This is a genomic window from Mesorhizobium sp. M0833, assembly GCF_040319905.1.
Taxonomy (GTDB): domain Bacteria; phylum Pseudomonadota; class Alphaproteobacteria; order Rhizobiales; family Rhizobiaceae; genus Mesorhizobium.
In genome coordinates, this window is record NZ_JAMYOQ010000003.1 from 1 (window position 1) to 57,671 (window position 57,671).

Genomic DNA, 57,671 nt, shown 5'->3' on the forward strand with positions numbered 1-57,671 from the left:
GCGACCCGCTACGACAAACTGGCTGAGAACTATCTCGCCGCCCTCAAACTCGTCGCAATCCGAATCTGGCTACGCGGTAATGAGTCTACGTCCTAAGCTCCGATCTGACGCTGAAAAATGCGTTCACCATTGCTTCGCAAGGATCTGAGGAGGATACGATCGCTTGCTGATCGTTAGGGCGCAAGCGGCTGAGAAATGGCTGAGGTGTGCTCGTGCTCTTGCTCCAAAACGGAGGCTGTGGGCATGGCTCAGCTTCAGCAATCGATCCTTCGCAACCGTCTGCTGGCTTCGTTGTCGCCTGACGACTTTGTCCTGGTGCAGCCGCACCTGGAGGCGGTGTCGTTTGGACTGCGCGAACATCTGTTCAGAGCCGATCAAAGGATCACCCATGTCACCTTCCCCGAATATGGGGTTGCCTCAATCGTCGCCGACACCGGGGAAGGACGGTTCGAGGTCGGCATGGTGGGATCGGAGGGCCTGGTGGGTGCCCCCATCGTGCTCGGCGTGGACCGTTCGCCGCACACCTGCCTGGTCCAGGTCGCAGGCGAAGCATTCCGCATTGGGGCGGGCGAGCTACAGGCCGCTATGGACCATAGCCCCGCGCTGCGCGCGCTCCTTCTGCGTTTCGTGCATACCTTCATCGTGCAGGTCAGTCAGACGGCCTATGCCAACGCCGGCTACTCCGTCGAGGAGCGGCTCGCGCGCTGGCTTCTCATGACGCACGACCGGCTAGAGCAGGACGACATGCCCATCACCCACGAATTCATGAGCATTATGCTGGGCGCGCGTCGTCCGGGCGTGACACTTGCAGTGCAGATGCTGGAGGGCGCCGGTGCGATCAGGGCCACGCGTGGTCGCGTCAGGATGAGGGATCGAGCGAAGCTGGAACAGATCGCCGGCCAGTCCTACGGCTCGCCGAGAGGGAATACTCCAACGTATTCCAGTTCCCGATCAAGCGAGAGAGAGATGAGTGGCGGACTTGCGTTACTTCATGAACATTCGTTACCGCGGTCGGCTGATACCCGATCACGAAGGTGACGAACTGGCAAACGTGGAGGATCTGCGCGAGCATGCGCTCGCCACCGCGCACGATCTCGTCTTCCGAACCCGCATGGACAGCCTCTACGACTCGTCCCTCTCATCGCGCAAATTAGACACAACGCGGCGGTTCTGCGACCTGCAGGCGGTGTCGGGGCAGTCACGGACGAGCCTGTCCTTGCCGTAGCCCTTGGCCCACATGCGGTTGCGGTCTATGCCGCCGGCGGCGAGGTAGTCCATCACCGCATCGGCGCGCTGCTGTGACAGCGCCATTTCACTTGCGCCGGGATCGTCGGCGAAACCCTGCAGCTTGAGCAGCCAGCGCGGATGCTTTGCTAACCAGGCGATCTGGGTGTCGAGGGTGGCCTTGGCGACAGAATCGAGCGCGGCCGAACCTTGCGTGAAATAGGTGCGGCGGCCGACATTGAGGATAAAATCCTCCTCGCTGCCCGGCTGCACGTTCTGGAAGCCGGCAACCTCGGTGTTGGTGAGGTCAGGCGTGGAAGGGGCGAGCGTGTTGCTGGTCGAGCAGGATGCGACCAGCATCAGCAGGCCGGCAGCGAGCAGCCGGCGCGTGTTTTCAATCATACGGTTCATGAGGCGCCAATCATTCGACAGTGGTGGAAGCGGGCGCCTGGTCGGCGATGTGCGGCAGGACCTGCACCGCGGTGCCGATCGGGCAGCGCTGGTAGAGGTCGATGATGTCTTCCGGGAACATGCGGATGCAGCCGCTGGAAGCGTCGGTGCCGATGCTCCATGGCTCCAGCGTGCCATGCAGGCGGTAGCCGGTGTCAGCGCCGTCGCGGTGCAGATAGAGCGCGCGCGGCCCGAGCGGATTGTTGGACGCGCCGCCTGCGATCATGGGCGGTAGTTCCGGCCTGCGCTTACGCATTTCGGGGGGCGGGACCCAATCCGGCCACAGCGCGCGGCGGTCGATCGTCGCGCGGCCGTACCATTTGAAGCCGTCCTTACCGACGCCGACGCCGTAGCGGATGGCGGTCTTGTTTTCCATAATGACGTAGAGGAAATGGTGGCGGGTATCGACCACGACGGTGCCGACCGGCTCGCTGCTGAAATACTTGACGATCTGGCGATGCCATCTCTTGTCGATCTTAGCGAAGTTGGTCTTGCGATAGACAAAATTGTTGTCGCTGGCGGTACCCGCGAAAAAGGATTTTGCCGCCGCGGCTTGAGCAATATTGCTGGTTGCACCCACCGCGACCAGCGCCAGGCCGCCGAGCACGACACCCCTGCGTGACAAAACCATCGGCAATATCCCCCATGCCAAAAGCCTAGCTCAACCATAGTTGAGAATTATTTCGCCTCAAAGTGGAAAATGCCGCGTTGCTGCAGTCCGCCGGAAGCGGACTGGCGGGGAGGTGAATAGCTGCCATTCCAGCACTCCGCTGTACGCGCCCGCCGGTGCCGCAACGAAGCTGCGCCGAGTTAGCCTTGAGCACGTATGTGCATGGCGGAGACGAGCCAAATCCCGCCGTCGACTTTGGTGATTCCGAACCTCTGGCCGGCAGCGTTGCCTAGTCCGAAATGGTTACTTGCGCTGCAGCTAATGTAGTTACATTCTTGGGCAGTCGGAAGCCGCATGGACTGGTCAGGCGCGAGTAACCTCTTCGCCGGCGTCTCAGGGCAGTCGACCACACGTTTGCGGTGCTCTAAGGGGGGAATCAATGAGATTGGCGATTATTTGTGCGGCAATGGTGATTGCCGTATCCACCGCAGCCGTTGCGCACGAGAAAAAGAGGGTGGTCAACACCGCGTCGGCCTGCGCCGACGTGTCGCGCAGCACGATCAAGAAAACCAGGGAAACAAAGCTGGATCGCAGTTCAACCGGAACTGTCTCCAGCGGGATTTCGAAAGGCAAATCGGAGCCGCGCCTAGGCTATGAAATGGTTAATCCTGCAATCATATCGATCTATTAGCTGCGGAAAAGCAGGCAAGTCTATCGGCGTCCCGGCTACGCAGGCTTGATCCTGCGGGACAGAAGTTGCCACTGCCTGCGCTCAATGTTTGATGCGGTCGCGCAGTGCGTACCAAAGCATGCCGAGCACGTGGAGCGGGCCGCTCAGCGCCGTGCCGCCGGGGAACGGCAGCGTCGACAGGATCACCCCTGGCCCGAATAGCCATGCGCAAAATAGACCTCGCCGTAGCGGCCGACATGCGGCAGGCGCGGTGTCGTCACCTGGCATTTGCATCGAAGTCGCAGCCGAATGAAGTCATATCGGGCGTGGCGCTGTAGCCGAAGGCTGAGGTCGGAATCAGAAAGGCACCTGCGCTCAACGGCCATTCGCCCGGCGGACCCGCCAGATGACATTACCGACGTCGTCGGCGACGAGCAGTGCGCCAGTCTGATCGATAGCTACGCCGACCGGACGGCCCATCGCCTCGCCATTACGCCCGATGAAGCCAGTGAGCACATCTTTCGGAGGGCCGCTCGGTTTGCCACCACGGAACGGCACGAAGATCACCTTGTAGCCGCTATGCACGCTTCTATTCCACGAGCCGTGCTGGCCGACGAAGGCGCCGTTGCCGTAGGCCGGACCGAGCCGGGCGCCTTTGGAGAAGGTCAGTCCCAGCGAGGCGGTATGAGAGCCCAGGGCGTAATCGGGCTTGATCGCCGTCGCCACGAGATCGGGGCGCTGCGGCTTGACGCGTTCGTCGACGTTCTGTCCGTAGTAGCTGTAGGGCCAGCCGTAGAAAGCGCCGTCACGAACCGAGGTCATGTAATCCGGCACAAGGTCGTCGCCGATTTCGTCACGCTCGTTCACGGCGACCCAAAGCTCGCCAGTTTCAGGATTCCAGGAGAGCCCGTTCGGGTTGCGCAGGCCCGAGGCGAAGACTCGAGTGCGGCGGGTAGACCGATCCACTTCAAGAACGGCGGCGCGGTTCTTCTCCGCGGCTATGCCGTTTTCTCCAACGTTGCTGTTGGAACCAACGGTGACATAGAGCTTGCGTCCATCCGGACTTGCGATCACGTCCTTGGTCCAATGATGGTTGAGGTCCCCGGCCGGCAAGTCGATGATCTTTTCCGGCGATGTGCTGACTCGGGTCTGGCCGTTGGAGTAGGGGAAAGCAACGAGCGCGTCGGTATTCGCGACAAAGAGCTTGCCTTTGGACAGCGTCATGCCGAACGGCGAATTGAGGCCTTCCGCGAACGTCGTTCGCACATCTGCAATGCCGTCGCCATCGGTGTCGCGCAGGAGCGTGATGCGATTGGCGCTTTTGGTCGCGGCGCCGGCCCGCTTCATAGCCAGGTCCATGAAGACCTTTCTAAGACTGAAACCTTCGTCATGCTTGGCAGGGGCATTGGTTTCAGCAACCAGCACGTCGCCGTTCGGAAGCACATGCAGCCAGCGCGGATGGTCGAGGCCGGTAGCGAAGGCGTTCACTGCCAGCCCCTTCGCCGGGGTCGGCATACCTCCTTTCTGCCAGCCTTTCGCCTCGGCGATGTTAACCGTCGGGATCAGCGTCGGTCTTGGTTTCGGTAAAGTGGGGTTGGGGCCATAGCCGGTTATTGCCCCGGTTTTTTGCGCCGGCCCGGTTTTTTGCGCCGGAATACCGACGCAGCTCGCCATGACGGCTCCCAATACCGCCACGAGTACGCTTCCTCGGAAGCCGGCATGCATCGGACGTCCTCCGCATGGATCTGTGTCGCGCTCTTTGTGCAAACGGAAGTCAGTGGCTTATTCTTCCAATTGCTTCGAAACAGCGGCGCGTGATCCGAGGGCCAGGAATTCGCGACAGATCTGCTCTCGGTAGAAATATGGCGCGAGGAGATTGTGGCAACCGCCCGAATATCTGTCGCGCGATATGAATCTCACATTCGTATCGCGCGAAATCGATACGGCTTGCGCTTTTCGGTATCGAGTTGCTCATGGGCCAACATGCGTTGGAATGGAACGAGACCGTGAACGGCGGGACCCACAATGACCCACCGATTGCACTGGCTGGTGAAACAGCTGTTGTCGCTGCTTAGCAAGGCGCTGCAAATCTGCTAAAGTCTGCGATGGGAGGAGACGGATATCCAATCGCTGCCGATAGCACATCCAAGTGTAGCGAAGGCGACACCCGGCGCATCACTTCCGCTCGCCTATTCCCTCGCGACGCTCTGCTGGCTCCTGTCGGCCGGCGTCTATATCGCCGCCAAGTGGGTTGCCCCCGAGATGCCGCCCTGGGCGCTCTGCTTCTGGCGGCTGACGCTTGCCTGCGCGATCCTGCTGCCTATCGTCCATCGTCATCACGGGGCGATGCTCGTGCTGATCCATTCCCGGGTGATCGAGGTGCTGGTCATCGGCGCCATCGGGCTGACCTTGTGTCAGGGCATGATCTACACGGGCCTCAACTACACCAACGCGACAACCGCCGGCATCATCATGGCGCTGTCGCCGATCATGACGATGGTGCTTGCCCGCTTCGTGCTCGGCGAGCCCCTCGGTGTCTGGAAAGCGCTTGGAGCGCTGGTCGCTCTGGCCGGGATGGTGCTGATCGTGGCGCGCGGCGACCTTGCCGCGCTGATGCAGCTGCAGTTCAATCCCGGCGAGTTGTGGATCGTCGGCAGCGCGTTTTGCTGGGGCCTCTACACCGTGCTGCTGCGTCGAGCCAAATTCGCTATCGAGCTTCTGCCGATGGTGGTCCTGCTGCTGGGAGCCGGCGCGCTGGCCGCACTGCCCCTTTATCTCTGGGAACTGTTTTCCGGGGATCGTTCGGCGCTGCATGCGAACGGCCTGCTGGCCCTCGCCTATGTTGCTGGCCCGGGCGGCGCTCTGATGTACTATCTCTACAACCGTAGCGTCGAGACGCTTGGCGCCGGGCGCGCCAGCATGCTGCTCTATCTGCAGACCGCCTTCGTCGCCGTTCTCGCTTATCTGTTCCTCGGCGAAAGCTTGCACGACTACGATCTCGCCGGCGCCGCCCTCATCATCGCCGGCCTGCTGCTCGCCACCGCGATCAAGCCGAGGCAGCGCACGGTGCGTGTCGCGTAGTGAACCTCAGCACCGCCGCTGCGGCCAGCAACTCGTAAGTCTTTGACAGTCCTTTCGGCCGGTGCAGCCCATGACATTGAAGGCGGCGCGTGTTGGATCGCCATAACATCTTCTCAGCGGGAACACCGCCATGGCCGCGTCGAGCGGTGATCAATGCCGTTCAGCCATCATGCCAAAGGGAGACGGCTCTCGTGCCCGCCCATCCTCGAGCTCGAGCATCGAATCGAAATAAGTTTTCCAGCGCGTATCGTGGGTCACAACACAGATCGCGACATTGCGGCTGTCCGCCAGATGCCTGAAAACCTTCATCACCATCTCCGCCCGTGTACCATCCAGTGCGGCGGTAGGTTCGTCGGCTAGAATAACGGTGGGATCGTTTGCCAAGGCCCTGGCGATTGAAACGCGCTGCTGTTCGCCGCCGGAAAGTTGGGAAGGATAATTGGAGCCGCGATGTTCGATGCCCAACGCGGCGAGAAGCCGGCTGGCTCGCGCCTGCGCCTGCTGGCGACCGACATCGTTGACCTGCATGGCGATGGCAATGTTTTCGGCGGCCGTGAGAAAGGGGATCAGGTTCGCCTTCTGGAACACAAACCCAAGATGGGTCCGCCTGAAGGCCCGTAGCTCGTTGAGCTTCGCACCGGGACGCGAAATCACCTTACCGTCGAACAGGACCTCTCCCGTTGTCGGTGTCTCCAGCAGACCGGCGATCATCAGCAGCGTCGTCTTGCCGGAGCCGCTGGGCCCGACGATGCCGGTAACACTGCCGGGGCTCAAGGTCAGCGAACCTGCCGCCAACGCGGTGACCGGCGAGCCGCCGCTCTCGTAGACCTTGCTGGCGTTCCGAACCTCCAGCGTGGCGAGGCGGCGCTTCGACATCAGGCCAACACTTCCTGGGCACGGACCGCGAGCGCGCGACGAATCGCAAACCAGCTGGCCGCAAGGCTGAGTGCCATCAGCACGAACGACAACACGCCAAGATCGGATTCGGTCATCAGCACAGTTCTCGGAAATCTCGGATAGATCGTAAACGAGATGGCTATGGCCAGAACGAGGCTGCAAAAGCCGATCAACCCCGCCTGCTGCGCAATCATGCCGATGATCACCCGGTCACGGGCGCCGATCAGCTTCAGAAGTGCTATCTGCGCGACCTTCTCGATTGTCATCGTATAGATGGTCAGTGCTATGACGGCGCAGCAGATCAGCAGCGTCATCGTCGTGAAAGCCAGGATCTGGACGCGGAGCTTGCCGAGGCGGCCGTCCAGTAGAAGCGTTTCCTGGTCCTGCTGCGTGAGGACCTCGACGTCGCCCCAGCGTTTGATCGAGTCACGCACGACCTCCTTGTCAGCGCCCGGGAGAGTTTCGACGATGACCGCAGCGACACTTCCGGTCTCGTCGCCGAGACCCATGCGCGTCTTGCCCTTGGCCGCACGGTTGAGGAGGATCGCCTCGCTGGGCAGCAGTCGGTTGATGACCTGCGCGTCCGGGATGGTGACGAACAACAATCCGTCGCCACCCATGTCGACCTGCCCGGCCGACACGCCGACAATCGTATAGCTATCTCGTCCAAGCCGGATCTCGTCACCCACAACCAGGCCTAAAGTCTTGTCGGCTATGGCCTCGTAGCGATTTGATTGGAAGTACCGGCCGGCGATCAACGGTATCCAGCTGCCACTGTCGCTTGGATAGTCCACACCAGTGACGGACATTCGCAGCGGAAGCCCGTCAATTTCGAACTGCTGGTTGTATTGGATGAACCGCCGCGTTGCCGCCACACCGGCCACACCGGCCACGCGGCGATCGAGATTGGCCGGTACGGCGGAGGATTCGGCGAACGGTCCGGACTTTCCCCCTTCGACGACCCAGAGGTCGGCACCAATGCCGTCGATCACGATCAAGGCTTCGTAGACGATGCCGCGATACATGCCCAGCATGCCGATCGTCGCCGCCATCAGCAGGCCGACGCCGAAAACGGTCAGGATGAACCTCAGCAGGTTATGCCTGATATCTTTGACCGCGAGATTCACCTGCTCAATGCCTGGAGGTTAACCGCTTGGTACTGGAAGCGGCCTGTCGGACTGAGCACGACATCGCCGACCTTTAGGCCGCGCGTGATCTCGATATCGGTGCCGCTGGAGTAGCCCAGCGAAACAGGAGCCCAATAGGCCCGCCCGTCATGTGCAATCCAAAGACCCACCCGTCCCTGGTTTCTCGCCAGGAACCGCTGTGGCACCGCGATGCCCGGTGACGGCGATTCCGCTTGGATGGTGACGCTTGCACGCTGACCCACAGCCCAGTTCGCCGGCACCTCGCGCAATTTAAGATCGACCGTGAACTCGCGCGTCTCTTGATCGACCTGCCGGCCGATCCGCGCAATGGAAGCAGCGTAGGGCCGTTGCGGATCCGATGAGAAGGTGACTTTGGCTACTTGCCCCGGCCGAAGCGACCCCATCGCGGATTCGTCGAAGCGCGCCATGACCAGCAATGACGTCGGGTCGACGATCTGCATCAGTTCGACGCCCGGAGAAAGCAGGTCTCCCACCGTGCGGCTGCGGGAAACCACCACCCCATTGACAGGCGAGCGTATCGAGGTTTCGCCGAAACGGCTCCGTATCTGCTCGACCTCGGCGGAGGCGGCCGCGGCCTGGGCCTTTGCGCGCTCGATGCTAGCGGTCGCTCGCGCCAATGCGGCCTCGGCTTGCTTCTGGGTGCCTTCGAAGAGGTCGAACTCGGCCTGAGAAATCGATTTGCTGGCGAGCAGGCTCTTCCTGCGATCCAGATCTGCCTTTGCAGTACGGGCGGCGATAACCAGCCGGTCACGCTCCAATTCGGCCTCGCGCACGCTCTCCGCCGCGGCCCGGTCGTTGGCGACCGCTGCGGCAAGCTGATACTCGATTTCAGTCGCGTTTAGCGTGGCGAGGATATCGCCGGTCTTTACCTCGTCATTCCGGTCGACGCGAACGTCGGCCAGGAATGCCTGGATCCTTGCCGTCACGACGACCTGGTTGGTTGCACCAAGGAGGCCGGGTCCGGCGATTTCACGCGCGATCAGCCTTCGCTGGGCGACATAGGACTCCACCTGAGCAGGCCAGATATACCAACCAGAAAAGAGCCCGACTGCCGCCAGAACGGCAAACAAGATTAAGATGAAGCGAATCACGTGCCTTTTACCTGCACCGGCTTCCACCGGCCCCGCTGACCCTGAATCGACGCATCACTATATCGCCGCCTGCTCGGCTGCATCGACCGCCGGTTGCCCAGCCAACAGCCGTTCGATGACTTCCCTCAGGATATCTTCTGCTTCTGCACGGTCATAGCCCAATTGGTCGAATATCAAGGTCAGACCAAGACCGTTCGCGGTCGGAAAGGTACGCAGATCCATCTCGCTGGTACGTGGTTTTTCTCGTCGCATGTCAGGCAGGGGCGTCACTTTGAACATGCCGAGATCAAGTTCGCCACCGGCATGGGCCCTTTGAAGGGGGGCCGACTGTGTGGCGCGTGTCCATCTGTCGACTGTTTGGGTGCCGGCGACGAAGAGGGAGGTATAGGAGCCCTTGGCCACGACTTCGTCATGCACGTCTCCGAAGTAGTTCGAATCCATGAAGGGCGCGAACTGGATAGCCTCTTCGATCCCTTCTCCGAGCGAGCCGGCTAGCGCTTCGATTGTCTCGAACCGCGACAGCCGCGCACGCACGGGGACGTCCGAGGCGACGAAATTGACATAGTTCTCCAGCCGCCGGTCGTGGCGCAAGGCTGCTGGAACCTGCATCACCATATCGTCCACGCCGCCGCGCGCCCCGATGGTCTGCGCAAAGGCCGCGATGATCATGGCCGTTTCCGTCGTGCCGGCTGCCCTGGCACGCTTGCGCAGCGCATCCTGCTGGTCGCTGGTTATCGAGAGCGTCACGTCCTCGCTAAGGCTGCAATCGATCAGGTTGACATTCGTCCGCCGGCCTTTCGCCTTGCGCCCGAGATTGGGAATTTGCGGCAAGGGCTCGGCGAATACCTTGCGCAGGAATGCGTCGCGCCGTTCGAACGAACCGGGTTTTCCGACATGGTCGAAATCCCGGATGAATCGGTCGATACTCATTTCCACCGGATCAAGAGGCAGGCCGAGATAAGCCTTGACTGTTTCCTCGACGATGAGGCCGAGGGAATAGCCGTCAATAACGAGATGATGTGCCTTGGCGACGATAAGGTCGCTCTCGGAGCCGAACCGGATGACGGTGACACGGAACATCGGCGCCTGGATATCTATGCCTTCCTGCGCGAGTTCGGTTGCGCGCTCCAACGCTTCGGATTCGTCGGCGACTTGCTCGACCCTGAAGAAATCGGTCGGCGTCCTTTCCAGATACGCGCCGTATCTAGCCCCCTTGCGGAAGAACCGGGTACGCATCACCTCGTGTCGCGCCATGACCGTTTCGATCGCCCGTCTGAGACGATCGGCGTCCATTTGCGGCCGGATCTTGAACTCCTTGCTTACAATGAATGCGGCACGCGCATGCGAAGTCGCGTCTGGATGTTCCTGGAAACGCAGTAATCCCAATTGCGTGCTAGTTACTGCTATCTCTCTTTCGACGTTGGGGACGCCGTCGAGCGGTGAGCGCTCGACATCCTGGCCTCCACTCGGCTGACCGGACCACTCGCGCAGACTCCAGCCCATTGCGATGGGCACCAGGCGGCCTGACGTTTCGAGCTCGGAGGAAAGCTCGTCGAGAAACTGATCGAGTAGCAACCGCGCTGCTGCTTCTTCGACGACGTCGAGATCCACGGTCAGCCGGCAGACAACGCCGGCTTCGCTGGTCGCTGCGGACAATTGTATCTCGTGCGCGGATGCGGGGATCGCATCGAGAGGATGGTCCAAGGCGGCGAGCGCCGTAACTTGGCTACGGTCGAGAAAAGCGAAGCCGAATTGGCGCAGCGAAACATGGCGAATGCGCAGATCTTCTTCGAGCGCCAGTTCCAGAGACGACGTATCCATTGACCGATGCGCGTGGCCGTTTGCGTCGGCACGCTCGACCTTCCTCAGCAGATCGTAACCGAGTTCATTCATGGCTCGCAGGACAATCGGATAGGACCCATCCAAGGGGCCTATCAATCCGCTTGGTGCTCCCTGCCCGCGCTCGCTATACCAGCGGTCGACGACGATTGATTGGAGCGAGAGGCGGCTTGCCAAGGCCTTGGCATAGGCGGCCAGAAAGCGCGCGGCCGGCAACTCCGATCCCGACGCGAATGCTGCTGCTGGAAGCGTGATCTCCAGCAACCCGACACGGCCCCTGTTGGTTCCCATACCGACGGGAGACGCGGCACGACTGCGGCCGGGGATCGGTGCGATCGCAGGCGCGTGGTGAAGTATCTCCTTCCAATAGGCGAGGTCGCGACGATACTCGCTCGATCCGGGCATCGGATGAGCTGCGCGCGCGTAGTCGGTAAAACTAGGCCCTGCTTCGACCGCTTCTGCTTCGTCTTGCACAAGCTGCGCAAGCAAAAGATGAACCGACAACGTGTCGGCAGCCGCGCGATGAGCCCGGATTTGTAGATCGTGACCGCCATCCTGCCGCTGCCACGCGCCGATCCGCCATAGCGGACCAGGCAGCGCCACATCGCCCAAACGACCGCCCGGCGAAAGCACTTCAACAATCGGTTGAGCCTCGAAGCCGATCTCCACGGCGCCGGACGCCGATATCGCACCGGTCATCCGGAGCGCGTCGTGTCGCTCGACCAGTCGCGCCAATCTTGTCGCAAGCGCGGCCAGCGACACGCCAGGCTCAATACTCGTCTCGACCAGGATCTGATTGTCCGCCTTTGCGACCGCCGACGACATCGGCAGTCCATCCAGCATCATCGCATTGACCTGACGGCCAAGAGGCCGGAAGGCTTCCTGCGCTGCAACGCCATCGGAACTCGCTTGTGCGGCCAGGACCTGCAAGGCGGACGCCTTCAGTTTCGCCTCAAAAGCGGAAGCAACGAGGCGCGACAGTCCCGCGATCGTCGGCGCTTGCAGGAACTTGGCGACAGGGATGTCGACTTCGACCTGAGCCTCGACGCGGTTTTTCAGTTCGAACGATGAGAGGGAGTCGAGACCGAGCTCACTGAGTTTGCGGTCATCCGCCAAGGCGCTTGCCTCGACCTTGAGGACTTTCGCCACTTCGCGCCGGATCATGTCGGCGAGCAGGTCGTCCCACGCCTCGCGCGGCGCGGCCGCAAGCTCGGCCTGAATGCGAGACCGCCCTCCGGTTCTGTCTCCAAGCAGCGGCGAAATCCTCGGATTCGTCGCTGCGCCGGGGTTCGTGCGTGCGATCGCAGCCCAGTCGATATTGGCAAAGCCGAGATTCTCCGATCTGGCGCGCACAAGATAGGACAGGGCCGCCGCCGCTTCAGAATCCTGAACCGGCTTGATGCCTACGCTATCGAGATAGTTGGTCATTGCTTCCGACCTGGCAACGAATCCACTGCCGGCGATCATGCCCCAGGCGGTGGACGAGCCGGCCAGGTTGCGACCCCTGCGGTACGTGGCGATTGCGTCCAAAACAGAGTTGGCCGCTGTGTAGTTGGCCTGCCCAGACGAACCGATAACCTGCGCGATCGAAGAGAAATTCACGAAGAAATCCAGCGGGATATCGTGTTCGACAACGGCGACATGCAAGTTCCACCCGCCGGCTATCTTCGGCCTCAGCACGCGGTCGATCTTGCCTGCATCGAGCTGCGAGACGAAAGCGTCCTCGATCACCGCGGCGCCGTGCACGATGCCGCGCAGAGGAGCGTCACCCCCAGCATATTCGCCGATCAGCCTGCCGACGGCGGTAGCATCGGTCACGTCCAGAGCGGCGCGAACGATGCGCGTGCCACGTTGCTCCATGATCTCGATGGCCACAGCCGCTTCGGCATCTGGAACACCGCTTCGATTGGCAAGGATGATGGTTCCCGCGCCTTTCTGACTGAGCCACTCGGCGATCGCAACGCCAAATCCCTTGAGCCCACCAGTGACGAGGTAGGAAGCCTGAGCGGAGACGGCGAACTGTGCGCCGAGGTCAAGTTCGATGTCCACGGAAGGTTCGTCGAAAGTGACGATCACCTTGCCGATGTGCAGCGCTCGCGAAAGCATGCGCATGGCTTCTGCCGCGCGCGATGCCGGGAAGCGGGTCGCCTCCAACGGCTTATAGACGCGGGCGGCAACCTTAGCCTCCACCTCCGCCAGCAATTGCCTGAAGAGGCTCTCCTTCTCGACGGGGAGCGTCGAGAGATCGATGACCGAATAGGCGTTGTTGCGATAAAGCGAGCGAAGCCCGATGGGCTTGTCGTCGGCGAGATCGCGCTTGCCGATTTCGACCATCCGGCCGAAGGGAGCCAGGCACTCCAGGCTCTTGTCGATGCCGTTGCCAGACAGCGCGTTCAGCACCACGTCGACGCCGCGGCCACGCGTCAAGGAACGCACCTCGTCGGCGAAATCGAGAGCGCGCGAGTTCATGACCTCATCCACGCCCCATGTCTTCAGGAAGGCGCGTTTTGTGTCGCTGCCTGCGGTGCCGAAGACTCGAGCCCCCACATCATGCGCGACCTGGATGGCGGCGAGCCCGACACCACCCGAAGCCAGATGGATCAGCGCGGTTTCGTCCTGTGCCAATCGGCCGATATGTTTGAGAGCGTAGTGAGCGGTAAGGAAGGCTGTCGGGAGGGTCGCGGCCTCGATCAGATCAATACCATCGGGTACGCGCATGGCGAGATCCGCCCGGAGCTTGGCGAAGCGTCTGAGATAGCCCTTGCCCATGCCCATGATGCGATCGCCGGGTTTGAGGTTGGTTACCCGTTCGCCGACCCTGCGGACGGTGCCGGCGAACTCCAGCCCGAGATTGCGCCAATATGCGTCGTCATTCTCCAACTCGTCCGGCAAGATGCTGGTGGCCGCCATGATGTCGCGGAAGTTCAGTCCGACCGCGGCGACCTCGACCATGACCTCGTCTGGCGCCAATTCGGGATCGGCGATTTCGCGTAGTACTATGTTGTCGATGGTGCCAGGCCCCGTCATGGTGACGGCGAAGTTGGAAGAATCCCGCGCGGTCTCCAGCGTCCGCCGCAACGGCGCCACTTCGTGCAAAGCCAGTTGCTCCAGCCGCGGGACATAGCGTTCGGCGCCGCGCAGGACGAATTCCGTCTCTGTGGTTTCCTCCAGCACGGCGCCCGAAATGCTCACCCCCGACTGCAGCGATGTGGGATCCGCATCGATAAGGCGGATGCCCAAACCTTTGAACTCGTTTGCCATTGTGCGAGCAATGCCGATTAAGGCGCTCTCACTCAGGCCTGAAAGGCTCATCGGCTGGTCACCTTGCACAAGCCGGCTGCCGGACGTGACGACAACCAGTTCGGGCCGCGGTTCGGACGAACTGTGCAGCCGGTCGATGACTTTTCCAAGCGTGATCAATTGGTGCACGATAGGCGTGATCCTGGCGAGAAGCTCGTCCCCGCCTGCTTTGTCGTTGAGTTTTTCGGGGGTGGCGGCGCTGAACAGGATGCCACCTGTCCCACCCGATTTGGTCATGAATGCCCGGATCGTGGCGAGCGCTTCATCCGCATCGAGGTTCAGGAACGGCGCGGGGTTTGCGACCTCGACCGTCGCTCCGCGGCTAACCAACTCAGCCAATGTCGCTTCGAGGCGCTGCGTTCTATCACCCACCACCAACCAGTGGGCGCAACGCAATGAGGGCGCTGCCGGTTTGGCTTCCTGCTTCTCGAAATGCTCCTCGAAAACACTGGAGCCCGAGCCGGCACCTTGCTTGGCCCTGCTGCCCCTGACCTTGCCCAGCGCCTTTGTCTGAAGGTTGTCGAGAACGATGAGCGGCTGCCCTTCCGGCGAGAACACGCTGAACCGCATCGAGTACGGGTCGAGACCCGGCTGGATGTCGACGATCACCTCGGGCGTCAAAGGAGCGCCCAGCAGGATCTTGCGGGCGCCGGTTGGCAGGCGCAACTGATACTGGGCCTTGTCTTCATTAGCCGGCGGCAGCGATTCACCTGGAACCCACACGCCGTCTCGATGCGAAGCCAGGCCGATGCCGGCCTGGAGCACCGCGTCCAGCAATCCGGGGAAGGCGAAATACTGCTTCGCCAAGTTGGGATCCTTGCTTGACAGCCTGGCAACCAGGCGGTCGCCGACAATGTCGAGTGCGTTCACCGACTGGAAATAGGGACCGTATTCAAGCCCGTGCCGTTCGGCGAGACGGTAGAATTCCGTCTTTTCGACAAGGTTCGGGCGATCCAGCAGCAGGTCGGCGGGAGCTGCTGCAAGTTCATATTTGTGGCTGAAGCCATAAGCTTCGGCACGCGTCCTCCAGCCATCCTCCGAGCCTCGATGGAACGTGGCGATGCGCAGCCTGCTACCGACCGGATCGAACGTCGTCGTAAACAGTACGACGTCGTCCTCCGCGATGGAAAGCGCTTCGTACAGTTTGAAATCACGCAGTTCCACGGACTCAGAGCCGAAATGGTCGCGCAGTGCGGCCCCCATGATTTCGATGTAACCGACGGCCGGGAAGAGGCAATCGCCGCTGACCCGATGGTCAGCCAGGAATTTGAAGCCTCTGAGCGTGATTTCGTTCGTCCAGGACGGCGCCGCAGTGAAGTCGCGCCATCCAAGCAGTGCGTGCCGGGGTGCCTCGAACAGGAAGTTCTTGGTTTCCTCGGATGTATTCAGCAGGCGCTGGTTGTTCCAGGGTAACTTGGGAACGGCCACGTGGCCACTCAACGATTTCGGCCGGTCGAATTCGACGCCGGCAACATGAAGGCTGCCCTCGGCCCGCGCCAGCGTCCAGAAATCGTCAGTTTTGCGATCGAGCGAGTTCACCGCGGCGGCGTCTACCCCGCGCTCCTGCGAGATGCCTCGGATGAGCGGCGTCAGCGTGCGGTGCGGACCTATTTCCAGGAAAGTATTGATGCCGAAATCGAGGGTGAAATCCAAGGCCCTGGTAAAGCTGACGGGTTGGCGCAAATTGGCCCACCAGTAGTCGGCGTCGAACTTCGTCTCGAATATGCCGGTGACGGTCGAGATGATCGGCAGACGGCCTTCTTTCCAGGCGACCGGACCCAGTTCGCCCAGGAACCATTCCTTGCAGTCTTCCAGATGCGCGCTGTGCCATCCGAAATCCATGGTCATCCGGCGGGCCGTCGCATCGGGATAGGCTTCCGCGACCTTGGCCAGCACGCCAAGCACCGCGTCCTCCATGCCGGAAATCGTTTGCGCGATCGGGCCGTTGTAGGCGGCAATGACAACGCTTTCGTCACCGGGCAGCAAAGGTTCGAGTTGATGGACCGTCAGCCCTATCGTGGCCATTGCACCGCGCCGCTCGCTCTTCAGCGGGATGAGGCCGCGTTTGGCAATGATGCGAGCCGCCGTCTCGATATCGATGATACCTGAAACGTACGTGGCCGCGACCTCGCCGAAGCTGTGGCCGATCAAAAGCTCAGGCCGCACGCCGGCCTTTGTCCAGCGCTCGTAGAGGGATATCTGCGTGGTGAAGATGGATGCCTGGGTAACGTCGGCATCGTTGATGCGGGTCTTTGTCTCGTCCCGCAGCATCTCCTCGACGGTCGACCAGCCGACCATCGGACGCAGCACCTCGTCGAACATCTCGGCGGTTCGGCGAAACGCACGGTCTTCCTTCAACAGGCGGCGCGCCATGGCCCACCACTGGCCGCCCTGGCCCGAGAAGGCGATGGCGAGCCGACGGTTGGATCCCCTCCCGGTGATGATGGTCGGCCCTTCCACGCTTTGCTCGATGGCTCCCTTAGCTAATGCGCGCAGTTGGGCCTGGAGCGCGGCACGCTCCGGCTCGACGATGAGCGCGGCCCGTTGCGCGAAGTTATCGCGCGTGCTGCTCAAATGGGCGGTGATGTCTTCGACCGGGGTCTTCGCAAGGGAGCCCCCCTCCTCCAGCGCATCGGCCAGACGGCCTGCCCACAGTTCCAGTCCGGCCGTGCTGCCGGCCGAGATCGGGACGGCTATCGGATGGCCGGCTATCACGGGCCTTGGCGCACGGTTGGCTTTCGCGGACAACCCCCGCCATCCTTCCACTGCGATGGAGGCATTGGTGCCGCCAAAGCCGAAGGAGTTGACGACGGCCAGGACCGGCCGGCCGTGATGGTCGATCGGCGTCGGCGTCGTTGCTACAGCGATGTTGAGCGCGTCGAACGGAATGCTCGGATTCGGGCGCTCGAAATTCCGGTTCGGCAGCACGATGCCCTTTCCCGCCGTCAGCACCGTCTTGATGAAACCCGCAATACCGGACGCTGATTCGAGGTGGCCGAGATTGGGCTTGAACGATCCGACATAGGCCGGCTTTGACCGTGAATTCACACCGAACACGCGGCCGATGGCAGCCGCCTCGATTGGATCGCCGACCGGCGTGCCTGTCCCATGGGCCTCGACATAGTCGACATCGGCCGGATCGATGGCGGCGCCTTCCACCAGCGCCTCCAGCATCGCTTGCTGTGCTTCCCCGCTCGGCGAGGTCAGGGTGGGCGTATACCCGTCCTGATTGACCATCGAATGACGGATCACGCCATAGATCCGGTCGCCGTCGGCAATTGCCCGGTCAAGAGGCTTCAGCAAAACGAAACCGCAGCCTTCGCCGCGCACGAACCCGTCCGCCCTTTCGTCGAAGGTGTAGATACCGCCGGTCGGCGAAAGCATGTTGGCGCTGGAGAATGCGATAAACGGGCCTGGATCGAGCATGCAGTTGACGCCGCCGGCGAGCGCCGTCTCACAGGTGCCGGTGCTCAGGTGGCGCACCGCTTGGTCGATGGCAACGAGCGCCGACGAGCATGCCGTGTCGACGGCGATACTCGGCCCTTTCAGATCGAAACGGTGGGATATTCGGTTGGCCGCGATCGAGAACGCCGAACCGGTGCCGGCAAAAATATCCCCACCACCGACACGTCCGCGGCGCAGGTTCTGCGCGAAATCGTTGGTCGAGATTCCGATGAACACGCCGGTGCGCCCGCGGCGCAGGTCGGCCAATGTGCGCTCGGAATCCTGGACGGCCTCGAAGGCCACTTGCAACGCCAGGCGCTGCTGCGGGTCCATCGTTGTCACCTCGCGGGGCGACATGTCGAAGAAACTCGGGTCGAAGCCGAAAATGTCGCTGGCAAGAAACCCACCCCAGCGCGTCCGCATCTTTCCCCGGGCATCGGGCTCCGGATCATAGAAAGCATCGACATTCCATCGATCCGCCGGGATATCGACGATGCCGCAGTTCTTCTCCAGGAGAAAGTTCCAGTACGAGTCCGCGTCCTGGATTCCTCCAGGAAACCGGCAACCAATTCCGACAACTGCGATTGGCTGTGTTGACTCAATGACCTGCTGAGGGCCATCGCCCCCACGATGAATGTTCATGCCCAGACCCCCGCCTAGTATACACCGTGGGTTGCCCAACCTACGGCGCACTTAAAGTCACGGCGTATTTAAGTGCATGTCCTAACGGAAGCTCCAAGAGCAAAACTCGCCAGGTTAGCATTTTTATCGCAAAATGTGTCTTTTAAGCCGATTTGATTACTTTTTAGGCCAATTTGATTAGTTTTTAGGCCGATGTGGCTGCTTTTGAAGAGAACCCGTCCGCTCGATCCTCGTCGCCAAAAACAGGCGTTCCCCGAGGCCCGTTCCGGAGCGTCAACGCAATCCCAAGTCGAAATCGAAGCGGCGTGCGACGACCTGAGGACTGCGTGCACTCCAGGCGACGGCGGCCACGTGGTGCGCGCTTGGGCGGAACTCAATGAGCCTGAGGGGTTCAACCAATTCCAGTGGCGGCGAGAGGATATAGGCCTCACCGCTCCCGTCCATCCCAATCTCGAGTCCCACCCCGGAGAGGCCGACGCCGGCAGCCTTGAGCACGGCTTCGCGACAAGTCCAAAGCCGGCAGAACATGAGGCGGCGGGCCTCTGGCGCCAGTGACTCAAGTTGTGCGATCTCGCCGGGCGCGAACAGAGAACGGGCCATGGACATCTCGCCGCTCCGCGGAGCGACGCGCTCGACATCGACGCCGACTTGCCCGGCGGCAGCCACGGCCACAAGGGCAAGATCCCCCGAATGCGAAAGGTTGAAGGCGAGGCGCCCGTCCGCAAGGAACGGCTTTCCCTGTGGGGTCTCCCGCAGATCGAGCTCTCCCGGCGCTCGGCCGGTGTACATGGACAGCACCCGGCGTAAGCCGGCATGAGCTGCCAGATGGCGCCGCTGATCCTGCTCGAAAACAAACCGTCCGCCCCTGGTCAATTCGGCTGGATTGAGCACGGCCATGTCCGACTGCGAAAGGGGAGCATCGAGGGCAACCCGCCACACATGGACGTCGATCCCGAGAGCCGGCACCACCCGCCCACCGCCGTGCGGCAAGACAACTCCGCTTTGCTTCATCTTACAGTTTCCCGGCCGGGCGAGAGGTAGGGCTCGGCCTGCTGCAGCAATACGGCATTGACGACTGCTCCCCAAGCTTTGCCCGTTAACACCATAAACCTACGCGATTCTTGTAACACCTCTCGGCACGCTCATCATCGGCCACGCTCTAACGCGCCAGAGTGAACCAGTCCAAAGGCCGGAGGGACTTGGCTGCGATGCGGGTGCGCACCGATTTGGAACAACGAGCCTCAGAGTACCAACCGAAGCGGAGTCAGGTCATTGAAGCCGGCTGTTGTGGCGCAGCACGAGGCCGACCGCGCCGAGCAATGCGTCGTTCTCCGTGTGCTTGCCAACGATTATCCGCGTGCGCAGCGCAGGTGCCACATCGCGGGACTTGATCAGCGTATGGCGTTCATATGACGCGATCAGTGGCGCCAGGAGAATGTCGCCCGCCAAGGCCATGCGGCCGCCGATGATGATGAGCGGCGGATTGAGCACCGAACCGATCAGGCCAAGGCCACGGCCGGCTAACTCGGCGGTGTCCTCGATCATCCGCAGCGCCCTCACGTCGCCCTGCTCGGCCATCATGATCACATCGTTCATCGTGACCGGCCGCCGCACGATGCGCGAAATCTGCTCGAGCGGCCGGGCAAAGCTGGCATAGAGCTCCAGGCATCCGCGATTGCCGCACCGGCAAAGGTCGCCGCCGGGATCGATGCTGATGTGCCCGAATTCGCCGGCGCCGCCGGCGATGCCGCTCACCAGCCGGCCGTGCTGGACAATGGCCCCGCCGACGCCCAGATCGACCTTGAACAGCACGAAATCGTCGTGGCCGACGGCCGCACCCCACATCAGCTCGGCAATTGCCGAGCAGTTGCTCTCATTGTCGGCGAAGATCGGCTGTTCGAGGACCGGCCCGAACACATCGCGGATGTTGACCCCGGCCCAGGTCGGAACAATACTCGCGCGCAGCACCACTCCTTCGCGGCTGACTGGGCCCGAGACGGAGACCCCAACCCCCAGGAGCCCCGCCATCGGCAGACCGTTCTCTTCGTAGCATCGGGCAATTACTGACTTGGCAAGCTGGGCCGCCTGTTGCGGCTGGTAGTCCAGACCCATGGGGATAGTTTGTTCAGCAACGAAAGAATGCGAGACGTCGGCGACGACGCACCGCATCTCGTCGAGGCCCAGGTGGATACCGACGCAGGTGCCCGCAGCGGGATTGAGCGTCAATGCCGTGGCCGGCCTGCCAATGCCCCTGGCCGCGTCATGATGGGCCGAGGATTCGATCACCATCCCTGACTTTCTCAAGCCGTTGAGCGCGGTTGAAACCGTCGACCGCGCCAAACCGGTAATGCGGGTAATTTGCGACGCGGAAAGCACGCCGCGCTCGCGCAAGCATCGGACGATCAGGCTCTCCGGCGACGCGGACGGCCTGTCGATCAGCCAATTTCTAAGCGAAGGTTTGTTCATGATGAGCACAAAGCATGTTGACTGATAGCTCAAATATGTCATCTTGGAAAGAACGGAGATTACTGCATCTCGCCGGCCACGACCTCAAATCGCAGGCCACAAGCGGTCGATACGAACCGTGCATCACATATGGGAGTGAAACGATGAAATACCTGAGGACGGCCTTTGCGGCCGCTACCGCCTTCACCTTGATTACCGGAACAGCGCTCGCGGAGCCGAAGACCAACCTCTTGCATCAATGGGCCACCGGATCGGACGCCCAGGCTATCGCCAAGCTCGGCGAGATGTTTACCGCCAAGGGTGGCACCTGGCAGCAGACCTCCATCGCAGGCCATACGGCCAATACATTGGCCAAACTGCGTGCCGATGTGATTGCCGGCAACGCACCTCCCGCTGTGCAGCTAAAGGGCCCGGAGATCGCCGAATGGAACGAGACGGGCATGACAGCCAATCTCGACGACCTGGCGAAGGCGGAAAACTGGGAGAAGGTCGTCGCTCCCGAATTGCTGCCGGTGATGAAACCGACCGGGAATTGGGTGGCAGCGCCGATGAACATCCACCGCATCAACTGGCTGTGGGCATCGCCGAAGGTCATGAAGGATGCGGGCGTCAACGAGATGCCGAAGACATGGGCGGAGTTCAACGCCGCCTGCGACAAGATCGTGGCCAGCGGCAAGATCTGCATTTCACACTCAACCGCCGACTGGACCGACTCGACCGTCTTCGAAGTGGTCGTGTACGGTCAGGACCTCGATCTCTACAGGAAAGCTTTCGTCGAGGGCGACGTCGATGCCATGCGCAGCGACGGCATGGTCAAGGCCTTCGAGCAGTTTCGCACCATGACCTCGAAGTACATGGACCCCGGCATGAACGGGCGTGACTGGGATACCATGTCGCATCTCGTCGGCCGCGGCGAGGCCGCCTTCCACATCATGGGCGACTGGACGATCGGCCTGCTGACGGCCGGCGGCTTCAAGGAGGGCACCGACTATGTCTGCGCCCAGGCGCCGACCGATTGGGGCAAGCCCGGCTTCATCTTGAATTCGGACTCGGTCGTGTTCTTCAAGCAGAAGGACCCGGACTACATCGAGGGACAGAAGCTGCTTGCCAGCATCATCCTGTCGCCCGAATTTCAGACCATTTTCAATCAGACCAAAGGGTCCATCCCGGCCCGCCTCGACGTCGATCTTTCGAACGGCTTCAATCCCTGCCAGCAACTCTCGCAAAAGGATCTGCAAGCCTCGATCGCCGCCGGCACGCTCGTCCGTTCGATGGCGCACAACATGACGGTGCCACAAAAGGTCCGCGGCGCAATAATGGACAGCATCACCGAGTTTGTAGCAACGCCGGATATGAGTGCGCAGGACGCGGCCAATGCGATGGCGGATGCGGCCGAAGCGCAGAAGTGACGCTGCCGATGATGGCCGGGAGCTTCGCCCCGGCCAGACCTCGCCGGAGCAGCCCGATGTCCACCCATGATCTGATTGTACCAGCCGCAGCTGCCGCCGCCCGTCCGTGGCGCGAGCGCCTGGGCACGATGGTGCCCATTCTGGTGCTGGCGCCGTCGATTGCGGCGAGTTTCATCTATGTTTTCGTCTTCACATTCTGGACGCTCTACATCTCGCTGTCCAATTCGTCGCTGTTGCCGACCTATGGATTCGTCGGCCTGGACAACTACGCTTCGCTTTGGGCAAACCGGCGCTGGAACATCGCCTATACGAATCTCTTCCTGTTCAGCGGCTTCTATATCGTTGGCTCGATGGCGGTTGGCCTGCTGCTTGCGATCGCGATCGACCAGCGCGTCCGCGGCGAGGCGGTTTGGCGCACCATCTTCCTTTATCCGTTGGCGGTGTCCTTCATCGTCACCGGTACGGTGTGGAGCTGGCTGTATAACCCTGTCGACGGTATCCAGGCCTTCGTTCGCGGGCTTGGCTGGACCGACTTCAGCTTCGCCCTGACGGCCAACCGCAACACCGCGATCTATGCGGTGATCATAACCGGTATCTGGCAGTCGTCCGGTTTCGCAATGGCACTTTTCCTGGCCGGTCTGCGGTCGGTCGATCCGGATCTCGTCAAAGCCGCGCAAATCGACGGCGCGTCGGTTTTCCGGACCTATCGGAGGGTCATCCTGCCAACCATCGCTCCGATATTCCTGGCGGTGGCGGTCATTCAGATACAATTCGCCATCAAGACCTTCGACCTGGTGGCGGCGTTGACGCGTGGCGGGCCAGGTGTGTCCACGACCTTCCCCGCCATCTATGTCTACGACCTGATGTTCCAGCGCGGCCAAATCGGCGAGGGTGCCGCCGCGGCGATGATGATGCTCGCGGCGGTCGCGGTGGTGCTGGTGCCGTACTCCTTGTGGATCGTCTGGCGCCGGCGGGCGGAGGGCCGCAATGGCTGAAGTTGCCCCCAATGCCCGTTTTGATCCGGAGGAAGCCGCTGCCACGCGCCGGCATTTCTGGAGCCGCTTCCTTGTCTATGCCGTGCTGACGCTTTTCGCGGTCGTCTATCTCGTGCCATTGCTGGTGGTGATCTTCAACTCGTTGCGCGAGCAGTCGGAGATTGCCCGCAACGGCCTCATCTCCGTACCGCGCAGCTTCCGGTTCGATGCATGGGCGCAGGCCTGGGGATCCTACTGCGTCAGCGGTACCTGCGAGGGCATGAAGCGCAATTTCTTCAACTCGCTGGCGATGACGATCCCCGCCACCATCATCTCGACCATTCTCGGAGCGATGAACGGCTACATCCTCTCCAAATGGCGCTTCAGGGGTTCCGAACTGATCTTCAATCTGATGCTGCTCGGCGTATTCATGCCCGGCCAGATTTCACTGATGCCGTGGGCGTTCCTGCTCGGCAAGCTCGGCCTGACCAATTCCACATATGGGCTGGTGCTGATCCACGTCGTCCAGGGCATCTCGTTCACCACCCTGTTCTGCCGCAATTTCTACGTCAGCATACCGGACGACCTGATCAAGGCGGCACGCATTGACGGCGCCGGCTTCTGGCGGATCTTCCGCAAGATCATCCTGCCCCTGTCGCCGCCCATTCTGATCGTCACCGTCATCTGGCAGTTCACCGGCATCTGGAACGAGTATTTGTTCGGCGTCGTCTTCACATCAGGCCAGCAGCAGCCCATTACCGCGGCACTGGTCGCGCTCACGGCCGGCGGCACGACCGCGCGTGCTTACGATGTGATGAGCGCAGCCGTGCTGATCGGCGCGTTGCCACCGCTGCTGATCTATCTGTTCGGTGGAAAATACTTCGTGCGCGGCCTCACCCAGGGCGCCATCAAATGAGGCGTCGCCCATGTCCGCGTTGATGATCCGCAACCTTCACAAGAGCTACGGCTCGCTCGAGATTCTTGCCGGCATCAATCTCGAGGCTAAGACCGGAGAATTCGTCGCCCTTGTCGGCCCGTCGGGTTGCGGCAAGTCAACCTTGCTCGCCATGATCGCCGGCCTCGAAACCGTCACGTCGGGCGAGATATGGATCGGCGACCGGCTGGTTAACTCCGTGCAACCCAAGGACCGCGACATTGCGATGGTGTTCCAGTCATACGCCCTCTATCCCACCATGACGGTGCGCCAGAACATCACCTTCGGCATGGAAAGCCGCGGCGTGCCAAAAGCGGCGCAGGCGGAAGCTGTCCAGCGGGTTGCCGCGCTCCTTCAGATCGAACAGCTGCTTAAACGCAAGCCCGGCCAGCTCTCGGGCGGCCAGCGGCAGCGCGTCGCGATGGGGCGCGCCCTCGTACGCGACCCGAAGCTGTTTCTGTTCGACGAGCCCCTGTCCAACCTAGACGCCAAGCTGCGCGTCGATATGCGCACCGAAATCAAGAAGCTTCACCATCGCGTCGGCAAGACCACGGTGTACGTCACCCATGATCAGGTCGAGGCGATGACGCTTGCATCCCGCATTGCGGTGATGAACCAGGGCTCGGTACAGCAGTTCGACACGCCGAAGCGGATCTACGACCGGCCGACCAACATGTTCGTTGCCGGTTTCATGGGATCGCCGGCGATGAATTTCATCCCCGCCCGGCTTACGGGCTCGACCAGCATCTCGGTACGCGCCGCTGACGGCAGCGACGCCAGCCTTGCTCTTGCCGCGCCGATGCCCGCCGGTGCGCCAAAGGACGTCGTGCTCGGTATCCGGCCGGAACACATCTACCGTTTCACGACCGACCTGAAGTCGCGCAAACCTGCTGTGGCGTCCATGCAGGCGCCGGTCGAACTGGTCGAGCCGACCGGGGCCGAGACGCTTGCCGTGCTAAGGCTGGGTGACCTGGAGATCACCGGCCGTTTCGAGCCGGACGACGCTCCCGTCATGGGCGAGACGATAACGCTGGGCATCGATATGTCGCGCGCCTGTCTGTTCGATCCAACAACCAAGGCGCTTCTGTAATCGATGTCCGTACAATTCGCGACTTATCCGAGCTTGACCGATCGGGTCGTGCTGATCTCCGGCGGCGCCTCCGGCATCGGCGCCGACATGGTCCGTGCCTTCGCCTCGAATGGCGCCCGGGTAGCCTTTCTCGATGTGCAAGACGAGCCAGCGGAGGCGTTGGTGCGCGAGCTCGCTGGTGCCGCCGGGCAGGCTCCCTTATATCTCCATTGCGATGTTACCGACGTCGATGCGCTAAAGGCGGCGGTAGAAGGCGTGCGCGCGCGGCTTGGTCCGGTCGCCGTCCTAGTGAACAACGCCGCAAATGATCAACGCCATCCCATCGACGCGGTAACGGCTGACTATTGGGACCGCAGTTTCGACGTCAATCTGAGGCATCACTTCTTCGCCGCGCAGGCTGTGCATCCGCATATGAAGGAACTCGGCTTCGGGTCGATCATAAACTTTTCCTCCATTGCCTGGCGTTTCGGAGCGGACCAGATGGTGGCCTATGCCACCGCCAAGGGGGCTGTGGTGGCGCTGACGCGTGCTTTGGCGCGCTCGTTCGGACCGGATAACATCCGCGTCAATGCGATCGAACCCGGCGCCGTCATGACAGAGCGGCAGCGCGAGCTGTGGTTCAAGACGCAGGAGGCAGTCGACCAGACGGTGCAGCGGCAATTGATCCGCCGCGTCCTGCTGGGCGAGGAGATTGCACGCACAGTGCTCTTCCTGGCAGCCGACGACAGCCGCATGATCACCAAACAGTCCATTACCGTCGATGCTGGTCTGCGCTAGTGACGCTTCTCCGCTCTCCATTGGAACCGCCAAGCTGATGCTTCGTCTCGGCCTCAACCCCTACGGACTGACCTATCATCTCGGACTGCAGGGCCGCGGCACGCCGCGGCACAATCCGGACGGGGTGGGGCTGGAAGGCTTCATTACGCTGGCGCAGGAACTAGGCGCACGCACGCTCGAGATCTACGAACCCTGGTTGACCGACTTGACTGACGCCGAAATCGCCGCCCTGCGCAGGCGTCTTGCCGCGCTGGGCATCGTCCCGGTGGTGAGCGGCGGACTTCTAGTGGCAGGTCCGCTGGACAACGCCTTTCGGGCTGCGCGCCTGCTCGAGGCGACGACGATCCGTATCGCACTGACGCCTGTCCTGTGCGGCGACCGCAATGCGTGGGGACCGAAATGGAGTGAGTTCAACGCAACGATTCGCGCTGCCTTGACGGAATGGGGGCCGCGTGCGGCGGCCGAGGGCTGGATGCTCGGCATCGAGAACCATCAGGACTTCGGCAGCGACGAACTGGTTGCGTTCTGCGAACTCGGCAGGCCGGGTGTCGGCATCACCTACGACACCGGCAACACCTTTCCTGTCGGCGAGGCGCCGCTTGCCTTCACGCGCCGGATCGCGCCCCATGTCCGCCATGTTCACCTCAAGGATTATCGCATTCAGTTCACGGATGAGGGCTACCGTCTGGTCCGCTGCGCGATCGGCGACGGCGCCGTGCCATTCGCCGAACTGGCAGCCATCCTTGGCGAGCACCACGACACGCTGACGGCGGTGCTTGAGCCAGGCGCGCTGGAGGCCCGTCACGTTCGCTGGCTCACCGACGACTGGTGGAACGGATATGCGCCGAAGACTGCCCGGGCGTTCGCCGCGTGCCTGAGTGCTGCGCGCGTGAACCGCCTTGCGGACGACGCCGACTACCGCACGCCATGGGAACGGGACGATGACGGCGCGCTCGTTTCGTACGAGGTCGACATGATCCGGCGCAGCGCCGCCAACATGAAGAAGTTCGATTTCATTGCAATGGAGAAATCAGCATGACTGCCCGAGAACTCAGCGGCCTGACCGCCTTCGTAACCGGCTCGGGACGCGGCCTCGGCCGCGTGATGGCCGACCGCTTGGCCGGACTTGGCGCAAACGTCGCGGTCCACGACCTCGATTGGACCCGGCCATCTCAATATGGCGAATTCGCGGATCTCGGCGACTCTGCCCGGGGCTTGGAGAAGCATGGGACGCGGGTGACCGCGGTCACCGGCAATATAGGCGACAAACAAGCTGTCGCCGAAATGAAGAGGAAGATCGAGGCCGATCTCGGCGACGTGCACATTCTGGTCAACTGCGCCGGCGGCGACATCGGCGCCAAGGGCGTAAAGCCCAATCCCAACAACGCACTCGATATCGACTACGAAGACATCAAGGTTCTAACCGAGAACAATCTCATCGGCACGATGCTGGTCTGCCAGGCGTTCGTTCCGCCGATGGTCAAGCGCGGCTCAGGCTCGGTGATCAACATCGCCTCGGCGGCAGCGCATATCGGATGCTCGCCCGAGGTGGTCTACTCGACGCTCAAGGCGGCTGTCGTCCATTATACGCGCTGCCTCGCCAAGGAATTGATCGACGATGGCGTACGCGTCAATGCGGTGAGCCCCGGCGCCACCAAAACCGCACGCTTCCAGGCGAGCCGCGTGGTCGATCCGCAGCGTATGGACTCGAGCAAGAAATCGCTGAACCGGTATGCGGAGCCTGAAGAGATCGCCGAAGCGGTGGCCTTCCTCGCCGGTCCGCGCGCGCGCTTTATCAACGGGCAGGTAATCCGCGTCGATGGCGGTTTCACGATCTTTCCAGGTTAGGCCGCGACAGCCCACATCGGCTGCCCAGCTAAGCCTTGCCATCGAGCGCGGCACATAGTGTCACCGGGGTCGACCAGACCCACTCGCGCTTACGTTCGAAGCTTCGGTCCGTCGCGCGTCCGCATGAGCAGGATCGCCGCTATTTGACGCCCACGCTTTCAGGCCAGAGGACCTGGATTTCCTTTGGCAGCGCATCCCGCACCTTTGCCGACTGGCCAAGGTCGATATGCCGTGCAAGCACACGCAGCACCGAGCGTGCCGCATCCTCGGGATCGACAGCACGGGTCGATTTCAATTCATCGGCGATGTGTTGCAGGAACTCCTCGAGCGAGCGTGTCTTGTCGGGCATGTCGGCGGGCCGATAGCGATCATAGTAGGCGCCCCGCACGAGCAGCGGCAGTTCCGCTCCCAATTTGGCCGCCAGTCCGATCTGCAGCCTGTCCCGAATGGTTCGCAGAACGGCGCCCAATGTATGCCAGGCGACGTGTCGATCCGGACCGAGATCCACCATGATCTCGTCGAGCCAGATGTTTGTTATTTGCAGCGTTTTGTCAAAAACGTCCAAGCCGGTTGCGCTCATCGTCGCCTCCTCGAAAGATTCTGCGGGCGAAACGGCGACCGGAGATAATTGTTTCGTGGTCATGTGAAAATCGCCTGGCAAAGCGGCGGAAACCGGTTCGGTCGGAGAGGCCTGTCGGCATCAGGTCTGCTCTACGCTCTGCATCTGCCGGATTTCGGCGATCTGTCGGAAGTGGCCGTTTTCCACCACGTTGAGTGCAGTCACCGCGGCCAGATTGTCGCCTTTTTCATTCCACCGTACGGGCTCGCGATAGGCGATTCCCTTGAAACGGATATTGCGCGCCGCCGCTGGAACGTCGCACCGGCTCGGATATCCCTTGGATACAGTACTGACGTCTTTGATCGCGGCAAGGAGAAGGCAGGCCGAATCGTAGGCGTTCACGGCATAATTGCGCTTCGGCTTCACCGAGGATCTCGCCAGCTTCGGCGAGCGCCGCTTCCAAGCACCCCTTCGCGCGTCAACCACGCCCGTTCAACCTTCCCACAGTTGTATGCGGCACCCTGCCTTCCGGTCATTGAAGTCGTTCTTGCTGAACCGAAAGGTGGTTGTCCTCCGCCTAACTGAGCTTGCGCTCATCGGTTCCGAACGCCGTCCACAATGAGACCGGTCCTCACGTTGCCCGACCTGGATATCTCTTGACCGATTGAGCGGCCCGCGCCGACAATGGCATTGGGAAGATGGCGGGATGTCGCCCATGGTGTTCGGCACCACTTGGCGAAAGCTGCGAAAGGGTTGTCATGGATTGGAAGCTGGAACTGGTCCCGGTCCCCGTATCGGACGTCGACAATGCCATCGCCTTTTATGTTGGGAAGGTCGGCTTTCACCTCGATCATGATCACACGGTAAGCGACGAGATACGTTTCGTGCAATTGACGCCGCCCGGTTCGGCCTGTTCGATTGCCATGGGCAAAGGCATCGTCGACAGCACCCCGGGATCCATACGGGGTCTGCAGCTGGTTGTGCCCGACATCGATGAGGCGCACCGGCATCTGGCCGCCCAAGGCATCGAGGTCAGCGATATCAAGGATTTTCCCTGGGGCAGATTTGTCTTCTTTGAGGATCCCGACGGCAACACCTGGTCTGTCCAGCAAATTCCACCTCGCAGCTGAGGCGGCGCGCTGCGGCAGAACGATGCTCGACCCAGACAGCGATGACCAAAAGAAAAGGCCGGACTGTTGAGCCCGGCCAAGCGTGAAGGTCTGTAACCTCCAGAGGGGAACGCGCCGGACGCAATGGGAGGAGACATCCGACGCAATCCGCATATGGGTCTCTACTGGTGACGTTTCAATGACATGCAGTGGACCAATGTCGCTTCGCCATAGAGCCAGGAAGGTAAAGCATTCGAAGGGACCGGTGGGTCGCGCCGCCTGGTGGACACAAAGGTCGCCGAATGCAGGCGGCTCCTTGCATAGGGACTTCAGTCTGTAGGCCTGTCGACCAAGGGCCTGCACAGCCGAACTTTGGTCCGAGGCTGCTATCGCAAAAGCCCGAAACGCGAGAGTTTCAGGAACCGAGTTCAGAAGAGCCCCGTTGCGATGCCGACTGTTACAGGAGGCCGCTATGGATTCGAGCGTTCACCAGGCGCGTTGGCTGCTTTTTCCGTTATTTGGCCTGTGTTTCGGGATCGCAGCCATTGGATTTATTGTTGGCTGACGGTGAGAACTCGGCGCCCCCGCCGAGAGACGCAACGAAGCGAAGGCAAAAGACTTGCGCAGTAAATAGTCCCTTCCTGCGCCAGCGAGACCCACCAGTTACCCTCGTGGGACTGGTGGGTCTTGACCTTACCGATACAAACCATTGTTTTAAGCATCGCACGAATTCGAACAGGAGGCAGCACGAAAGGTCCGTATGATTAAGGGGATTTCCGCCATGCGACTGGCAAGTTCATTGATGACGACCCGGAGACGAAGGACCGGATCTTCGCGAGGACGTCATGTCGGCATTTCTGTAGTCGTTTTGACCTTCGTTCTCGTCGTGAGCCCCTATCGCGTCGTGTTCGACGGACTATCGCAGCCGCTCGGCCCGCTGGCTGCCTGGGCCAAAGACGGCGGGAACGGCAACGGCAATGGCGGGAACGGAAATGGGAATGGGGGCGGCAATTCCGGCAATCCGGGTGGAAACTCCGGCAATTCGAACTCGAACGCCGGTGCCGGCAAGGGCAAAGCAAAGTCGCAGGACGACAATCTCCCTGATCCCGCCCCTGCGGTAAACCCGGGCAACATGCCAAAACTCTTTATCAATGCAACCACGGGAGACCGGGTCGAGGTGAGTGGGGCGAGCATTGGCGTTGTGCATTCGAACGGCCTCAGCGAGCGCGTTGATAGCGGCCAATATGAAATGCGGGATGCCAAGGGCCGCACCATCATTCGGCGCCTGGCGACGCGTTCCGATCGGGACAGGTTGCTTGAAATGATCAACTGACGGCCAGATCACACAGCCGCCCCGTGCGGCTGTTTCGGCTCAAGCATGATCGCGAACAGGCGAATGCCCTCGCTCAGTCGCATCGCGTAAAGTCATTGCGGCTTCGGTCCTGTTGCTGACGTTGAGCTTGGCCAGGATTCGCGTCATGTGGTGCTTTATCGTTTTCTCATGCAGGTTCAGCCGAAGCCCGATCCGTTTGTTGCTCAGTCCCGCGGCAACCAGCGTCAGGATCTCCCTTTCGCGGCTGGTGAGTTCGGCAAGTCCGTCAACTTTCGCTGGCTCTTTTGATTGAGCCGACAGATCGGCCAGCAGGCGCGCCGACAATTGTGGACAGACATATCGTTCGCCCGAGGCTACCGTGCGCAGGATCGCAGCCAACGTCCTCGACCCGACCCCTTTCAGAACATAGCCTCTCGCCCCGCTCTGCAACGCGGCCATCACATGCTGGTTTTCTTCCGAAACGGTCAGCATCACAATTTTCAGTGCCGAATGCCGTTCCAGGGCCGGTTCGATCACGCCAAGACCACCCCCAGGCACCGAGATGTCCATCAGCAAAATGTCGGGCCGCCGGTCTTCGACTATCCGCAAGGCATCATCCCTGCTGCTTCCTTCGCCGACGATCTCGAACCCGCCGATCTGATCGAGCGTGCGCACAACGCCTTCCCTGAACAGCGGGTGGTCGTCGACGATGGCGAGCTTGATGGATGTCGTCATGCCTGCCCCATTTCAACGATGTTGAGAGCCATTTTCACGATCGTGCCACTTTGTGAGGACGTCACGGTAAACTGGCCCCCTAGGCTTTCCACCCGCTCGCGCAGCCCAACGAGCCCCAGCCCCTCGGGACGCACGATTTGTGGATCAAAGCCGGGGCCGGCGTCGGACACTTCGATACAAACGCGTTCGCCGTCGAAATGTTTCTCGACCGACTGACCTTCACCTCCGGCATGACGGAATCCATTGTTCAGCGTCTCCTGGACGAAGCGGAAGATGCAGATCCTGGCCGCCGGCGACAACGGGGTATGGCCGCCGGTCATCGATAGTCTCACTTTGACGCCGGTTCGTTCTTCGTGCGCCCGTACGGCAAGCTGGAGAATCTCACCCAGTTCGGCATGCTCGATATGCGGCAGGACAAGGCCCTTGCTGATGCTCCTGATCTCGCGCATGGCATCGTCCAGATGTGCTTTGATGGCCCGCAATTCCTGCGCACGCTTCGATTGCGGCGTAGCAGGATCGGCAATGACCGGGCTATCGATCCCCAGCGCCGCGAGAGCAACCAGTTGCGCGGGGCCATCGTGCAAGTCCGCGCCGATGCGCCTGAGATAGCGTTCGTTGAGTGCGGTGGCACGCTGCGAAGCGCGCTGCACCCGCAGCCTCAAAAATCTGTTTTGAGCGAGCAGATCGGAAAGCTCGGCAATGCGCTGCTTCAACGAGCGGCTCTGCGAACTGATCGTGCGGCTGCCACGGAACACGATTGCCGACAGCCCGAGAAAGAAGGCCGCTGTGACCGCGGCAACGTCCAGCCAGGTTCGAATGAGTGCCTGATGCAGGTTTCTTTCAAAATCAGTGGCGACTTCGTAGAATTCCGAAACGGCCACCACTTCCCCCGACCATGGCTGCAGCACCGGATTGTAGATCTCGAGGAGATGCAAGCCGCTGGCTCTTTCGGCCTCGCTGTCCGGATCGTCGAGCCTGTCGAATTCCGAAACCATTTGGCCGGCGAATGCCGCCCGGAGATTGTCGCTGGGTTCAAAGCGCTTGCCGATCAATGTCTTGTCGGTCGAATACAGGATGGTTCCGTCGCGACGCCAGAGCTTGAAGGATTCGAGCCTTGTGCCGAGTGCCCCTTGTCCCAGCGTTTCATCGAGCGCATGGGCTACGCTCTCGTCGAGGACTTCGCTCTTGCGCATATCCGGAAGCAGCGGTGCAATAACGCTGTCCACGTAAAGAGCCGTAGCGGAAGCCGAATTTTGCGTGACCACGGTTTCTATATGGTTCGTGACTGAAATCCCCACCACCACCATGGCCGACAGGGAGAATAGACCACCCGCGAGCAGGAACTGCGTGGCCAGCGACAGCGCATTCCAGCGGTCGACGAGGCTTGTCAGCCTGTGTGGCCTGGTATTCCGAATGGCCCGCTCGGCAGCACGCCGCGCCAGTGGCGCGATTCTGGAGAGCCGGCTAATCCGCTGTCGAACGTCGCTAAAAGACGCCATCCTAGGTGTGTAACCGATCAATCGCGATGGAACTAGGGCCTGATGAGAGGGCGAACAGCGCATCCGACGCTTTTTTGCGCAAATCGTCTCATTGGGTCGTTCGGTAAAGCTCGGACGCAGCCTGCTTCAGCGCCGCCCGCCCGTCCGGCCTCAGATACATCATGTGCCCGCCTTCCAGCACCTCGCTGCGAATGGGCTTTGCGCCGGCAAGCGAAGGAATTTGACCAAGCAGGTAGCGCGAGCCCATGTACGGCGTCACCAGGTCGCTATAGCCGTTGACGATCAGCACGCCGAGGCTGGGGTTCAGCGTGCGCGCCTGCTGAAGGTCGTCCATGACACCCGCATAGCCCTGACGCGTCGGGCTCGTTCCATAATCCCAATTGCCGCTGACTTCGCGGTTGAGAAGCCGATAGCTGATATCCGTACGGAAGTTCAATTCATCACGCACATAGCCGACGAAAGCGGAGGTGAGCGCCGGCACGCTTCGGTCGAGCACCGGATCGGGACCCTCGACTCCCAGGCTCTCTGGCGCCACGTCCGCCGTTGCGATGTTGCCGTCATAGGTGCTGAGAACATTGCCCTTTGCCCGTGCAAACTCCTTGGCGAACAGCCCTATGGGAATGCGTGCAAAGTGCCGCTGGACGAGATCGAGCGGCAGACCGGTGATTGCGGCGACACGCTGACTCGCCAGGCGTCCACCCTGCTCCAGCCCACCTGCCAGCGCGGCCAGATAATCGCCGAGCGCATAGCGTTCGACTTCCGCCAGCCGCTTCTGCAGGGCCGGGCCGGAAACGCCTTCGCTGTGCAGGCGCACTGCCGCCAGCGACGGCAGTTCCAGCGCCCAGTGGAGCGGCTGGAACTCGTCCGGGCGCACCAGCGTGAATTCGAGGGCCGGCGAAATCAGCACGACGCCGCTCGGGCTGATGCCGATGTCTTCCTGAAGCTTCCTGGCGAGCAATGCTGCTCGAAAGCCGCCATAGCTTTCACCAGCCAGGAAGACAGGCGATGCCGTACGGCTGGTCTGCGCCAGATAGAGCCGGATAAACGCGCCTATCGACGCGGCGTCCTGGCTGACGCCCCAGAAGCTGTGTGCTTCCGTGCCGGGCGCTTCACGGCTGTAACCGGTTCCGACAGGGTCCACAAAGACCAGGTCGGTCATGTCGAGCCAAGTGTCGGGGTTGTCGAACAGCCTCTGCGGCGGCGGCAGGAAACTTCCATCGGCCGCCGTCGCCAGAACCCGCGGACCGAGCGCGCCCAAATGAAGATAGGCGGAAGCTGCTCCCGGACCGCCATTGAACACGAAGGTGATCGGGCGGCGCGGTTCCGGTCCCGTTTCTTTCCCGGCGTGCAGAGCATAGGCGACATAGAAAATCTCGGCGGTGATATCGCCTTTGCCGGACGGCAATGACAGCGTGCCGGCCCTGGCCTCGTAATCGAGCGTGCGTCCGGCAATGACGATCGAATGATCGGAAGTCTGCGGCGGTGGCAGGAGCGAGAGAACCCCGCCGGTGGGCGGCGGCCGCTGGGCCGTCTCCGCATGACCGACCCCAGTTCCGGCAACCAGCAGCAGAAGAGCGAGGGCGATTTCTTGCAGCTTGATAGGCATGACGTCTCCGGAGCAATTGGCTGGAAACTAGCACACCGTCGGCCGAACCAAAGTCACAGCACCGTGCGCCAGTACGTCTGACAAGAAGGGATCGGTTTGGGAAATCCGATGCCCAGGCGGAAGATAGGGCGCGAGGGTCACGGCGGCAGCCTCAACCTCTTGCAGCGGATGCGCGCGGCGGAATGACGTACCAAACGACTTCGTGAATTTTCTGCCGGTTGACTCGATTGGCTCACTTCCTAGGTTGGCATTCGGGGCTCCCGTGCAATCCGAAGTTGGTATGACATCTTTCCACACCCGAAAGCTTGCCCTTCTCCTTCTATCGGCAAGCGCCGCCATCCTGTCATCCTGCGTCATGCCAGACGACACGTCGAGCACCGCGAGGGAAGACGCCACGGCGGCGGCAGCCCGCAAGGAGATGGTCGGCCTTAGCGAGGCGGACGTTCGAATGTGCGCCGGCTTTCCGACCGCCACTGCCGATGTCGGCAAATCGGGCCAGATCTGGACCTATCAGCGCGTCGTTCAACGCGGCAATCTCAACATTGTAGTTCCGACCGTGGCCATTGGCCCGGTCCCGGCGCTCGGAGGTTCCGTCAACGTCGCCCCCGGCGGCTATTGCAACACGCAAATTCGAATGGTTGACGGCCGTGTTGCGGAGGTGGCCTATGCCGGCGACAACAACCTGCCGAACAACCGCGATGCGCTCTGTGTCAGCACGGTCGACGCCTGTGTCGCCTATGCCCGTCAATATCGTCCAGGCAAGGCGATGGGCCGTACCAGATAGCGGGATGAGTGGCATTGCCGCCGACCTAAACGTCTCGGGTTGTGGTTTGCCTGCTAATGACTATCCCCGATCTCGATCGAGCATCACCGATTTGAACAGATATTCCCCGCTCTCAACCGCCGACCCCATCGCGAATAGCGGAGAAATAGCGGTCGGTTCCGACCTGGCCGCCCTTGAGGGCAATTTCCAGCCCGTCGATCGCCTTTACGCGCGAATGCGCCACACAAAGCGGCGAGCCCGGCGATGCCGGCAGCGGCATTCGCACCGTCAGCGCGTCGACGCCCATCTGGCCAAGTGCATGGCTCGACGTGTCGCCGCCGGCGATGACCACGCGCGGCAGGTTCTCTTGAAGCGTCAGTTCGCGGAGAAGCTCGCCAAGGCCGCGGCCGAGCTTGTGGCGGGCGCCCTCCCTGAGATCGATTTCAGCACCGCGCTCGGCCGCAGGTCCGAGCGCGGTGTAGAGGATGACGCTCCGCCCGGCCCGTAGGCTGGAGCGGCCGGTTGCGACCGCGCGCGCAATAGCGTCGTTCGAAGCCTCAGAAACCAGTTCGACCGGGTCGAGCTCGATCCCGTCGAAGCCTTCGGCCAGGGCATGCCGGATCTGTCGTTCCGTCGTCGGCGAGCAGCTCCCCGAGACCACGGCGATCCTGTCGGCAGCGCCCGGCGGCGAAAAGGCAGATTTGGCATCCACGATTCGGCTCGATGCCCATTCGACCAGCAAGGCATATTCGATGCCCGAAGAGCCGACGACGAAATAACCGCCCGGCTTGCGAGCGCGCCAAATCTCCTTGCCGGCAAGCGCTTGGGTTTCCAGGCTGTCGACATCGACAAGCACGATACCTGTGCCATCCTCCACAAGCCGGTCGAATGCTTCCGACCGCGACGCAGCCTGCAGCGTCGCCAGGTCGATCAGGCCCGAGCTGAGGTCTGTCTGGCGCGACAGATGGATCAGCAGGTCGGATTCGTCCATCGGCGTGACCGGATGGCGGCTCATCACGGGATGGCGGTCGATGCGGAAATATTTTTCGCGATAGGCCGCGAACAGATGACCGAACGCGGTGTAGCGCTTCAGCTGCGGCGCGCCGACCACCAGCGGCACGCCCTCTTGCCGGAAAACCGAGCGGCCGATCTCGATCGCCCGGCCGATGCTGCCGATCACCGGGCTGGAATCGAAGGTCGAGCAGACCTTGTAGTGGCAGATCTCGGCGTTAAGGGTCTTCAGCCAGGCGAAGGCATCTCGCAGATGCGTGTCCATCCACTGCGGCGTCTCGCTGCGGCTGGTGCCGGCCAGCCCGACGGCGCGGCAATGCGCAAACTGCGAAAGCAGCGCCTCGTCCGGCTGGCGCATGAACAGCACGGTCGGCACGCCGCCGAGCTCGAGCGCCTCCATCACGTCGGTCGAGCCGGTCAGGTCGTCGCCATAGTAACTCAGAAGCAGGTTTTGCATGGCGTCAGGCCGCCTCGCCGCCGCCGAACTTCTCGATCGACCGCGCCAGCTCGACATGGCTCAAGGCATAATCCGCCAACGGAATGTCCTGGACCGCCGCCTGCCAGGCCTGCTGCACGGCGCGCACGCCGGCGCCCGGCCCGTCCGGGTGGCTGACGATGCCGCCGCCGCACAGATAGAGAAGATCGACCGTCCGGCCGGTTCGCTGGAATGTTTCAGGCGCCTGCCCGCCCCACTGGCCGGAGCCGGCGACCGGCAATGCGCAATCGGCCGGCGAAAAGATCGGCGTGGTCACCGCCTTGAAGGATTCGACGAAGGACCAGTCGGGTTCCCAGTATTTCGAGGCGATGCCGTTGATCTGGAACTGGTCGACGCCGAGCAACCGCCAGAACTGCTGCCAGACCTTGAAATCCATGCCGAGGCCGGGATGGCGGGTGAGAATGTCCCAGCCATTGCGGTGGGCATGGAGCACAAGGCTGGAGCGTTTTCGAAGGTAAGCCATGCCGCCGAAACCGATCGAATTGATGTTGACCACGGCGCAATTGCCGCCGGCCTTTGCCACCAGGTCGTGGTTTCGCATCATCTCGTCGGGATCGGCATGTGAGATGCCGAAGGCATACATGACCTTCTTGCCGGCCTTCTGCTCGTGGTCGAGGATCAGCGGCATGATTGCCCTCACCCGCTCCGACAGCGGTGAATAGGCCGGGCTCATCAGCTTCTCGTCGTCCTTGATGAAATCGACGCCGGCGGCAATCAGCTCTTGCACCATTGCGGCCGTCTCGGGCGGGCGGAGGCCCAGCGCCGGCTTGACGATGGTCCCGATGATCGGACGATCCGCGACACCGGTCAGCCTGCGGCTGCCCGTGACGCCGAATTGCGGGCCCGGATGCGCGCCCCGGTACTCCTCGGGTAGCCTCATGTCGACGACCCGGATACCGGACAGGCCCTTGATCGAAAAGGTGCCGCCGATGGCGATGGTCATCAACGCCGACAAATCGGTGCCGATGGCGTCTAGCGGAAACGCGATGTCGACGTCGGCGCGGTTGACCGGGCCATTGCGCGCTTCGGGACCGGTTTCGGGAAGAGACGGCCGATCCGCATCGGGCAGATGCCGTATCGCCAGGACTCGCGCCGCGACCCTGGCCTTGAGCTCTTCGGTCTCGCCGGCCAGCGCGACGAAGGTTCCGGTCGACTGGTCGCTTGCGATCTTGGCCGCCAGCGCCTCGATATTGCCGGGCGTTTCGATGCGATAGGTGAGAACAATCATATTCGCGCGGCCTGCCGGGGTGGTTCGAAAAAGGTTCCTTGGCCCTTGAAATCTGGTATAATGAGTACATAAGCTTTGCAAGCCCTATCCGGTTGGGACGAGCCGGCAGCAGGCGTTCCGGAATTCGCGCCGAAAATGTTAGATAGGGGCCGGTCAAAGGAGTGATTCGCGACGATGAACCGTTCGGAGCCGATCGTCCGGCGCAAGCTTTCCGACGAAGTATTCTTGAGACTGAAGCGCCTGATCACCAGCGGCGAATTGCTGCCGGGTGACGACATGCCATCGGAGCGCGAATTGATGGAGCGCTTCGAGGTCGGCAGGCCGGCGATCCGCGAGGCAATGCAGGCGTTGAGCAATATGGGCCTCGTCGCGATCTCGCATGGCGAACGGGCGAAAGTGCTGCAGCTGACCGCCAAGTCGATCATCAAACAGGTCGACGGCGCCGCCAAGATCATCCTGTCGTCGTCGAAGGACACGCTGGAGCACCTCAAGAACGCGCGTATCTTCTTCGAGCGCGGCATGGTCAGGGAGGCCGCGGAGAAGGCAACCGCCGAGGACGTGCAGCGGTTGCGCGCAACGGTTGCAGAGCAGCGCAGCCATCGTGGCGACTCGGAAGCCTTCATATCCGCCGACATGAAATTCCACACCCAGATCTCGGCAATATCCGGCAACCCGATCTATGTCGCCGTCAGCGAGGCAATGCTTGGCTGGCTAAAGGAATACCACACCGAAATGCTGATCTGGACCGGCAAGGAAAAGTTCACGCTGACCGAGCACGAAGAGATCATCGGACGCATCGAAGCCAAGGATGCGGATGGCGCCGAGAAGGCGATGATCAAGCACCTCGAACGCTCGCGTGCGCTTTACGTGATGAACTCCGGCAGCTGAAAATCAAGAGCAAGGTCCGGACCGGCGTAGCGGCCGGCACCTTGCTCTCGGCCTACTGACTGACCACAGATCAGCCTGAGCCCGGACCGACGCAGTTTTCTGTTGCCCTCTGAATCCGATGTATTTGCCGCGTGTTTTCATTCAACGATTTCAGCATTTGCATCTTCGCAGCCATGGATTTCCGCGGCCCCGCCTTCATCAGCAAGCCCGCATAGGCCCTCCTGGAGCCCGCGCGCTTGTTCTGGAATTGGCAATTCTTGCAAAGACTATGCTAGGCTTGCCATCCACGAGAACGACACTGGAGTACCGCAATGGCTGTCAGGAGCCTCCACGTTGTGATCTGGCTGCCGTCGAATTTCTATTCGGCCGTCGTCTCGACGCTCGTGGAAATGTTTCAGCTTGTGAATGACGTCTGCCGTTCGCAGGTTCTCTCCTGTGAGTTCGTTTCAAGGAGCGCGCCGTCGGCATCAAGCACCGGAATTTCTTTCCCGACAAAGGCTCAACCATCCCGGAAAATGGATGTCCTGATTCTCATTGCCATGCCGGGTGTCGAGATTCCGGAGCTTCTGCGCTCGCTCGACGAGGAGAGTGAACATTCAAAACCGCTGATCGCGCTCGCGCAGCAGCAGGACGCAATCATCGCAGCACATTGCGGCGCGTGTTATCTGCTCGCCAATTCGGGATTATTGGACGGTAAACGCGCGACGATATCCTGGTGGCTGAGAGCCGAGGCAAGCCGCCGGTTTCCGCAAGTGCGATGGGACGCTTCCCGGCTCCTCATTCGCCAGGACCGCCTCTACACATGCGGAGGCGGGTTTTCCGGACTGGAACTCGCCAGGGCTTTGCTGATCGATCTGGGCTTCTCGAAGGAAGAGCGGATCATTCGAAAACTTCTGGTTCTCCCGCCGCCGCGTACATTCCAGAGTCCCTACGAATTTTCCCTGGATGGAATTTCGAACGGGGCCAGCCCATTCGAGGACAAGTTGCGTGAGCTCTCGAAAGACAAGATGTCGGAAATCGATCTGAAATTTCTGGCAACCGAATTGGGCATGTCTTCGCGAACCCTCTCTCGCAGGTTTTTCGACGAACTCCAGACAACGCCGGGAAAATGGATCCAGGAAAGGCGGCTGGAGTTGGCAAGGTCCATGCTTGAGGAAACGAAACTGAGCGTTTCAGAAATTTGCTATCGGGTGGGTTATCAGGACGTCGCCTCGTTCAGCCGTCTTTTTTCCAAGACAACTGGAATGGCACCGGGCGAGTTTCGAAAGCAAATCCGGTGACAACTCGGCAGCGGAGTGCTGCGGCTACACGCAACCGCTACGCAAGTGCGGCTACCCATGAGCCTCGGCAATGACTTCAGCCGATCCGGACGATTGCGTAAGGTGTCATCACAAGATGGTCTCGGCCCGACGTATCGCGCGGAATCTGGCGTGACAGTCGTCCATCCCAAATCTTGAGAGGACCCTGATCGGAGCCGAGCCCGCAAACGTCGACCGGAACGTCGACCGGGGTAAGGTTCGCCAGCCAGATGATGATCTTGCCTGTCTGGGAGCGGCCGGCAAGTGCCAGGACCCGCCTCTCATCGGTCGTTGTCGCCGCTACATGCGCATGGCCGGCCAGATCGCAAAGTCCTTTCACCGCGTGGAAAATCGGCCGGACTGTACCGTCTTCGACAGGTTCGCCCGACGAGGCCAGCACGCCAAATGGTCCGGTGAAGCTGCAGAGCGTCAGCATTTCCAGTTCGGCCGGCGCAACACGTGCGGCATAGCCGATCGTCCATGCGGCTCCGAACAGCCCGGTATGGCGAGGGTCGCGGTCGGCCATGGCAATGCGCTGACTGTCGGGATTGGCCTTGGTCGCACCGCCATAGGGGTTCTGGCGCATGGCAATGGTCGACGGCCCGATCCGATAGGGTTTTGCCCCGAAGATCGCCCTCACCGAGGCTGTGATGGAAGGCAGCGCCTCCAACGATTGCATGACGCTGAGATCGTCGGCGGCGTGCACGATCGGGCAGGTACAATGCGTGACGAAATCGAGCGGATCGGCCGGCACACGCTTGCGATTGAGTTCGGTGAAATAGCTGAACATGCCGCCGCCGAGGCGGCTGTCGGGAAAGGCGCGCCGCGTCGCGGCATAGACGTCCTCGAGCGGCGGGCAGTGCGGCCACGCGCTGCCCGGTGGCGTCGACTGCCGGTCGACCGAGGGCGAAACGGCAATGGCCGAAAGCTTGAGCCCGGCCTGCCGCACCCTGTCGGCGACGCCTGAAAGCTCGGCGTCGAGATCGCCGTCGCCGGCAATGACACATTCGAGCGTTGTCCGGACCGGATAGGCGGCGGCGAGCCGGGCGTAGGATCGCAAGGCATCGAGCTCGTGGCCGCGCGTCGGGTCATAGTGGAACATCAATTGCTGCGGGCCAAGCTCGGACAGCACCGACAGCTTGCCCAGCGCCGCCTCGACCTCATCCGGGTAGATGATCACGCCGATATCCGGCAGCGCCGGTCCGGCTTGGCCGAGCGTGACACGAATCGGTTCGGCGCTTGCCGCGACAGCCGGCGCTTTCCCGCCACCCTCCATCCGCAAGCTGATGGTCTGGCGGAAGGTCTCGCCGGCAGGCAGCACGTATGGCCATGGCAGCGCGAGCGGCCGGACATAGGTCTTGTAGGAGGCATCCGACCAGTTGCGCTGGTCCTCCATCTCGAACACATCGCCTTCCATCCGGCATTCGGCGGTGACGCCCGGCCGGACCTCATGGGTGATCGCCCGCAGGTCTTTGAAAGGCTGCCAGGGATCGATCAGCTCTGGAAGCCTGGTCGCGACCACGCTGCCATCGGTATGCTCGATCGCGACCGGGCTGCCGGCCAAGCCGGCAATCGGATGCAGGATGCAGAAGCCACAGCGATTGGTTTCGAAATCGCTCTCGGGAAGAGAGCTCACGTCGAAGACCAATTTGCCATCGGCAGAGCCCTTGATGGTCGCACGAAAGCCGAGCCGGCTGCCGTCCGGTGCCCGGCAATTTGCCGAATAGCTGACGGAAAAAGCCTCGGCATTTTGTTCGATGGCAAGATCGGCCAGTCTCGGCTCGTAGGTGCCCCAGTCGCGATCCCTGACGATGTAGGCGATAGCGCGCAGAACTTCGGTGCCGCCATGCCGAATGGCGCGCAGATTGCCGTTGACGAAGTCCGCCGTCAGCGCGCCGGCTTGCAGCCTGACCGGTTCGGCTTCAACGGCACGTGTGCCGTAGAGGAGGAAGGCGTCAGCTGTCATTTCAGCAAGGCGTCGAGTTGCACCGGCTCCCGGCTTGCGGCGCCGGCGTACGCTGCCTCGACCAGCGCTAATGTCTTGAGGTTGTCCGCGCCCGAGGTCGCGGGCTCAGTTCCGTTGGTCAGGCAATCGACCCAATGTTTTTGAATGGCGACGACGCTTTCCTGGATGTTGTGCCACGGCCGCGATGCCCAGGCCAGCAGCGGCGGCGAGACGTCGCTACCGACCGTCCCGCTCCTGCCGGTGACGGTGAGGCGGTAGCCCTGCGCCAGCCGGATCGTGCCGTCCTTGCCATCGATCTCGATCAGCGTCTCGGGGAACGGCTCTGTCGCGAGCTTGCTGGCGTAGCTACAGTCGACCACCGAAGTGGCGCCGCCCGTGTGGTCCATCAGCATCGTCGCAACGTCCTCGCCGGTTATCCCAGGATTGACGCGCGCCGTTCGCGCGGTGACCGTCGAGACGTCGCCCAGCAGAAAGCGGGCGATGTCGAGGATATGGATGCCGAGATCCTCTATAATGAAGCGCCTTCCGGTCGCCAGATAGGGCTGGCCGGAAAACACGTCATAAGCCGATCGAAACGAGATCCGTCCGAAGAAGGGGGTGCCGATTTCGCCACTGTCGAGCACCGCACGCACCGCCTGGATCGGCGACTGCCAGCGAAAATTTTCATGCACCATCAACGGCACGCCGGCGTCGGCGCAGGCTTTCACCATGGCCTTGGCGTCGGCAAGCGACGGCGCGAATGGCTTTTGGCAGATTACCGGAACGCCATACTGCGCCGCCATCTCCACGAGCGTTCTGTGGCTTGGTGCGGTGGTAGCGATGTCGACGAAATCCAACCTTTCGCCGGCAAACAGCGCAGCCGCGTCGGTATAGCGCCGCGTGATGCCGAACTGGTCGCCGACGACCCTCAACCGGTCCGGATCGCGGTCGCAGATGGCGGCAATCGAAGCGCCCTCTATGTCGCGCCAGGCATGCATCTGGTTGACGGCAAAGAAGCCGCAGCCGATCAGCGCGCCAAGCAGCTCCGCCATGTCAGCCGGCCTTTGCCATCTGCATCAGCGTGACACGGCTCTGCAGCCGGCGCTGTGCCTGGTCGACGACAACGGCTACGATGATGACGAGGCCCTTGATTACCATCTGCCAGAACGAGCTCACCCCCATCATCACCAGCCCGTCCGAAAGGATGCCGATTACGAAGGCGCCGACAATGGTGCCGCCGATGGTGCCGCGTCCGCCCGACATCGAGGTGCCGCCGAGCACTGCCGCGGCAATGGCGTTGAGTTCGAAGCTCTCTCCGGTCGCCGGATGCGAGGCCATCAGTTCGGACGAGATGATCAGCCCGACGATCGCCGCGCAGAACCCGGAAAACATGTAGACGAACATCTTCACCATGTTGACGCGGACGCCCGAAATCCGCGCCGCCCGCTCATTGCCGCCAACGGCGAAGACATGGCGGCCGAGCGGGGTGTATCTGGCGAGATAGGCCGCCCCCAGTGCCACGACGACCAAGATCCATATCGAAACCGGCAAGCCGAGCAGCCGGCCGGCGCCGAGGAAGCCGAACCCGGTGGTGCCGAGCTCTGGCTTGCCGATGAGATTGGGGAAGGTGCGCCCGTCGGACGACAGCAGCGCCAGGCCGCGTGCGACATAGAGCACGCCGAGCGTGGCTATGAACGGCGCAACGTTAAGCCTGGTGATCAGCAAGCCGTTGACGGCGCCGATCAATATGCCGACGGCAAGCGTGATCAGCGCGATCTCGAAGACGTTGAAGTAGATGGTGTAGCCGACCTGCAGGTCGATGCCGTTCAGCACGAGATAGCCGGCCACCATGCCGCACAGGCCGACGATCGAGCCGACCGACAGGTCGATGCCGCCGGTGATGATGACGAAGGTCATGCCCATTGCGAGGAATGCGTTCAACGCCACGTGCTTCGACATCAGGATAAGATTGGCGGCCGATAGGAAATTGGGGGCAGCTATCGAGAAGAATAACAGCACGGCGATCAGCGCGATGAACGTCCTCGCCTTCATCAGCGTCAGCAGGACCGAGCCGCTCGAAATGGAGTTGACCACCGCCTTGGCTGGAATGTCAGTCATGCGCCTTGCTCTCCGTGCGGGACCGGGCCGTGGCCGAGGGCCGAGGCAGCGACGAGCGCGGCCTCAGTCGCCTCCGCGCGATCGAAGATACCGGTCAATTTTCCATTGCTCATCACTGCGATACGGTCGGACAACGCCATCACTTCGTCGAGATCGGAGGTGGCAAACAGGATCCCCAGACCGTCGCGCGACAGCTTGCGCATGGTGCGGAAAACGTCGGCCTTGGCGCCGACGTCGATGCCGCGGCTCGGCTCGTCCATCAGCAGCACCTTCGGTCCGGTGAGCAGCGCCTTGCCGATCACCACCTTCTGCTGGTTGCCGCCCGACAGCGACGAGACTTCCTGCGTCGGATCGGCGACCTTGATGGCCAGTTCGCGCACCGTCTGGGTCACCGCCTGTCGTTCGGCGGCACCACGAATGTGGAACAGGCGCACGAACCGCGACAGGCTGGCCAGAGTCAGATTGCTGGCGACGGAGAGGATCGACACCAGCCCTTCGCGTTGGCGGTCTTCGGGGATCAGCGCCAGCCCGCGCCGGATGCGCCGTGTCGTGTCGCGCTCGTGCACCTTTTTGCCGGCAATGAATATCGCGCCGGTCGAATGGCCGTGGCGGCCCATGATGCAATCGAACAGCTCGCTGCGTCCGGCGCCCATCAGGCCGTAGATGCCAAGGATCTCGCCAGCGCGCAGCGACAGCGAGACGTGGTCGACCGCAAGCCCGCCGGTGACGCGCGGTAGGCAAATGTCCTCGGCGCGGAATATCTCTTCGCCCGGCACATGGCCGTCGGCCTTGGCGAAGTCCTTGGCGTCCGAGCCGATCATCTGCCGCACGATCCACTGGGTGTCGACGTCTTTCATCTCCGCCTGGCCGGTGATGCGCCCGTCGCGCAGCACCGTGATGGTGTCGCCGATGCGGATCAATTCCTCGAGCCGATGCGAGATGTAGACGATTGCCACGCCGCCCGCCTTGAGGTCGGCAATCACCTTGAACAGGATCTCGACTTCCGCCGCGCTGAGCGCCGAGGTCGGCTCGTCCATGATCAGGATGCGCGCATCGAGCGAAACCGCCTTGGCGATCTCGACCAGCTGCTGCTGGCCGATGCGCAGATCCTCGACCAGCATGTCCGGCCGGATGCCAGCCTCCAGGCGTTCAAGAAATTCCGCCGCGCGGCGCTCCTGCTCTTTGCGGTCGATTTTGCGGAAGCGGTTGGTGATCTCGCGGGTGGCAAAAATATTTTCGGCGACGGTCAGATTGCCGAACAGGTTGAGCTCCTGGAACACCATGCCGATGCCGCGATTTACCGCGTCCCCGGATGACGAGAAGGAGACCTCCTCGCCGTCCAGCAGAATGCGCCCGAGCGTCGGCTGCTCGACGCCGGCGATGATCTTCATCAGCGTCGATTTGCCGGCCCCGTTTTCGCCGACCAGCACGTTGACCGCACCCTTGCGCACCTCAAAATTCGCACGTTTGACCGCGACGGTGCCCGAATACACTTTCGAGACATCCTCCAGCTTCAGGATGACGTCTTGATCGCCGGTCATGGCTTCGGCCCGAGCTCTGCCTCCGCCGGCGTCACCACCGGCAGGTCCCGGCCGCTGCCTGGCGTATAGGCACCGAGGATCTTGACGCTTCGGCCCTCGAGTGCCTCGCGCGGCAGCTTGGAAAGCACGGTCTTGTCGGCGTAGGCGTTGAAGGCCTTGCCGAACTGGGCGAAGTCGATCTGGTTGGTGAAATCGTTGAATTGAATGAAGTCAAGGCTGTCGCGCAGCGCTGTACCGCGCATGGCGGGTCCGATCTGCACCCGCGCATCCGCCTTGCCGTCGCCGTCGGCATCGACGTCCATTGTCGCCGCGCGTGACTGTGTGTTGGCTGCAACGACCTTGCCCTCGAGCCGGACGGCGAAGGTCCACGGCGAATTCGCCTGCTTTTTCGGATTGCCGTATTTGGCGCCGGCAGCGGCGGGATCGGTCTTCGCCAAAGCATGAACGTCGGGAAACGGGCCGGCCTTCTGCTGCAGATAAGGTATCGCTTTCGCCGCCCAGATGTCCTCGACCATCTTGTCGGGATTGAAGGCCGAGCCAGTGCCGCCGTTTTCCGCTGACGGCGTCGGCAGGATCTTGCAGGCGGTCAGGCTGACTATAGCTGCAAGGAACGACACGACAAGGATCGGCCGGGTCAGCGTGTTGAACATGTCGGCTCGTTCGGCATGGCGGTCAGGAGCACCCAGAGAAATGGAAGCAAGGGCGAAAAGGAAGCAAGGGACGAACCGGAGCTCGTCCCTTGCGCTTGATGTTACGCCGGCTCAGTTGGTGAGCGCGAACGTCTCCAGCTTGGCGGCATTGTCGCCATTGACCAGGACGCAATCCATCAATTGCTTTTCCTCGGCCGGAGACTTCTTGTTCTTGATGAAGTCGTTGGCCTGCTCGACCGCCATCTGCGCCTGCGCGAAGGCTGGCTGCAGGACCGTCGCCTTGATGCCGCCGGAGGTGATCGAGTCGCGAACGTCGTTCGACCCGTCGAAGCCGACGACGATCACGTCCTTGCGGCCGGCAGCGGCAAGTGCCGCATAGGCGCCCATCGCCATGGTGTCGTTGCCGGAGATCACGCCCTTGATATCGGGATTGGCCTGGAGGATCGATTCCATCTTTGAATAGGCCTCGGTCTGGCTCCAGTTGGCCGACTGCTGCGCCACCATCTTCAGGTCAGGATAGTCGTCGATGACGTCGTGGTAACCCTTGGAGCGGATGCCGGCATTGGTGTCGGATTCCTTGCCGACGAGCTCGACGAAATTACCCTTCTCGCCCATCAGCTTGACGAATTCCTGCGCGCCGAGCTGGGCGCCCTGATAATTGTTGGAGACGATCTGCGCGACGGCAACGCCGGTGGCATTGATCTCGCGATCGATCAGGAAGGAAGGAACGCCTGCGTCCTTGGCCTTCTGCACCGCAGCGACTGTGGCGTCGGCGCCGGCATTGTCGAGGATGATCGCTTTGGCGCCGCGGCCGATCGCCGTATCGATCAATTCGGACTGCTTGTTGGCGTCATCGTCATGGACGAGCACCAACGCCTCGTAGCCGAGTTCCTTGGCCTTGGCCTCCGCGCCGACAGCTTCCGCCTTGAAGAACGGATTGTCATGCGAGGGCGTGATGATGGCGATCAAATCCGCCGCATAGGCGGGTGCGGCGGTGCCAAGCGCCAGCATGCCGGCGAAAGCCGCAAGCGTCATTCTGCGTGTCAGTTTCATGTATTCCTCCCGTTGAAAATCCGCGCCTTGTCCCAAGGCTATATGCATTCGATTTCGCTAGCCGGCCGTAGGCGGCGGGTCGCGTCAGATTCACAAGCCTTTGCCGGCTTCACTTCGACGGATCGCTTCCCACTATCCTCCACTCATCCAGCCCCTGAGCCTGCTGCGAAGCTTGACGGTTCGATCCATCGAACAGCTAAGGCAACTGGTATAATGAGTCAATGACAATTTCAGGTGACATGTTCCGAAAGACGCGTCGCTGCCCTCAAGTGATGCGCTGGATGCTCGCGGCAATCTCCTCCGGCTCGAACACCCGTTTCCAGTCGTCGCGCATCAGAACCGGCTTGCCGAACTCTATCGCCTTGTTGCATGCGTCGGAGAACACGCCTTTGGTCTCGCCGAAGATGACGGCGCCAAGCACGTTCATATGACCAAGCAGGAAGTCGAGCGCCGCCTGCTTGTCGACCCCGCGCGCCACCACCTCGTCGACCGCCTCTTTCATGACGACGAGCAGCGAAGCGCATACCGTTTCCGAAAGGCCGGGCTCGAGCAGGGCCATCTGATCGACAGTGACGCGATGGGAGCGCATGACCGGCGCCCAGATGATCTTTGCGATCGCCTCACCCTTGGCGAAATCCTCCTCCGGTCCTTGCATCAAGGCGCTGACCATATGCTGCTTGGCCTTGACGCCGCCGAAATAGTCCTTCTTGGCCGCCATGTCGGTCTCGTCGTTGAAGATCGGCGGATGGCAGGGGTGGGTGACGAAATAGGTCAGGTCCGGCCGCTTCGGCAAATGCCCGGCGAAAGGTGCCGCGGCGTCGAGCACGACGACCATCGTGCCTGACGCAAGCTTGCTCTCGATACTCGCCGCGACCTTGCCGATGTGCGTGTCCGGCACCGCCAGGATCACCACATCGGCGCCATCAAGCGCCTCATCGGCGCTGACGGCATCGATGCCGAGGCCCGACTTCAGCCGCTCGCGGCCGGCGTCGCTGACCTCGACATGGCGTATCGTATAGGAAGATCCGCGAAAATTGGTCGACAGACGGTAACCCATTTTGCCGCCTGCACCAAACAGCGCAATCGTTGTCATATGTCCGTTACTCCTGAATTCCAACGACGGCCCTACCGATCGTCATCCCATTGACCTGTATGCACATTGCCGCCGGCTGGCGGATTAAAAAACGCGGGGAAGCCGCCGCTCAAATGACGATGCCTGGACGATGTCTCGGGCGCCCGGATGTCCAGCGCAGCTACGCGGAGCATGCTACCTCAGGTACACATTATACCAGCATACCAAATTCGCAAGCGGCCGCGGCACTGCTCTGACCATTTGTTTGGCCGTCGTTTACCTCCTGTTCAACGGCAAAGCGCGATCATCGCGCTGAACCGCGGATCGGCGGGATGATTCGCAGCCAACAAAAGGCCCATGCTCGAAACTTCACTCTACAGCCCGGTCAAGGCCTTCCTTGAAGGCCTGGGATTTATGGTCAAGGGCGAGATCGGCGGCTGCGACCTGCTGGCGCTGAGTGCCGACTCTCCACCGATCGTCGTCATCTGCGAGCTGAAGCTGAAGTTCAATCTCGAGCTCATCCTCCAGGGCGTCGACCGTATGGCGGCGAGCGACGAGGTCTGGCTCGCGGCATGCATGTCGGCCCGTGGCAAGGGCCGCGAGAGCGATGTGAGATACCGCAATCTCTGCCGTCGGCTCGGCTTTGGCCTGCTTGGCGTGCGACCGAACGGCGAGGTTCAGGTGCTGCTCAGCCCGACGGCATTGGCTCCGCGTCGGGATCCCCGGCGCCGCTCGAAACTAATCGACGAACATCGGCGTCGGCAGGGCGATCCTGTCGCCGGCGGCGGCTCACGTGCGCCGATCATGACCGCTTATCGCCAGCAGGCACTGGCATGCGCCGCAGCACTCGCCGACGGCCCAAAACGGCCGCGTGACTTGAAGCCCAACCTGCCGAACGCACCTAAGATTCTGCTGCACAACGTGTATCGCTGGTTCGCGCGCACCGATCGCGGGATCTACGAACTGACCGCTCAGGGCCGTGAAGCCTTGCAGCGCTGGCCGCAGCCCGATCGCAGCCACGCCGCTGCCTGAGACAGGCAACGCCGGATTTCGCGCCCTGCTCTCCGCGACAATCACGGCTTTCGGCCAGACAGCACTCAGTACAAGACAGCACCTCAGTCACGGAACCATATTTCGACACGATGGTTTTGTCGTCACCGAATTGATCGTCCGCTGAGCAAACGGAAGGAACGGCCATGCGCCTATCGACGACAATTGCCACACTTTCGGCACTGGCCCTTGCCTCGCCGGTCTATGCGCAATCCGTGGGACCAGAGCTTGCCCCTGTGCCGCCGACGGCGCCGCAAACCTTGCCGGAGCAAGCCACGCCCCAAGGGACCACTCCCGACCAGGCTACACCGGACGATGCCTTCTCCGCCCAGAATTTCACCGCAGTGACAATCGTGGCGATGGAGGATCTGCCTCCTGACATCAAGGCACAGGCGGAGGCCGTCGTCACCCAGACCAGCGCCGAGGATTTGCGCATCCTGCAAAGTTCGATCGACGCATCGCCGCAGGCGGCATCGGCACTGGCGGCGAACGGGCTCAATTCCACGCAGGTCGTGGCGGCCAATATCGACGGCGACGGCACGCTGACGCTGATCATCCAGACGACAACGTGAGCGGCTGAAAGCGGACAAGCCGGCTCCGGCACGGAACCAAAGCCCGCCTGATCGCGGAGGACTGTCATGGTCGAGGCTGCAGTTCGCAACTTCACCATCAATTTCGGGCCACAACATCCCTCCGCTCACGGCGTCCTGCGGCTGGTGCTCGAACTCGACGGCGAGATCGTGGAACGCGCCGATCCCCATATCGGCCTGCTGCATCGCGGCACCGAAAAGCTCATCGAATACAAGAACTACCTGCAGGCCTTGCCCTATTTCGACCGGCTCGACTACGTCGCGCCGATGAACCAGGAGCATGCATTCTGTCTCGCCGCCGAGAAGCTCCTCGAAATATCGGTTCCGAAACGCGGACAGCTCATTCGCGTGCTTTTCTGCGAAATAGGCCGGCTGCTGTCGCACCTCCTCAACGTCACCACGCAAGCCATGGACATCGGCGCGCTGACGCCGCCGCTCTGGGGTTTCGCCGAGCGCGAGAAGCTGATGGTCTTTTATGAGCGCGCGTCCGGCGCCCGCATGCACGCGAATTATTTCAGGGTCGGCGGCGTGCATCAGGATCTGCCGCCGGAACTCCTCGACGACATCTGGAAGTTCTGCGATCCGTTCCTCAAGGTCTGCGACAATCTCGACGAGCTGTTGACCGAGAACCGCATCTTCAAACAGCGCAATGTCGATGTCGGCGTGATCGGCCTCGATGATGCCTGGGCCTGGGGCTTTTCCGGCGTGATGGTGCGCGGATCGGGGGCATCCTGGGATTTGCGCAAGGCGCAGCCATACGAATGCTATTCGGAGATGGATTTCGATATTCCGGTCGGCAAGCATGGCGACTGCTACGACCGCTATCTCGTACGCATGGAGGAAATGCGCCAGTCGGTGCGGATCATGCGGCAATGCCTGGAAAAGTTGCGCTCACCCGAAGGCCAGGGACCGGTCGCGATCCCGAACCACAAGATCACGCCGCCGCCGCGTGCCACGATGAAGCGCTCGATGGAAGCGACGATCCACCATTTCAAACTCTACACCGAAGGCATTCGCGTGCCGAGCGGTGAAGTCTATGCCGCCGTCGAGGCGCCGAAGGGCGAGTTCGGCGTCTACCTCGTGTCGGACGGAGGCAATGTTCCCTACCGATGCAAGATCCGCGCACCTTCGTTCGCTCACCTGCAGGCGATGGATTTCCTGTCCCGAGGCCATATGATCGCCGATGTTGCCGCGATCATCGGCTCGCTCGACATCGTGTTCGGAGAAATCGATCGTTAGCCACGTCGAAGGGTCGCGGGTCCATCCTAGCCAGATCGCACCTGCCTCGACTGCGCTCGAACGCCGGTCGGACGACAGCTCTCACTTGCGGCGGGCCAACTCAAATTCTCGCATCAAAACGGACGCATGGCCGCGACTAGGCGCAGCCAAGCGTCGAGGACTTTCACAATCTGCGCGGCCCGACGTGGCACGTGCCCTTCCAAGTTCGGAAGCGCTCTCCACGGCGCGGAAAGAACGCGTGTTCCGCCGTCCCTCGTACCGCGTCAATGCGCGATCAATCCCTTCAACCAGGCAACAAATCTGTTGCCGCGGACTATCCCGCGCACCCTGGCAGCGGCCCATCGCGCTTGCATCGTAGCACCGACATGGCAATGGCAAACGATTTGGTGCAACTGCCGGTCGCTCAGTTCGAAGAAGCGCTTTGCCTCACCATAGGTATCGTCCTTCAGCCCCATGGCACGCAGAACCGGATCCTCGAAGGCGACGGTGAGCGGCGTTCCAGCACCACGCGATCTGTCGCGCGCTTCCCTGTTCATATATTCGGTGCCTGGAAGCGCCCCAAGGCATCGCGTCGGGTTTTGTTCGAGAAGTTCCGCCCAACGTTCAATCCGCTGGTTTCGAGTCATCGCCGGATACGCCGCGAAGGACTCAACTTCCGCGACGGCTTGCAGTTGGTCGAGTGTTTGATGTTTCATGGTCGGCTCCTGTCGACAGGTGAATTTGCCCACGCCTTTATGAGCAATTATCGCGCCGTGGAGCGCTGACAAGGCCGGACCGCCGCAACATGAAGCATATGAATCACCTACCCGGTGAAACGGCGCTCTAGTTCGAACGCGCCGGCACCGCTCGGTGGGTTCGATGTCGACCCGTTAACCCGACCACCCCATTCCGGACAGGAACTTTTGCGGAAGCTTGCCGTTTGGCTTTGCGTCCGCTTCGGCGGCTGCAATATCAGTCTTGAAAGCAATTCCGTTGGACACGAAGCCTCAAAGCGTCGAACAAGACGTCGAGCCTGTAAATGAAACTCGGGAGCAACCGGCCCGGGTGCGAGAATCTCGTGGGCGATCGGCAGAGCCCCGGCAGGAACAGCCCGACGGGAATGCCTCGCAACGAAAGGCCGGTCTGCTCGGCTTTCCCAGGCGCCATCCCTATGCGGCCGCAGCGATAGCACTTGCGCTGTTGCTGGGCGCGGCAGGCATCGCGATCTGGTGGCTGAACGCTCGCCAGTACGAATCGACCGACGACGCCTTCATAGACGCGCGCACGGTGACGATCGGCGCGCAAATAGCGGGTCGCGTTACCGAGCTGGCGGTTACCGACAATCAGCATGTGCAGGCCGGCGATGTCCTCCTGCGTATCGCTGACAGCGACTATCAGGCAAACCTGAAGCAGGCCGATGCCGGCGTCGCTGCGGCCGAGGCCGCAATCGTCAACGTCACCGCCCAGATCGAGGCTCAAAACGCGAAGGTGAACGCTGCCCAGAGGCAGGTTGCCCAGGCTAAGGCAGCGCTGGATTTCGCCAAGGCCGAGGATCAACGCAACCGCGAACTCCTGGCCAGGGGCACGGCAACGCAGCAGCAGGCGCAGCAGGCGGCATCGACGTTGCGTCAGGACCAGGCCGCGCTGGACAGCGCCGAGGCCAATGTCGCCTCGGCAAAAAGCCAGGTTTCGGTCTTGCAGGCACAGGCCAGGAGCGCCGAGGCTCAGCTCGAGCAGGCCAAGGCCAGCCAGGAGCAAGCCCGCACGACGCTGTCGCGCACGACTATCACAGCACCCGCAGCCGGGCGCGCAACGAGCATTTCCGCCGCGAACGGCACCTACGCCCAACCCGGCCAGGTATTGATGATGTTCGTTCCCGACGAGGTCTGGGTGAAGGCCAACTTCAAGGAGACGCAGCTCGATCTGATGCGGCAGGGACAGCCGGTCGACATCGACATCGACGCCTACCCGGACAAGTCCTTCCATGGCCGCGTCGACAGCATCCAGGCCGGCAGCGGCACCGCCTTCAGCCTCCTGCCGGCTGAAAATGCCACCGGCAATTACGTCAAGGTGGTGCAGCGCGTGCCGGTCAAGATCGTCTTCGACAAGCCGCCGGATGTGCTTCTCGGTCCAGGTCTGTCGGTGGTGCCGACGGTCAAGGTGCGATGAACGGCGAAACCGCCAGAAATCAGGGCGAAAGCCGATCCGCCGCCGGGACGCACAATCCCTGGCTTATCGCCGTCGTCGTCTCCATCGCCACTTTCATGCTGGTGCTGGACACCTCGATCGCCAATGTCGCCCTGCGCAATATCGCCGGCAGCCTGGCGGCCGGAATGGACGAAAGCACCTGGGTGATTACCACCTATCTCGTTGCCAACTCGGTGATCATCCCGGTCAGCGGCTGGCTGGCAAACGTCATCGGCCGCAAGCGCTACTACATGCTCTGCGTTGCGACCTTCACCGTCGCGTCGCTGCTGTGCGGACTGGCGCCCAACCTGGAACTGCTCATCCTGTTCAGGGTCCTTCAGGGACTCGGCGGCGGCGGCATGGCGCCAAGCGAGCAATCGATCCTTGCCGATACCTTCCCGCCAGAAAAGCGCTCGCAGGCCTTCGCGCTTTACGGCATTGCGGTCATCGTCGCGCCGACGGTCGGGCCGACGATCGGCGGCTGGCTGACGGACCATTTCTCCTGGCACTGGATCTTCTTCATCAACGTGCCGTTCGGCATCCTGTCGCTGGCGCTGGTGCAGTGGTTGTTGGTCGAACCGGACGTACTCGAACGCGAACGCAAGGAACGGCTGAAAGGCGGCCTTAAGATCGATGGGGTCGGTTTCGTCCTGGTGGCGATAGCCTTGGGGTGCTTGGAGATCTTTCTCGACCGGGGCCAGCGCTACGATTGGTTCGCCTCGAATTTCATCACCACTTTCGCAGTGATTTCCGCGATCGCGTTCCTGCTGCTTATCCCATGGGAAATCAGTCGCAGCGATCCGGTCGTCGACATGCGCCTATTATTCACGCGCCAGTTCGGCACGGCGTTCCTGGTCATGATGGCAGTCGGTGCTATCCTGTTCAGCACCACCCAGATCGTGCCGCAGCTGCAGCAGACGACATTTGCCTACACCGCGACGCTCTCGGGCCTTTCGATGATGCCGGGCGGCATCGCCATGCTGATCTTGATGCCGGTGTCCGGATTTGTAGGCAGCATCGTGCAGCCCAAATATCTGATCATGATGGGCATGTCGGTGGTCGCAGTGGCCCTTTGGCACATGACCTCGCTTACTCCGGACGCCAGCTTCCGCTTCTTTGCCTTTGCCCGTGTCTTCCTGATGGTCGGGCTGCCGTTCCTGTTCATTCCCATTTCAACCGCGGCCTATGTCGGCCTGCCCCCGCAGAAGACCAACCAGGCATCGGCGCTGATCAACGTTGCACGCAATATCGGCGGCAGCATCGGCGTCTCGCTGTCCAACACCGTCATTGCGCAAAGCTCCCAGATCCATCAATCGAATCTGGTCGGCCACACCGTGCAATCGTCGCCCGCCTATCAGCAGGCGCTTCGGCAGGCGACTGAGCATTTCGTCGCCCAGGGTTCGCCGATGGTCGAGGCGAAGCAGCAGGCGATCGGCTGGCTTGGTCAGTTGATCGCCCGCCAGGCCACGCTGCTCGCCTATGTCGATGTCTTCCGCTACTGCGCGGTGGCAACCGCCCTGCTGGTTCCGCTGGCGCTGCTGCTGCGGCCAAGCAAGTCGGGTGGCAGCCAGCCGAATCCCGAAATGGGCTGACCGGCAAGTGCGACGGTGTGGTTTTCCAAAAACGGGCAAGCCGGGAACCAGCCGACCTGTTGCGTTGTTCTGCGCCAAGAGGAGATGATTACGATGGCCACTATTCCCACACCCGAGCCGACACCGACGCCGGTGCCACCGCCTCCTATTCCCGATCCCAAGCCCGTGCGTGAGCCGGACCCCGACAGGCTCCCCGACGAGGACCCCGTTCCCAACCCGGATGAAAACGACATTCCACCGAAGCGGACGGCTTTTTAGCCGGCAATTGCCGTGATCGTTCTGCAGTGTGTACTGCGATTGCCTGCGCCAGTGGCGCCGCCTGTCAGATTTCGAGCATGGCGTAGGGGCGGCCGGTCGGCTTGGCGACATGCATGGCAACGTTATAGACCGACGCCCCGCCCGGCGTGCGGCCCTCGTAAGCGCCGCGATGCGCATGACCATGCACAACCGCGCTGACCTGGAACCGGTCTATCGTCTCGGCCAGACGTGACGAACCGAGAAACGGGAAGATCTCCAGCGGCTCGCCTTCGACCGTCTCGACGACAGGCGCGTAGTGCAGAACGACAAGCGTGCGTTTGGCGCGCACCTGCCGCATCGCGTTTTCAAGCCGCATCGCTTCGTTCACGCTTTCCGCCACCATCGACTTGATGGCCGGTTCGCCGAAGGAGCCGAGCATGCGCGACCCGAAACCGCCAACGAAACCCTTGACCCCCACGAACCCGACCTCGTGAATCTCCGTCGCCTCGCCATCGAGGAGGTGAACGCCCGCCTGGCGCAGAATATCGGTAACCTGCTCGACGGCGCCCGACTCATAGTCGTGGTTGCCAAGCACGGCGACGACCGGGATCGTGCAGGCACGCAGTTCCTCGGCAAGGATTTCGGCCTCCCTAGGCTTGCCGAGATTGGTAAGGTCGCCCGTCAGCACGAGAACCTGGGCTTCACGCGACATCTCGCCGAAAAGGTCGCGGTACGAGGCCTGGTCCTCCTTGCCGACATGCAGATCGCCGATGGCGGCGACCTTGAGAGTGCCGCCATTTTCCGCCTTTGCCGAAGCAGATTCGAGCCCGTCAGCCATCGCTATATTCTCCTTCACCGCCGACGTCGGCAAAGCCCCATTGCTTGACGTCGATCTCATAGTCGGTTCGTGAAAGCATGCGCCCGCGGCAGATCCGCATCCGGGAAGGCGGCAATTCGCGCTGCTTGGCCAGCCGGTCAAGCAGTTCGTCGAGCAGCCACGCGGGCACCCGGTCGCGCTCCGTCGGATAGATCCATCGGAAGTTCAAGAGATGCATCAGCAGAACTTCCCAATGGACTTCCATGTAGGAAAGCAGCCTTTGCCAGTCGATCTGGTCGTGCGCCTTGAGGATGGTATGCGCGACGTCGGCCCCATCGTGGCGGCCACGATCCTGGATGAAGCATTTGGACCAGATAAGCTCGGTTGGGCCGATGATCCGCACCTGGCTGCCCAGTAATTCGGCCTGGCGAGCATGCTCCAGCCACTGGTCGTCGACAGGCATTGTGCCGTTCATCGAGGTGAAGATGACGTCGAAAAAATGCGTGCCCTTGAACACTTTGCCGAGCCACCGGTCGTCCTCAACCACGACGGCGTAGCCGATCTGCTTGAAATGGGCGAGGATGCGCGCGCAGTCGCCGGCCTTGCAGAAAATGTCCAGATCCTTGGTCGGGCGGGTGATCCCGGTATAGGCGCTTACGGCATAGGTGCCGGCGACGAGAAAGGGGATGCCGGTCGCGACAAGCTCGCGGATCGCTTCGATATAAAAGACCTCTGCTTCGGCATTGCGAGGCGTCGGGGCGGCTTTTGGATCGACCGACGGAACTGATGCCGGGATGGCGCTTTTCGGTGGGGGATCGATGATCATAAGCAGTGACTCCTGGCTCGGCAGACCAGCAGCCGCCTGTATCTAATAGCCAAGCATGCCCGATGGTTCCCGCCTGCTGCATCAGGCCGACACGCCGCCGTGGCCGGCCTTCGAAGCGGCTATGGGCGAGGTTGCGGCGGCGGCCATAAAAAGAAAAAATATGTGAGCGGCTATTTTTGGAGTCAAAATCGCAGCGCGGTCGGCCTCAAACGCGTCGAGATCGGCTCAAACGCGTCGAGGCGGAATGGACCCCGCCATCCTCCGGTCCAGCAAGGATTGGCTTCAACATGGTTCCGGAGCTGTCGGAGGCGCTGCGCACCCGGCGTAACAGCCACTTGAGCGCCCGTAGCCAAACC

At 61.8% G+C, this 57,671-nt stretch carries 48 protein-coding genes and 2 pseudogenes; 23 read left to right on the forward strand and 27 right to left on the reverse strand.

The genetic code is table 11. From position 1 onward, the window contains the following. The 3 genes and pseudogenes from NKH98_RS04145 to NKH98_RS32980 all read left to right on the forward strand — a co-directional run. Positions 1–96: pseudogene (locus tag NKH98_RS04145) on the forward strand (IS5/IS1182 family transposase); the annotation flags it as partial. 147 nt (positions 97–243) lie between these two features. Then, positions 244–1,038, forward strand: coding sequence for a Crp/Fnr family transcriptional regulator (locus tag NKH98_RS04150; RefSeq protein ID WP_352896813.1), 795 nt, complete (start codon positions 244–246; stop codon positions 1,036–1,038). Next, on the forward strand, positions 992–1,225 hold the full coding sequence (locus NKH98_RS32980; RefSeq protein ID WP_502894195.1) for a DUF6894 family protein: 234 nt from the start codon (positions 992–994) through the stop codon (positions 1,223–1,225). The genes NKH98_RS04150 and NKH98_RS32980 overlap by 47 nt, the downstream gene beginning before the upstream one ends. On the opposite strand, the gene NKH98_RS04155 is transcribed toward NKH98_RS32980, so the two are convergent. Both NKH98_RS04155 and NKH98_RS04160 read right to left on the reverse strand, forming a co-directional pair. Then, on the reverse strand, positions 1,123–1,635 hold the full coding sequence (locus NKH98_RS04155; RefSeq protein ID WP_352896815.1) for an OmpA family protein: 513 nt from the start codon (positions 1,633–1,635) through the stop codon (positions 1,123–1,125). The genes NKH98_RS32980 and NKH98_RS04155 overlap by 103 nt on opposite strands. A 10-nt stretch (positions 1,636–1,645) precedes the next feature. Beyond that, positions 1,646–2,305: a L,D-transpeptidase gene (locus NKH98_RS04160; RefSeq protein WP_254817044.1), complete on the reverse strand. Its 660-nt coding sequence runs from the start codon at positions 2,303–2,305 to the stop codon at positions 1,646–1,648. 418 nt (positions 2,306–2,723) lie between these two features. Between NKH98_RS04160 and NKH98_RS04165 the strand changes: the two genes are divergently transcribed. Beyond that, a complete protein-coding gene (locus tag NKH98_RS04165) occupies positions 2,724–2,975 on the forward strand; it encodes a hypothetical protein (RefSeq protein WP_352896817.1) in 252 nt (83 codons plus the stop codon). An 81-nt stretch (positions 2,976–3,056) separates the two neighbouring features. Here the strand turns inward: NKH98_RS04165 and NKH98_RS04170 are convergent. Together NKH98_RS04170 and NKH98_RS04175 are read right to left on the reverse strand one after the other, a co-directional pair. Then, a pseudogene (locus NKH98_RS04170) lies at positions 3,057–3,235 on the reverse strand (FAD-dependent oxidoreductase); the annotation flags it as partial. Positions 3,236–3,329: 94 nt separating this feature from the next. After that, positions 3,330–4,679: a PQQ-dependent sugar dehydrogenase gene (locus tag NKH98_RS04175; protein ID WP_352896818.1), complete on the reverse strand. Its 1,350-nt coding sequence runs from the start codon at positions 4,677–4,679 to the stop codon at positions 3,330–3,332. Between the two features lie 396 nt (positions 4,680–5,075). On the opposite strand from NKH98_RS04175, the gene NKH98_RS04180 reads away from it, so the two are divergent. Next, entirely contained in the window at positions 5,076–6,035 is a 960-nt protein-coding gene (locus tag NKH98_RS04180; RefSeq protein ID WP_352897126.1) for a DMT family transporter, read from the forward strand. A gap of 150 nt (positions 6,036–6,185) precedes the next feature. Here the strand turns inward: NKH98_RS04180 and NKH98_RS04185 are convergent, their stop codons facing one another. The 6 genes from NKH98_RS04185 to NKH98_RS04210 all read right to left on the reverse strand — a co-directional run bounded on the left by NKH98_RS04185 (position 6,186) and on the right by NKH98_RS04210 (position 20,925). Next, positions 6,186–6,911: an ABC transporter ATP-binding protein gene (locus tag NKH98_RS04185; protein ID WP_352478380.1), complete on the reverse strand. Its 726-nt coding sequence runs from the start codon at positions 6,909–6,911 to the stop codon at positions 6,186–6,188. Beyond that, entirely contained in the window at positions 6,911–8,059 is a 1,149-nt protein-coding gene (locus NKH98_RS04190; RefSeq protein ID WP_352478379.1) for an ABC transporter permease, read from the reverse strand. Before NKH98_RS04190 ends, NKH98_RS04185 begins: the two co-directional genes overlap by 1 nt. Continuing rightward, the gene (locus NKH98_RS04195) at positions 8,056–9,192 is read right to left on the reverse strand and encodes an efflux RND transporter periplasmic adaptor subunit (protein WP_352478377.1); all 1,137 of its coding nucleotides are present in this window, start codon (positions 9,190–9,192) and stop codon (positions 8,056–8,058) included. The genes NKH98_RS04190 and NKH98_RS04195 overlap by 4 nt, the downstream gene beginning before the upstream one ends. 57 nt (positions 9,193–9,249) lie before the next feature. Continuing rightward, positions 9,250–18,417, reverse strand: coding sequence for an SDR family NAD(P)-dependent oxidoreductase (locus NKH98_RS04200; protein ID WP_352896820.1), 9,168 nt, complete (start codon positions 18,415–18,417; stop codon positions 9,250–9,252). A 273-nt stretch (positions 18,418–18,690) separates the two neighbouring features. After that, positions 18,691–19,428: a 4'-phosphopantetheinyl transferase family protein gene (locus NKH98_RS04205; RefSeq protein ID WP_352506259.1), complete on the reverse strand. Its 738-nt coding sequence runs from the start codon at positions 19,426–19,428 to the stop codon at positions 18,691–18,693. A gap of 258 nt (positions 19,429–19,686) precedes the next feature. Beyond that, the gene (locus NKH98_RS04210; RefSeq protein WP_352896822.1) at positions 19,687–20,925 is read right to left on the reverse strand and encodes an ROK family transcriptional regulator; all 1,239 of its coding nucleotides are present in this window, start codon (positions 20,923–20,925) and stop codon (positions 19,687–19,689) included. A 101-nt stretch (positions 20,926–21,026) separates the two neighbouring features. Here NKH98_RS04210 and NKH98_RS04215 point away from each other — a divergent pair, with 101 nt between their 5' ends. From NKH98_RS04215 to NKH98_RS04245, 7 genes are read left to right on the forward strand one after another with little or no spacing between them, the layout of a single operon-like run. Further along, complete coding sequence (locus NKH98_RS04215; RefSeq protein ID WP_352478369.1) at positions 21,027–22,292, forward strand: ABC transporter substrate-binding protein; 1,266 nt, start codon at positions 21,027–21,029, stop codon at positions 22,290–22,292. Between the two features lie 56 nt (positions 22,293–22,348). Further along, complete coding sequence (locus tag NKH98_RS04220; protein WP_254817038.1) at positions 22,349–23,287, forward strand: carbohydrate ABC transporter permease; 939 nt, start codon at positions 22,349–22,351, stop codon at positions 23,285–23,287. Continuing rightward, on the forward strand, positions 23,280–24,182 hold the full coding sequence (locus NKH98_RS04225; RefSeq protein ID WP_254817037.1) for a carbohydrate ABC transporter permease: 903 nt from the start codon (positions 23,280–23,282) through the stop codon (positions 24,180–24,182). Before NKH98_RS04220 ends, NKH98_RS04225 begins: the two co-directional genes overlap by 8 nt. A gap of 10 nt (positions 24,183–24,192) precedes the next feature. After that, the gene (locus NKH98_RS04230; RefSeq protein WP_352664522.1) at positions 24,193–25,290 is read left to right on the forward strand and encodes an ABC transporter ATP-binding protein; all 1,098 of its coding nucleotides are present in this window, start codon (positions 24,193–24,195) and stop codon (positions 25,288–25,290) included. Positions 25,291–25,293: 3 nt separating this feature from the next. Beyond that, positions 25,294–26,067: an SDR family NAD(P)-dependent oxidoreductase gene (locus NKH98_RS04235; RefSeq protein ID WP_352896825.1), complete on the forward strand. Its 774-nt coding sequence runs from the start codon at positions 25,294–25,296 to the stop codon at positions 26,065–26,067. 37 nt (positions 26,068–26,104) lie between these two features. Next, positions 26,105–27,106: a sugar phosphate isomerase/epimerase family protein gene (locus NKH98_RS04240; RefSeq protein ID WP_352896827.1), complete on the forward strand. Its 1,002-nt coding sequence runs from the start codon at positions 26,105–26,107 to the stop codon at positions 27,104–27,106. Further along, on the forward strand, positions 27,103–27,915 hold the full coding sequence (locus NKH98_RS04245; RefSeq protein WP_352506266.1) for an SDR family NAD(P)-dependent oxidoreductase: 813 nt from the start codon (positions 27,103–27,105) through the stop codon (positions 27,913–27,915). The genes NKH98_RS04240 and NKH98_RS04245 overlap by 4 nt, the downstream gene beginning before the upstream one ends. A 139-nt stretch (positions 27,916–28,054) precedes the next feature. Here NKH98_RS04245 and NKH98_RS04250 read toward each other — a convergent pair whose 3' ends face one another. Both NKH98_RS04250 and NKH98_RS04255 read right to left on the reverse strand, forming a co-directional pair. Next, positions 28,055–28,495: a DUF2267 domain-containing protein gene (locus NKH98_RS04250; RefSeq protein ID WP_352896828.1), complete on the reverse strand. Its 441-nt coding sequence runs from the start codon at positions 28,493–28,495 to the stop codon at positions 28,055–28,057. Positions 28,496–28,615: 120 nt separating this feature from the next. Continuing rightward, positions 28,616–28,900 (reverse strand): hypothetical protein, encoded by a 285-nt coding sequence (locus NKH98_RS04255; RefSeq protein WP_352896829.1) that lies wholly within the window; start codon positions 28,898–28,900, stop codon positions 28,616–28,618. A gap of 332 nt (positions 28,901–29,232) precedes the next feature. Here NKH98_RS04255 and NKH98_RS04260 point away from each other — a divergent pair, with 332 nt between their 5' ends. Together NKH98_RS04260 and NKH98_RS04265 are read left to right on the forward strand one after the other, a co-directional pair. Beyond that, entirely contained in the window at positions 29,233–29,604 is a 372-nt protein-coding gene (locus NKH98_RS04260; protein ID WP_352506268.1) for a VOC family protein, read from the forward strand. Positions 29,605–30,451: 847 nt separating this feature from the next. Next, positions 30,452–30,916, forward strand: coding sequence for a hypothetical protein (locus NKH98_RS04265; RefSeq protein WP_352896830.1), 465 nt, complete (start codon positions 30,452–30,454; stop codon positions 30,914–30,916). A 39-nt stretch (positions 30,917–30,955) separates the two neighbouring features. On the opposite strand, the gene NKH98_RS04270 is transcribed toward NKH98_RS04265, so the two are convergent. From NKH98_RS04270 to NKH98_RS04280, 3 genes are read right to left on the reverse strand one after another with little or no spacing between them, the layout of a single operon-like run. Next, on the reverse strand, positions 30,956–31,630 hold the full coding sequence (locus NKH98_RS04270) for a response regulator (RefSeq protein ID WP_352896831.1): 675 nt from the start codon (positions 31,628–31,630) through the stop codon (positions 30,956–30,958). Beyond that, a complete protein-coding gene (locus NKH98_RS04275; RefSeq protein WP_352896832.1) occupies positions 31,627–33,192 on the reverse strand; it encodes a sensor histidine kinase in 1,566 nt (521 codons plus the stop codon). Before NKH98_RS04275 ends, NKH98_RS04270 begins: the two co-directional genes overlap by 4 nt. Positions 33,193–33,217: 25 nt before the next feature. After that, the gene (locus NKH98_RS04280; protein WP_352896834.1) at positions 33,218–34,735 is read right to left on the reverse strand and encodes a S10 family peptidase; all 1,518 of its coding nucleotides are present in this window, start codon (positions 34,733–34,735) and stop codon (positions 33,218–33,220) included. Between the two features lie 280 nt (positions 34,736–35,015). On the opposite strand from NKH98_RS04280, the gene NKH98_RS04285 reads away from it, so the two are divergent. Continuing rightward, on the forward strand, positions 35,016–35,519 hold the full coding sequence (locus NKH98_RS04285) for a hypothetical protein (protein WP_352896836.1): 504 nt from the start codon (positions 35,016–35,018) through the stop codon (positions 35,517–35,519). A gap of 112 nt (positions 35,520–35,631) precedes the next feature. Here the strand turns inward: NKH98_RS04285 and NKH98_RS04290 are convergent, their stop codons facing one another. Further along, complete coding sequence (locus NKH98_RS04290; RefSeq protein ID WP_352896838.1) at positions 35,632–36,966, reverse strand: four-carbon acid sugar kinase family protein; 1,335 nt, start codon at positions 36,964–36,966, stop codon at positions 35,632–35,634. 4 nt (positions 36,967–36,970) lie between these two features. After that, positions 36,971–38,233: a 3-oxo-isoapionate-4-phosphate decarboxylase OiaX gene (gene oiaX, locus NKH98_RS04295; RefSeq protein WP_352896840.1), complete on the reverse strand. Its 1,263-nt coding sequence runs from the start codon at positions 38,231–38,233 to the stop codon at positions 36,971–36,973. Positions 38,234–38,407: 174 nt separating this feature from the next. Between oiaX and NKH98_RS04300 the strand changes: the two genes are divergently transcribed. Together NKH98_RS04300 and NKH98_RS04305 are read left to right on the forward strand one after the other, a co-directional pair. Further along, on the forward strand, positions 38,408–39,121 hold the full coding sequence (locus NKH98_RS04300) for a transcriptional regulator NanR (RefSeq protein WP_023720267.1): 714 nt from the start codon (positions 38,408–38,410) through the stop codon (positions 39,119–39,121). 311 nt (positions 39,122–39,432) lie between these two features. Further along, the gene (locus NKH98_RS04305) at positions 39,433–40,401 is read left to right on the forward strand and encodes a GlxA family transcriptional regulator (protein ID WP_352506275.1); all 969 of its coding nucleotides are present in this window, start codon (positions 39,433–39,435) and stop codon (positions 40,399–40,401) included. Between the two features lie 76 nt (positions 40,402–40,477). On the opposite strand, the gene apnL is transcribed toward NKH98_RS04305, so the two are convergent. From apnL to NKH98_RS04340, 7 genes are all read right to left on the reverse strand, one after another. Further along, entirely contained in the window at positions 40,478–42,385 is a 1,908-nt protein-coding gene (gene apnL / locus NKH98_RS04310) for a D-apionate lactonase (RefSeq protein ID WP_352896842.1), read from the reverse strand. Continuing rightward, positions 42,382–43,416, reverse strand: a complete 1,035-nt coding sequence (locus tag NKH98_RS04315; RefSeq protein ID WP_352896844.1) for a Gfo/Idh/MocA family protein — start codon at positions 43,414–43,416, stop codon at positions 42,382–42,384. Before NKH98_RS04315 ends, apnL begins: the two co-directional genes overlap by 4 nt. 1 nt (position 43,417) lies before the next feature. After that, the gene (locus NKH98_RS04320; RefSeq protein WP_352877658.1) at positions 43,418–44,482 is read right to left on the reverse strand and encodes an ABC transporter permease; all 1,065 of its coding nucleotides are present in this window, start codon (positions 44,480–44,482) and stop codon (positions 43,418–43,420) included. Beyond that, the gene (locus NKH98_RS04325) at positions 44,479–46,023 is read right to left on the reverse strand and encodes a sugar ABC transporter ATP-binding protein (protein WP_352800054.1); all 1,545 of its coding nucleotides are present in this window, start codon (positions 46,021–46,023) and stop codon (positions 44,479–44,481) included. Before NKH98_RS04325 ends, NKH98_RS04320 begins: the two co-directional genes overlap by 4 nt. Continuing rightward, complete coding sequence (locus tag NKH98_RS04330) at positions 46,020–46,673, reverse strand: DUF2291 family protein (protein ID WP_352896847.1); 654 nt, start codon at positions 46,671–46,673, stop codon at positions 46,020–46,022. Before NKH98_RS04330 ends, NKH98_RS04325 begins: the two co-directional genes overlap by 4 nt. 111 nt (positions 46,674–46,784) lie before the next feature. Further along, positions 46,785–47,726 (reverse strand): D-ribose ABC transporter substrate-binding protein, encoded by a 942-nt coding sequence (locus tag NKH98_RS04335; RefSeq protein WP_023675475.1) that lies wholly within the window; start codon positions 47,724–47,726, stop codon positions 46,785–46,787. A 265-nt stretch (positions 47,727–47,991) separates the two neighbouring features. Then, positions 47,992–48,819: a phosphogluconate dehydrogenase C-terminal domain-containing protein gene (locus NKH98_RS04340; RefSeq protein ID WP_254817017.1), complete on the reverse strand. Its 828-nt coding sequence runs from the start codon at positions 48,817–48,819 to the stop codon at positions 47,992–47,994. A gap of 336 nt (positions 48,820–49,155) precedes the next feature. Here NKH98_RS04340 and NKH98_RS04345 point away from each other — a divergent pair, with 336 nt between their 5' ends. The 3 genes from NKH98_RS04345 (at position 49,156) to NKH98_RS04355 (ending at position 51,677) form a co-directional block, all read left to right on the forward strand. Beyond that, positions 49,156–49,830: a DUF2161 domain-containing phosphodiesterase gene (locus NKH98_RS04345; protein WP_352478434.1), complete on the forward strand. Its 675-nt coding sequence runs from the start codon at positions 49,156–49,158 to the stop codon at positions 49,828–49,830. Between the two features lie 164 nt (positions 49,831–49,994). Then, entirely contained in the window at positions 49,995–50,420 is a 426-nt protein-coding gene (locus tag NKH98_RS04350; protein ID WP_254817016.1) for a hypothetical protein, read from the forward strand. Positions 50,421–50,486: 66 nt separating this feature from the next. Continuing rightward, positions 50,487–51,677 carry an NADH-quinone oxidoreductase subunit D gene (locus NKH98_RS04355; protein WP_352800050.1) on the forward strand — a complete coding sequence of 397 codons (1,191 nt, stop codon included), beginning with the start codon at positions 50,487–50,489 and terminating at the stop codon, positions 51,675–51,677. Positions 51,678–51,940: 263 nt separating this feature from the next. Here NKH98_RS04355 and NKH98_RS04360 read toward each other — a convergent pair whose 3' ends face one another. After that, complete coding sequence (locus tag NKH98_RS04360) at positions 51,941–52,372, reverse strand: hypothetical protein (protein WP_254817079.1); 432 nt, start codon at positions 52,370–52,372, stop codon at positions 51,941–51,943. 349 nt (positions 52,373–52,721) lie between these two features. On the opposite strand from NKH98_RS04360, the gene NKH98_RS04365 reads away from it, so the two are divergent. From NKH98_RS04365 to NKH98_RS04375, 3 genes are all read left to right on the forward strand, one after another. Then, positions 52,722–53,825, forward strand: a complete 1,104-nt coding sequence (locus NKH98_RS04365; protein ID WP_352896849.1) for an HlyD family secretion protein — start codon at positions 52,722–52,724, stop codon at positions 53,823–53,825. Beyond that, entirely contained in the window at positions 53,822–55,435 is a 1,614-nt protein-coding gene (locus NKH98_RS04370) for a DHA2 family efflux MFS transporter permease subunit (protein WP_352896851.1), read from the forward strand. The genes NKH98_RS04365 and NKH98_RS04370 overlap by 4 nt, the downstream gene beginning before the upstream one ends. A gap of 93 nt (positions 55,436–55,528) precedes the next feature. Further along, entirely contained in the window at positions 55,529–55,693 is a 165-nt protein-coding gene (locus tag NKH98_RS04375) for a hypothetical protein (RefSeq protein ID WP_352478323.1), read from the forward strand. Positions 55,694–55,757: 64 nt separating this feature from the next. Here the strand turns inward: NKH98_RS04375 and NKH98_RS04380 are convergent, their stop codons facing one another. Further along, the gene (locus NKH98_RS04380; protein ID WP_352478321.1) at positions 55,758–56,510 is read right to left on the reverse strand and encodes a metallophosphoesterase family protein; all 753 of its coding nucleotides are present in this window, start codon (positions 56,508–56,510) and stop codon (positions 55,758–55,760) included. Beyond that, positions 56,503–57,315, reverse strand: a complete 813-nt coding sequence (locus NKH98_RS04385; protein ID WP_254817010.1) for a nucleotidyltransferase family protein — start codon at positions 57,313–57,315, stop codon at positions 56,503–56,505. The genes NKH98_RS04380 and NKH98_RS04385 overlap by 8 nt, the downstream gene beginning before the upstream one ends. Between the last annotated feature and the right edge of the window lie 356 nt (positions 57,316–57,671).

Coding starts and splice junctions, on each gene's coding strand:
- NKH98_RS04250 (WP_352896828.1), bottom strand. CDS start 28,495: ATGAGCGCAACCGGCTTGGACGTTTTTGACAAAACGCTGCAAATAACA.
- NKH98_RS04225 (WP_254817037.1), top strand. CDS start 23,280: ATGGCTGAAGTTGCCCCCAATGCCCGTTTTGATCCGGAGGAAGCCGCT.
- NKH98_RS04350 (WP_254817016.1), top strand. CDS start 49,995: ATGCGCCTATCGACGACAATTGCCACACTTTCGGCACTGGCCCTTGCC.
- NKH98_RS04355 (WP_352800050.1), top strand. CDS start 50,487: ATGGTCGAGGCTGCAGTTCGCAACTTCACCATCAATTTCGGGCCACAA.
- NKH98_RS04305 (WP_352506275.1), top strand. CDS start 39,433: ATGGCTGTCAGGAGCCTCCACGTTGTGATCTGGCTGCCGTCGAATTTC.
- NKH98_RS04290 (WP_352896838.1), bottom strand. CDS start 36,966: ATGCAAAACCTGCTTCTGAGTTACTATGGCGACGACCTGACCGGCTCG.
- NKH98_RS04210 (WP_352896822.1), bottom strand. CDS start 20,925: ATGACATATTTGAGCTATCAGTCAACATGCTTTGTGCTCATCATGAAC.
- NKH98_RS04270 (WP_352896831.1), bottom strand. CDS start 31,630: ATGACGACATCCATCAAGCTCGCCATCGTCGACGACCACCCGCTGTTC.
- NKH98_RS32980 (WP_502894195.1), top strand. CDS start 992: ATGAACATTCGTTACCGCGGTCGGCTGATACCCGATCACGAAGGTGAC.
- apnL (WP_352896842.1), bottom strand. CDS start 42,385: ATGACAGCTGACGCCTTCCTCCTCTACGGCACACGTGCCGTTGAAGCC.
- NKH98_RS04165 (WP_352896817.1), top strand. CDS start 2,724: ATGAGATTGGCGATTATTTGTGCGGCAATGGTGATTGCCGTATCCACC.
- NKH98_RS04370 (WP_352896851.1), top strand. CDS start 53,822: ATGAACGGCGAAACCGCCAGAAATCAGGGCGAAAGCCGATCCGCCGCC.
- NKH98_RS04160 (WP_254817044.1), bottom strand. CDS start 2,305: ATGGTTTTGTCACGCAGGGGTGTCGTGCTCGGCGGCCTGGCGCTGGTC.
- NKH98_RS04340 (WP_254817017.1), bottom strand. CDS start 48,819: ATGACAACGATTGCGCTGTTTGGTGCAGGCGGCAAAATGGGTTACCGT.
- NKH98_RS04205 (WP_352506259.1), bottom strand. CDS start 19,428: ATGAAGCAAAGCGGAGTTGTCTTGCCGCACGGCGGTGGGCGGGTGGTG.
- NKH98_RS04380 (WP_352478321.1), bottom strand. CDS start 56,510: ATGGCTGACGGGCTCGAATCTGCTTCGGCAAAGGCGGAAAATGGCGGC.
- NKH98_RS04150 (WP_352896813.1), top strand. CDS start 244: ATGGCTCAGCTTCAGCAATCGATCCTTCGCAACCGTCTGCTGGCTTCG.
- NKH98_RS04280 (WP_352896834.1), bottom strand. CDS start 34,735: ATGCCTATCAAGCTGCAAGAAATCGCCCTCGCTCTTCTGCTGCTGGTT.
- NKH98_RS04185 (WP_352478380.1), bottom strand. CDS start 6,911: ATGTCGAAGCGCCGCCTCGCCACGCTGGAGGTTCGGAACGCCAGCAAG.
- NKH98_RS04320 (WP_352877658.1), bottom strand. CDS start 44,482: ATGACTGACATTCCAGCCAAGGCGGTGGTCAACTCCATTTCGAGCGGC.
- NKH98_RS04275 (WP_352896832.1), bottom strand. CDS start 33,192: ATGCGCTGTTCGCCCTCTCATCAGGCCCTAGTTCCATCGCGATTGATC.
- oiaX (WP_352896840.1), bottom strand. CDS start 38,233: ATGATTGTTCTCACCTATCGCATCGAAACGCCCGGCAATATCGAGGCG.
- NKH98_RS04220 (WP_254817038.1), top strand. CDS start 22,349: ATGTCCACCCATGATCTGATTGTACCAGCCGCAGCTGCCGCCGCCCGT.
- NKH98_RS04335 (WP_023675475.1), bottom strand. CDS start 47,726: ATGAAACTGACACGCAGAATGACGCTTGCGGCTTTCGCCGGCATGCTG.
- NKH98_RS04245 (WP_352506266.1), top strand. CDS start 27,103: ATGACTGCCCGAGAACTCAGCGGCCTGACCGCCTTCGTAACCGGCTCG.
- NKH98_RS04330 (WP_352896847.1), bottom strand. CDS start 46,673: ATGTTCAACACGCTGACCCGGCCGATCCTTGTCGTGTCGTTCCTTGCA.
- NKH98_RS04360 (WP_254817079.1), bottom strand. CDS start 52,372: ATGAAACATCAAACACTCGACCAACTGCAAGCCGTCGCGGAAGTTGAG.
- NKH98_RS04315 (WP_352896844.1), bottom strand. CDS start 43,416: ATGGCGGAGCTGCTTGGCGCGCTGATCGGCTGCGGCTTCTTTGCCGTC.
- NKH98_RS04155 (WP_352896815.1), bottom strand. CDS start 1,635: ATGAACCGTATGATTGAAAACACGCGCCGGCTGCTCGCTGCCGGCCTG.
- NKH98_RS04300 (WP_023720267.1), top strand. CDS start 38,408: ATGAACCGTTCGGAGCCGATCGTCCGGCGCAAGCTTTCCGACGAAGTA.
- NKH98_RS04200 (WP_352896820.1), bottom strand. CDS start 18,417: ATGAACATTCATCGTGGGGGCGATGGCCCTCAGCAGGTCATTGAGTCA.
- NKH98_RS04285 (WP_352896836.1), top strand. CDS start 35,016: ATGACATCTTTCCACACCCGAAAGCTTGCCCTTCTCCTTCTATCGGCA.
- NKH98_RS04175 (WP_352896818.1), bottom strand. CDS start 4,679: ATGCATGCCGGCTTCCGAGGAAGCGTACTCGTGGCGGTATTGGGAGCC.
- NKH98_RS04215 (WP_352478369.1), top strand. CDS start 21,027: ATGAAATACCTGAGGACGGCCTTTGCGGCCGCTACCGCCTTCACCTTG.
- NKH98_RS04385 (WP_254817010.1), bottom strand. CDS start 57,315: ATGATCATCGATCCCCCACCGAAAAGCGCCATCCCGGCATCAGTTCCG.
- NKH98_RS04375 (WP_352478323.1), top strand. CDS start 55,529: ATGGCCACTATTCCCACACCCGAGCCGACACCGACGCCGGTGCCACCG.
- NKH98_RS04240 (WP_352896827.1), top strand. CDS start 26,105: ATGCTTCGTCTCGGCCTCAACCCCTACGGACTGACCTATCATCTCGGA.
- NKH98_RS04230 (WP_352664522.1), top strand. CDS start 24,193: ATGTCCGCGTTGATGATCCGCAACCTTCACAAGAGCTACGGCTCGCTC.
- NKH98_RS04260 (WP_352506268.1), top strand. CDS start 29,233: ATGGATTGGAAGCTGGAACTGGTCCCGGTCCCCGTATCGGACGTCGAC.
- NKH98_RS04325 (WP_352800054.1), bottom strand. CDS start 46,023: ATGACCGGCGATCAAGACGTCATCCTGAAGCTGGAGGATGTCTCGAAA.
- NKH98_RS04345 (WP_352478434.1), top strand. CDS start 49,156: ATGCTCGAAACTTCACTCTACAGCCCGGTCAAGGCCTTCCTTGAAGGC.
- NKH98_RS04235 (WP_352896825.1), top strand. CDS start 25,294: ATGTCCGTACAATTCGCGACTTATCCGAGCTTGACCGATCGGGTCGTG.